Source organism: [Clostridium] polysaccharolyticum (genome assembly GCF_900111595.1).
Taxonomy (GTDB): Bacteria; Bacillota; Clostridia; order Lachnospirales; family Lachnospiraceae; genus Clostridium_AI; species Clostridium_AI polysaccharolyticum.
Genome location: NZ_FOHN01000019.1, coordinates 1 through 57,671, shown reverse-complemented (window position 1 = coordinate 57,671; position 57,671 = coordinate 1). Strand labels below are relative to the sequence as shown.

Sequence of the window (57,671 nt, the reverse complement as noted above, 5' to 3'; positions counted from 1 at the left end):
GGTGAGGCATTTGAAGAAAAATATGCAAAGTGGTCAGAGCACAGGAGGATTGACCTGAGCGTTGAATTGTGGAAGAACATACATTTCAAATTTTTAAAGGACGATAGGAAGGATAATTTATGAAGAAGATACTAGTTGTTTTAACAGGTGGAACCATTGGAAGCTGTGTGCAGGGAAATGTAATCTCGGCTAAGGTGGAACGCTCTGCTGAAATAGTAGAAAGATATGAAAAGCGTTATGGAAAAGAGGATTTCTTTGAAGTTGTCCAGCCCATTAATGAGTTAAGTGAAAATTTGCATCCAGGAAGCTGGGAACCAATAATTGAAGTTTTAGATGAAGCGATAGATAAGGATTATGATGGAATTATTGTGACACATGGCTCTGATACATTGGCATACACATCTGCCTTTATGTCTCTTCACTATGCCTATGTGAAAATTCCAATTGTATTTATTGCAGCTAATTATCCCTTAGATGATGAAAGAAGCAATGGATTAAAGAATTTTTCCGGAGCAATTACATTTATTCATGAGCAGGCAGCATCAGGTGTTTATAATATATATGAGAATATGAATTCAGAAGTTGAGGTGTTCCTGCCTACAAGAATGCTTGGTTCTGATCCGTTCTTTGATCAGTATCAGAGTTTTGACCGTCAGGTTTTTGGCTGGATAAAGAAAGGAAAATTTCTTGTCAATGAAGAATGTCCAGTAACTCTGGAAATGGTTCGGAACAGAGAAACAGAGCATATAGCAAGGCTGTATTTTCAGTATGAAAATGAAGTGCTATTTATTCCAATGTATCAGGGGATTAATTTCCGGAATTACAAATGTACAGATAAAACCAAGGCGGTGCTTTTATATTTATATCATTCTGCAACAGGTGCAACCAATGAAGAAGCAGGTTTACTAGAATTTCTGGCTGAATGTCATAAGCAAGAAGTAAAAGTATATGGTGCCTCTTTTAAGAGTGAAAATATGAATGTTTACCAGACAACACATGTTTTATTAAAAGAAGGATTAATTCCGATGTTTAATATTTCGAGTGTTGCTGCATATGTAAAGTTAGTTATGGCGTATAACCAGAAGAATCAAGCGCCAGAAGCTGTTTTGGAAGAAAATAGATTTTTTGAAAAATTAACAAAGTAAAAAATTTAGAAAAATTTTAGAAAATTAAACTTGAAATTTTTGTGAATGAGATGTATAATTTCCTCTATTTAACACAAAATATTATTTATAAAGGTAATTTATGAATAATAACTTAATGGAGGAATTATTTTATGAAGGCAACAGGAATAGTACGAAGAATAGATGATTTAGGGCGTGTGGTTATTCCGAAGGAAATTAGACGTACATTAAGAATCCGTGAAGGGGATCCGTTAGAGATCTTTACTGACAGAGAAGGTGAAATAATTCTGAAGAAGTATTCTCCAATTGGTGAATTAGGACAATTTGCCAAACAGTATGCTGAGTCTTTAGCACAGACACTTGGCCATATTGTATGTATCGCAGACCGTGATCAGTTAATTGCAGTTTCTGGTGGTGGAAAAAAAGATCTGATTATGAAGTCTATTCATAAAGACTTAGAAAATGTTATAAATGAAAGAATAAATGTTCTTGCAGCAAATAAGGACAAGAGTTACTGTAAAATTTCAAATGATGAGGAAGAATACGTTTATGAAGTCATTACGCCAATTATTTCAGAAGGAGATGCAATTGGTGCTGTCATCATTTTAACAAAAGATACAAAGATTAAATTTGGTGAATTAGAAGTGAAGCTTGCACAGTCTGCCGCTGGTTTCTTAGGAAGACAGATGGAGCAGTAGGAAAATAAAGAATGTTCTGTTATACTGGTTAGTGAGTTTATATAAGAAGAGGTGGAGAAATGAAGCATAATGACAGCTTAGAAGAGCTTATGCAAGTGGTCCGGGTACTCCGAAGTGGACAAGGCTGTCCTTGGGACAGGAAGCAGACCCATGAAAGCCTGAAACCTTATCTGCTAGAAGAAACCTATGAAGTGATAGAAGCCATTAATCAGTATAATATGGAGAATTTACGTGAGGAACTTGGGGATGTACTGCTTCAAGTTGCTCTACATAGTGTAATTGCAGAGGAGCAGCAGGAGTTTACTATTGACGAGGTAGTACATGAGGTCTCACAAAAGATGATTCGCAGACATCCGCATGTGTTCGGCTTATCAGAAGAGAACAGCAGAGATGGAGTAGCAGCAAAGTGGGAAGAAATTAAACAAATGGAGCATAAAGAAAAGACCATTGGAGAGAGTATTGAAGCAGTTCCAAAAGCAATGCCTGCATCCATGAGAGCAACAAAAATCCAAAAAAAACTGCTTAAAGCAGGCCTTAATTTAGACACTAAGGAAAAGTGTTTTGAATGGATCAATAATAGTTTGAATAAACTAAGAAAAAGTTGTGAAAACTCAGAAAAGACAGGCATTGAAGAGGCTTACGGAGAGTTCTTGTTTACTGTGTTGAATTTATCGGTTATTTTAGGCGTAAATGAAGAAAATTCCTTGACAAATCAAGTAGATAAGTTTATAAATAGTCTTGTAGGTATTGAGCGAATCGCAAGTCGCGAAGGAAAACGCCTCAGCGAGCTATCTATAAATTATGTGAATGAGTTATGGAAGCTGAAATAAAAATTAAGATATGATCATTAAGAGGAGGAGTAATCCATGAACAAAGCTGAATTAGTTGCTGCTATTGCAGAAAAGACAGAACTATCTAAAAAAGATTCTGAAAAAGCTTTAAAAGCATTTATCGATGTTGTTACAGAAGAATTAATAAAAGGTGAAAAAATCTCTTTAATCGGTTTTGGTACATTTGAAGTATCTGAAAGAGCAGCAAGAGAAGGTAGAAATCCTCAGACAGGAAAGACAATGCAAATTGCAGCTTGCAAAGCTCCTAAGTTTAAAGCTGGCAAACAATTAAAAGATGCTCTTAACTAATTAAAGAAACAGGGGTTGCGTAAGGCACCCCTTTTTTTGACTTATAATATAGTTCCCCTTTGTTTGTTATAGGAGGTTTCATTATGAGATTAGATAAATTTCTTAAAGTAAGCAGATTGATTAAAAGACGTACGGTTGCCAATGAAGCATGTGATGCTGGAAGAGTTCTGGTTAATGGTAAAGTTGCAAAAGCTTCTCAGTCAGTAAAAACGGGCGACATTATAGAGATTGGCTTCGGCAATAAGAATGTGAAAGTAGAAGTGTTAGATATTCAGGAAACAGTTAAGAAAGATGAGGCAAAAGACTTGTTCCGGTATGTTTAATTTTCTTTTCTTATGTATTTTTGCAGGAACCTTCTAATATACATGTAAAAGACACATAGTATCCAATGGGCTATGGCACTTGCAGTATATCAGGAGGTTTTTTTATGGAAGAAAGAACAATCAGACCAAATCATAATATAAGTATGCACAGCAGGGAAATGGTAAATATAACAGGAGTAAAGGATGTCTTGTCCTTTGATGCAGGTGAAGTGTTATTAGATACAGAACAGGGAATCTTAATGATACGTGGACAGGAACTTCATGTGAGCCGTCTCACCCTTGAGAAGGGAGAAGTGGATGTAGACGGAAGGATAGACAGTTTGACTTATTCCGATACAGGATATGGAAAATCAGGAGAATCATTTTTAGGCAGATTATTTAAGTAGGTGAGTGAATGGATGCAATTAACTTGGAGGTAAAGCTCTTTTTAAGTTCTGTACTATGGGGAATCGGGCTTGTCATACTTTATGACTGTATCCGTATCTTCCGTCGGGTTATAAAGCATAATAAATTCTGGGCAGGATTTGAAGACTTGCTTTACTGGGCGGTTAGTGCGGTTCTGATTTTTCAAATGATGTATCGGATAAATGACGGTACTATTCGTGGCTTTGCAATTGTTGGCGTTATTATAGGAATGACGCTGTATCATTACAGTATTAGTGAGTGGCTGGTTTACACCACAGCGAAAGGTGTACATAAAAGCATTTTGGGAACCAGAAAGACGATGTACTTTATTATGAGGCCAGTGGTATGGATAGGCAGAAGGCTTTGCTGGATGTTAGGGTTTTTTACGAAATTTTTAGCACGGCCTTTGAGTTTTTTTAGAAAGTCATTGCAAAAAATATGGAAACAGGTTAAAATAGCAGTAGTAAAAAAATAGCAAAGGAATGAAATCAAGTTATGAAGAAGAAAAAACAAGGCTATTTTGCTATTGCTATTATTGTTTTGTTTTTGTGTGGACTTGTTACATATCAGAAATATGATTTGCTTGATACGTTAAATCAGAATCAAAAGCAGTTAGATAAACTGGTTACAGAGAAGGAAGCGTTACTAAAGGCCAAGGATGAAATTGGCGATTATGAAGCTTATGTACAAACAAAAAAGTATATTGAAGAAGTTGCTAGAGAGAAACTTGGTTTAGTTTATAAAGATGAGATAATTTTCCAAGCAGAAGATGAAAAATAATTGTTGACATTATGTTTATTACGGGTTATAATGATAATCGCTTTTGGCGGAATAGCTCAGTTGGCTAGAGCACACGGTTCATACCCGTGGTGTCATGGGTTCAAATCCCTTTTCCGCTACTTTTATTGGACGAACAGTGTGTTCGTCTTTTTTTTATTTTGATAGGAAAATCCTTTCGCAAGAGTCTGAGGAACTCCGACTTTGTTTGTTAATAAAAAATTTTCACTTCTTAAACTATTCTAACTGTCTCGATTCGATTTAGAACACGATTTGACTGGGAAATTGTCTAAAACTTTTTTGATCTACTCACTTAAATATGACAAACATCGCAATTACAGAAAACTATAATACGTGACAGACAAACAGAAAAGGGGAGAAAGTCTGCATGAAAAAATTAATTTCTACATTGCGAGGATTAGAATTAAGAGGAATTTTAATTAGTCTGATTGGAATTATCATGTCGCGGACAATGCTGTTTGACATGAATCCTATTGCAATTGGTTATTTTGCGGCTGCATATGCATATAAGAAAAGCCGGCCATTGCTGACTGCAGCAATGCTAGCAGGTCTTTATACAATAGGACAGCCGGTTATGCTGGCGAAGTATGGCTTGATTATGCTGGTGGTTGCTTTCGTTACATATATTTCAGAAAAGAAAGATAAAATCTTGCCGATATTGGCACTTAGTATTCTTTCAGGTCTTATAACTATGGCATTTTCCATAAGCAATGGACTGGTAGTACAAAGTTATAAAAGGGTTATTGTACTAGGATTGCTAGAAGGCGTATTGGTTATGTCTCTTGCAAATATGTTTTATCTTGCGATTGATTTTATACGGACCGCTAATTCAAAACAGCTTTTAACCAATCAAGAGTTAATAAGCGTGGCAATATTGGGAGGAGCTTTTCTGTATGGATTACCAGATTTCTCGCAATATTCATTTTCAGTAGTGGAAACAGCAGCCTGCTTATTGATTGTTGCTGCTGCATATAAATATGGAGCAGGTGCCGGAGCAGTTACTGGTGCAGCCTGCGGAATTGTTCTAGGAATTCAGTCACAAGACGTAAGAATCCTGACAGTTTTTTGTCTGACAGGAATTGGGACGGGGGTATTCAGGGAATTAGGAAGGATTGTAACAAGTTTTGTATTTGCTTTATTAAATATTGTCTTGTGCTATTTTACCATTAGTCCAGACTTTTTAGAAGTGGTGCAGATTCGGGCACTAGTATCTGCGACACTGGTGTTTCTTTTGCTGCCAAAGCCACTTATGGAAAAGGTGGATTTATATACATTAGAGCCAGAGCGAAAGAAAAAAGAACAAAATCTTCAGGAGGTTACAATGACAAAGCTGAGGGAGTTTTCCGATTCTTTTGTAAAACTTTCAAAATCCTTTTATTCGCTTGCAAATGCAAGACAGACTTTTGAGCGAGATGAGGTTCAAGATATATTTGCTGGATTATCAGCAGGACTCTGCAAAGATTGCAAAAACTGCTCCAGATGTTGGGAAAAGAATTATTATCATACACAGCAGACGGCGGAGGCTGTTTTAGAAGCGGCCAAGGGACAAGGATATGTAAGAGCAGAGGATTTTCCGAGAGGATTTAAGGAACGATGTATTCATTTTGAACAGTTTGTTAGTGAAACTAACCGAGGAATGACGGTAGCTGCTTTGAATATGAACTGGAGTAACCGGATGGCAGAGAGCCGGGTGGCTATTGCTGGACAGCTTAATGAAGTAGCATCTATTATTGATGATTTTTCAAGGTCGTTAAATGAAACGGCAGAAGTGAGGGATGAAAAGGAAGACTTAGTGAAGAAGCTTTTAAGAGCGTACCAGCTGGATGTTAAGAGAATCTCTGTTATTGAGAAGAGAAATAACAGAAAGCAGCTGTATGTGAATATGAGAACCAGAAAAGGACGTTGTGTAACAACAAAAGAAGCAGCAGATATTTTGACTAAAGTTTATGGGAAGAAGATTGTTCCAGCAGCAGAAAGTAAAAATATCATAGGAAAGGAGTATGACAAGGTTAGTTTTGTAGAGGATACAAAGTTTCAAGTGTTCACTGGAATGGCTAGGACATCCAAGGATGGAGAGATTGTGTCAGGGGATACTTTTTCATTTATGAATTTAGACAGTGGTGAGACAGTGATGATACTGTCTGATGGAATGGGAACGGGAGAGCGTGCTAGTGAAGAAAGTGAATTAGTAATTGAATTATTAGAACAGTTTTTAGAAGCAGGATTTACAGAGAGTTCTGCCATTAAATTAATAAATTCCATATTAGTGGTGAATTCAGATGATCAGACTGTTTCTACATTGGATATTAGTTCAATTAATCTGTTTACTGGTGTCTGCAGCTTTATAAAGATCGGAGCGTCTACTACTTTTATTAAGAGAAATGGATGGATAGAGACAATTCAGTCCACAAATCTTCCAGTTGGAATGTTTAATGAAATAGACATAGAAGGAAGTGAGAAAAAGCTTTATGATGGAGATTATGTGATCATGGTTTCGGATGGAATCCTGGACTTTGTCAGTGGAGTAGATAAGGAGGAAATATTTAAAGAGATCCTGGAAGAAATGGATGTTACGAATCCTCAGGAAATGGCAGATACAATTCTTAAGCGGATATTAGAAAAAGAAGAACATGGAGTTCGAGATGACATGACGGTTTTAGTGGCAGGATTTTGGGAAAAATCTAATTGAAAACAAATGAAATAAGAGATAGAATGGTTTATAAATAAAAAACTGTGGAGACTGTCATGTTAAAGAAAGTTGAAAAGTATATAGAACAGTACCACATGATTGAAAAAGGGGATAGGATCGTGCTAGGAGTTTCTGGAGGCGCTGATTCTATTTCTCTTTTCTTTGTCATGATGGAACTGAAGCAAAAATATAATATAGAGATAGCTGTTGTTCATGTAAACCACGGCATTCGTGGGGAGGATGCCATAAAAGATGAAGAATATGTACAAATGCTATGCAGGGAAAATGGGATTTTGTTTTATTCAGTTCATGCGGATGTAAGGACAATTGCTAAGGTGCAGAAGCTGTCAGAGGAAGAGGCAGGAAGAAAAATTCGATATGAGGCCTTTGAAAAGGCATGTGCAATGTATGGCTGCAATAAGATAGCGGTAGCACATAATGAAAATGATGTAAGTGAAACGGTGCTGCTTAATCTGTTTCGAGGGTCTGGGTTAAAAGGGCTTACGGGAATAGAGCCTGTCCGTGGAAAAATAATCCGTCCGTTACTGTGCGTGGAAAGAAGGGAAATCGAACAGTACCTTTGGGTTAAAGGGATAGGGTATCAGACTGATTCGACCAATTTTGAAACAGAATATACAAGAAATAAAATCCGGTTACAGATAATTCCTTATGTAGAGAAGGAAATTAATGAACGGGCTTCAGAGCATATTGCAAAAAGTGCTAGTATTTTATCAGAAGCGAATTCTTTTATTCAGATGGAAGTATCAAAACTATATGAACGGTGTGTTGAAAAAAGCGAAGATGCTTACCATGTGGTGCTGGAAAAATTCTGTAAGGCTCATGCAATATTAAAAAAAGAGGTAGTGAGAAAGGTGCTCTTTGAACTCTCAAATGAGCATAGGGATATTGAAATGCGGCATATTTATATGATTCTGGAACTGGAAAAACAGGGCGCAGGAAAACGGGTTGATTTGCCGTATGAGATGGAAACGGTTCATTTTTATGACCGTCTGGTTATTAGGAAAAAGAAAGGAAAAAAAGAAAAAGGAGGATTAGAAAATGAAATAGAAGCAGTCATCCCTGGTTTAATAAAGATTCCGGGAAGTGATAAAAGGTTATGTTTTGAGGTAATTTATGTAGAAGATTGCGATAGAAACAAGCTGGAAAAAATGTATAGGGACAAGAAAAATGACTATACGAAATGGTTTGATTATGATAAAATTAGAAATACGGTCTTAGCAAGATATAGAAAAGCAGGAGATTTTTTTGTTTATAATGAGCATGGAAACCGTAAGAAATTAAAAGAGTATTTCATTGAACAAAAAGTTCCAGCTGAGAAAAGAAAGAGTATACTCCTTCTAGCAGATGGTAATCATATTATGTGGATTACCGGTTATCGGATTAGTGAGTATTATAAAGTGACAAATGAAACAAAAAGAATACTAAAAGTAAAAATTGACGGAGGAAATAAGCATGGCTGATAAAATTAGTGTATTGATTTCGGAAAAAGATGTTGAACAACGTATTCAGGAATTAGCAGACCAGATAACAAAAGAGTATGCTGGCAAAGAAGTGCATTTAATATGTGTCCTTAAGGGTAGTATTTTCTTTACCTGTGAGCTGGCAAAGAAGATTCCATTGCCTGTTACTTTTGATTTTATGTCTGTATCAAGCTATGGCAATCAGACAGAAAGTTCAGGCAGAGTCAGAATTATAAAAGATTTAGATGAGCCGATTGATGGAAAAGATGTTATTGTAATTGAGGATATTATTGATTCAGGGCGTACATTAAGCTATCTGATGGATATGCTAAGTGCAAGAAAGCCTGCGTCATTAAAACTTTGTACATTATTAGATAAGCCAGATCGAAGAGTGACAGATGTCAAGGTGGATTATGTGGGATTTGAAATACCAGATAAATTTGTTGTGGGTTATGGCTTGGATTATGTACAAAAATATAGAAATTTACCGTACATTGGTGTGGTAGAACAATAAAGGGGGTAAAGAATTGAAAAAACAAGTAAAAGGTTTTGGCTTTTATGCGATAGCCATTTTAGTTCTGATAGTGGCAACACTGCTTATGGATTTAGTTCCTAAAAGTGATGAAAATGCCTATAACAGAATTGATTTTGAGAAAGATATTGATACAAACCAGGATAAAATTAAGAGTATTGATATTTATCAGGATAAGGAAACACCATCAGGAAAAGTTAAGGTTACTTACACATCAGGTGATAAAAAAGCATTTAATACTACTAGTACAATTGAAATAGAGCAGCTATTAAATAGCAGGGGTATCCCTTCTATTTTGCACCCGATTAAAAGGCCTAGCTGGATTATAAGTGTTTTGCCTTATGCATTTGGCCTTGTACTGGTATTATTTTTCTTTACTTTTATGATGAATCAGACATCAGCAGGAGGAGGCGGTTCAAAGGCAATGAACTTTGGCAAAAGCCGAGCAAAGATGTCTATAGATAATACGAATACAACGTTTGATAATGTTGCTGGTCTTCATGAAGAGAAAGAAGAATTAGAAGAGATTGTTGATTTCTTAAGAGAGCCTAAAAAGTATATTCAGGTAGGAGCCAGAATTCCAAAGGGTGTCTTATTAGAGGGACCTCCAGGAACTGGTAAAACTCTATTAGCGAAAGCAGTTGCAGGAGAATCAAAGGTTCCATTCTTTAGTATTTCCGGTTCAGATTTCGTGGAGATGTTTGTTGGTGTAGGAGCATCAAGGGTAAGAGACTTGTTTGAAGAAGCAAAGAAAAACAGTCCTTGTATTATTTTTATTGATGAAATTGATGCAGTAGCAAGACGACGAGGTACTGGTCTTGGTGGAGGACACGACGAAAGAGAACAGACACTGAATCAGCTTCTAGTAGAAATGGATGGTTTCAGTGTGAATGAAGGAATTATCGTTATGGCTGCCACAAACCGTGTCGATATTCTGGATCCTGCCATATTAAGGCCAGGAAGATTTGACCGTAAGGTAGTTGTTGGCCGTCCAGATGTAAAAGGCAGAAAAGAGATACTAGAAGTTCATGCTAAAAATAAACCGTTAGCAGAAGATGTTGATTTACAGCAGGTTGCTCAGACAACGGCAGGGTTTACAGGAGCCGATTTAGAGAAACTGTTAAATGAATCTGCAATTATTGCTGCGAGAGATGAAAGAGCATTTATTGTAGCAGAAGATATCAAGAAAGCGTTTATTAAAATTGGCATTGGGACAGAAAAGAAGAGCCGTGTAATTAGTGATAAGGAAAAGAGAATTACAGCTTATCATGAAGCAGGGCATGCGATTTTATTCCATTTGCTTCCTGATGTAGGACCTGTATATACAGTTTCTATTATTCCAACTGGCCAAGGGGCAGCAGGATATACGATGCCGTTACCAGAAAGAGATGATATGTTCTATACAAAAGGTGAGATGTTACAGGAGATTGTAGTTTCCTTGGGTGGAAGAATTGCAGAAGAAATGGTTTTGGATGATATTACAACTGGTGCGTCTCAAGATATTAAACAGGCAACGAATATGGCAAGAGCAATGGTTACCAAGTTTGGATTTTCGGATAAAATAGGCCTTATTAATTATGAATACTCAGATGATGAAGTTTTTATTGGACGTGATATAGGCCATGCGAAAAACTTTGGTGAAGGCATAGCCAATGAGATTGATGGTGAAGTGAAGAAGATAGTTGACCAGTGTTATGTAAAGGCTAGAGACATTTTGAGACAGAATGAACATGTACTGCATAGCTGTGCGGAGTTGCTAATTGAGAAGGAGCGAATTGGAAGAGATGAGTTCGAATCTTTATTTGTTACAAGCGACGGAGTCTAGATAATGTATTTGTAAAAAATTCGTAAAAACAAACAAAAACTTTTTTTTTTTAATATAATGTTTGTGCACACTTTTGGTGTTGCCAATGCTATAATAACATTCGTAAACCCCAATACATTATATAGTTTTTGCTACACCCCATAAGTAACAAAAATACCTTCTCCAAGAAAAGGACAGCTGTTCGGAAAGCTGTCCTTTTTCCTTTTGCGGGGAAAGAGTGACTTGGTTTGGGATTATGGAAAATGCGTATGGTTTGTGAAAATGTTGTTACCAAGATGAAAAAGGAGTGTGAGAGGATGTCTGGACAAATTAATATTAATCGTTTATCAAGATATCAAAAGCTGAATTTATACTTTGAAACAGTAATATCTGCACCGAATAAGGAAGCTTTGTTTAGTGATGGAACAGAATTATATAGAAGCCCTAGTGAACCAGGGATTGATGAAATTGTAACGTTGAGAATTCGTACAGGTAAGGACAATATTGATAGTGTGATTTTGGTGACATCAAAGGAAAGAATTGCAATGTCATTGGGAAAGGAAGAAGAATTATTTGATTATTATGAAGCGCAGGTTCAAGTGGGACATGAAAAGCTAGAGTATTATTTTGAAATTACGGCAGGACCAGTAACGTGTGTTTACAATAGTTATGGTGTAATGGATGAAGATAAGCCTGAATACCGTTTTTCTATTATGCCAGGGTTTAAAACTCCTGACTGGGCAAAGGGAGCTGTCATCTATCAGATTTTCGTGGACCGTTTCTTTAATGGAGATACAAGTAATGATGTTGAAACAGGAGAATATTATTACATAGGCGAGCAAGTAAAACAGATAAAGGACTGGAACAAGCTTCCGGATGCCATGGGGGTTCGTGAATTTTATGGAGGAGATTTGAAGGGAGTTTATAAAAAACTGGATTATCTTCAGGATCTGGGAATTGAAGCGATTTATTTAAATCCGATTTTTGTTTCCCCATCTAACCATAAATATGATATTCAGGATTATGATTATGTAGATCCTCATTTTGGTGTAATTAAAAAACAAGAGGGGGAGCTTTTGCCGCCAGGGGAAAGAGAAAACAAAAGGGCAACAAGGTATATTTCGAAAGTCACTTCAAAGGAAAATCTAGAGGCTAGTAATGAATTGTTTATTGAACTGGTTGAAGAGATTCATAAGCGAGGAATGAAGATTATTCTTGATGGGGTATTTAATCATTGTGGTTCTTTTAATAAATGGATGGATAGGGAGCGTATATATGAAAGTGAAGATGGGTATGCGCTGGGGGCTTATGTAGCACGTCAAAGTCCATATCATACTTTTTTCAAGTTTTATGATACGCAATGGCCTTATAATGGAAAATACGATGGCTGGTGGGGCCATGATACACTGCCAAAATTAAATTATGAAGATTCAGAACCTTTGTTAGAGGATGTTATGCGGATTGCCCGCAAGTGGGTTTCTCCTCCTTATAATGTAGACGGCTGGAGATTAGATGTAGCAGCGGATCTAGGACATTCCAGTGAGTTTAACCATATGTTTTGGAAACGGTTCCGTCAAGAGGTGAAGAAGGCTAATCCAGAGGCAATCATCCTTGCAGAGCATTATGGAGATCCTTCTTCTTGGTTACAAGGGGATGAGTGGGACACCGTTATGAATTATGATGCATTTATGGAGCCAATTTCCTGGTTTTTAACAGGCGTAGAAAAACATAGTGATGAGTTTAGTGAAGAATTGTTTGGAAATGCCTATTTATTTGAAAATTTCATGAATCAAAACATGACGAAACTAAACAGCCAGTCAATTTTGACCGCTATGAATGAATTATCTAATCATGATCATTCTCGGTTTTTAACCCGAACGAACCATAAGGTGGGCAGGACTGCTACAGTAGGGGCACATATGGCTAACCAAGGTGTAAATAAGGGCATTATGAGGGAGGCAGTTGTAATGCAGATGACCTGGCCAGGGGCGCCAACCATTTATTATGGTGACGAAGCTGGTGTGTGTGGCTGGACTGATCCAGATAATAGACGTACCTATCCTTGGGGAAATGAAGATAAAGAGCTGATTCAGCTACACAAAGAATTAATCCGTATTCATAAGGATTATGCTGCGTTAAAGCGTGGTTCTGTTATTTTTTTAGGTGGAGATAAGCATTTTATCAGCTATGGTCGATTTGATGCAGAAGAACATTTTGTCATAGCGGTTAATAATAGTGAAGTCAAAAAATATGTGGAGTTACCTGTTTGGAAAATAGGAATTCAGGATCACATGATGTTAGTAAGCTTGATTTCAACAAATGCTGACGGTTATTCTTTAAATGCTACAATGTATCACAGCATAAATGGTATGTTATCCCTTACAATTGAGCCGTTTTCTGCTATTGTGATAAAAAACTTAAAAAATTAAAAGAAAAGAGTTGACGAATCAAAAAACAGTGGTATAATATGTTCTTGTCAGGGTATGCATGGATGGATTCCCGAGTGGCCAAAGGGGGCAGACTGTAAATCTGTTAGCAACGCTTTCGAAGGTTCGAATCCTTCTCCATCCATCCGCCGGCGTGGCGGAACTGGCAGACGCACAGGACTTAAAATCCTGCGGGACTAACCTCCCGTACCGGTTCGATTCCGGTCGCCGGCAGTAATTAACAAGAAGGTAAGAAGTAGTGAGCAGTCATTACTTCTTATTTTGTTATGGAAAAACATGAAAATATTAAATAAAAAATATTTATGCAAAAAAATGATGAAAAATTTTCTTGACAAATATGTAACAGCATTGTACAATAAGCAATGTCGTAAGGCAGTAATAACAATTGTTATCAAATAACAATTGTTATTAGCAAACTGTTACGAAAAAGAATCATATATTGTGTTTGCCCAGATAGCTCAGTCGGTAGAGCAGGGGACTGAAAATCCCCGTGTCACTGGTTCGATTCCGGTTCTGGGCACTATTCAGAAGAGACGTCGCATTTTGTGACGTTTTTTTTATGTGATAGGAAGGGAAACAGTAATGAAGATATTATTAACAGCCATTAACGCAAAATACATTCATTCAAACTTAGCCGTTTATGAGTTAAGTGCATATGCAAAAAAATATCAGGAACATGTGGAAATAGCAGAGTACACGATTAATAATCAGCAGGAATTTATTCTTATTGACATTTACAAAAGAAAACCAGATGTTATTGCATTTTCCTGCTATATCTGGAATATTGGCATTATAGAAAGCCTGTTAAAAGAAATCAGGCAAGTTATGCCAGATACGCCAGTGTGGCTGGGGGGACCAGAAGTATCTTATGATGTAACCAAGGGACTTCTTTCTTCTCCTTATGTAGACGGAATCATGATTGGAGAAGGAGAATGTACTTTCTTAGAACTGGTTAAACATTATGTAGAGGGAACTATTGAGTTAAAGGATATACGTGGGATTGCATATAAGTGGAATGGGGAAATAAAGGTGAATCCATATAGAGAGCCTATGAACTTAAGCGACATACCATTTCCTTATGATGATTTTGAGAAATTTAAAAATAAAATCCTGTACTATGAGACGAGCCGGGGCTGCCCATATTCCTGCAGTTATTGTCTGTCTTCCATTGAGAGAGGGGTAAGGCTTAGAGACCTTAATCTGGTTAAGAAAGAACTGCAGATGTTTTTAGATGCAAAAGTTCCTCAGGTAAAATTTATTGACAGGACATTTAACTGTAATCCTGTTCATGCAATGGGAATCTGGACATATATTCATGAGCATGATAATGGAATTACTAATTTTCATTTTGAAATAGCAGCAGATATTTTAAGAGAAAATGAAATTGCCTTGCTAAATCAGATGCGGCCAGGGCTTGTACAGTTAGAAATAGGAGTACAGTCAACCAATGTAGATACCATTACAGCGATTAACCGGAAGATGGATTTTGGGGTTTTGACTGACAAGGTAAATGCAGTGCATAGGGGGAATAATATTCACCAGCATCTTGACCTTATTGCAGGGCTTCCATATGAGGATTATGAGAGTTTTGGAAGGTCATTTAATGATGTTTATGGCTTGCATCCTAATCAGCTCCAATTGGGCTTTTTAAAGGTGTTAAAGGGGTCTCCTATATTTCCTCAGGCACAGGATGGCTCTATTGTATATAGGCAGACGGCTCCATATGAGGTGTTATTCACCAAATGGCTTCCTTTTGATGATGTATTAAGACTAAAAAGAGTGGAAGAGGTTGTGGAAGTATATTATAACAGTGGGCAATTTGAGATGGCTGTTCAGTATCTGGAACATTTCTTTGAAACGCCATTTGCGTTATATGAGGCTATTGGAGAATATTATGAAGTGCATGGCCTGTTTGGAATAAATCATACAAGAATGGCTCGATACGATATTCTGCTGGATTTCTTTAAGGAACAAGTAAACAAAACAGATGCACAGGTATTTGCGGAAATACTAGTGTACGATTTATATCTGAGAGAGAATTTAAAGAGCAGGCCAAAATTTGCAAAAGATTATGGTTTGTATAAGAAAGAGTACCGCGCATTTTATGAGGAAGAAGAACGTGTGAGAGAACTCCTTCCGGGATATGAGGATTATTCTTCAAAGGTGTTAAGCAGAGTAACTCATGCGGAACACTTTTCGTTTGATGTGCCTTGTGTGGTAAAGACAGGAGAAGTAGTTTATAAAGATACTATGATTGTATTTGACTATAAAAACAGGAATCCGCTAGATCATCAGGCTATGGCGGTTTCAATATAGAGAGGTGAGTAAGGTATGGCAAAGCGATTTACGAAACAGGAAAGAGAACGAATACAGGCAATTTTGAACTTGCTGGATGAGCATTATACTACAGAGTATAAATGTTATCTAGATCACGAGAATGCAGAACAGCTTTTAGTTGCAACCATGTTAAGTGCCCAGTGTACGGATGCAAGAGTTAATATTGTTACCAGAGATTTATTTCAAAAGTACAAATCTATGGAGGACTTTGCGAATGCGGATTTAAAAGAACTAGAACAAGATATTCATTCTTTAGGTTTTTATCATAGCAAAGCAAAGAATCTGATTTCCTGCGCCAAAGATATTGTTGTAAAATTTGGAGGTAAGGTTCCACGGGAGCTAGAGGAACTTACTTCTCTTGCGGGTGTGGGGAGAAAAACTGCCAATGTAATCAGAGGAAACATTTTTCATGAGCCAAGTATTGTTGTAGATACCCATGTGAAGCGTATTTCAAATAAACTTGGTTTTACAAAAGAAGACGACCCGGAAAAGATAGAATATGACTTGATGGATGTGTTGCCAAAGGATCACTGGATTTTATATAATATCCAGATTATTACTCATGGGAGAGGGATATGTACTGCTAGAAACCCCAAATGTGAGGAGTGTTTTTTAAGGGAACATTGTAAGGATTATCAGAAGAAGTTAAAACAGAAACAAAGAAAAGAACAGGCAGAATAAAATGCCCAAAGGAAGGTTTCCTTGGGCGTTTTATGGAAATAATATTAATAGGGTAAAGACCGTATCTGTTCTAAGGAAGAAAGAATGGACGATTTCATTAGAGTATTTAAAGAATTTGCCTGTTCTAATAGTTCATTAATCTTATAGGACTGATTGTTATCATGATATATTTGTGCCAGCAGGACATAATTATTTTTAATATCTGTTTTGCAGGCAATACCGAATTCTAAAACTGTCTGTGCTTCTGCTATGCGGTTCTGCTGGTAGAGATGCTGGCCCCATTTGGATATGGTACGGATTAAAGTAGTAAAATTCATATCATATTCAGACAGTTTTTCAAGATTTGCAGGACCATAGGCAAGTTTCAGGTCTGTATTGGAGATGCCATTAAGGTTTATTATTTTTTTGTCAGACAGCGAAGACATATCCTGATATATTTCTTGTAATACTGGATCAGAAGAGTCTTCTATAGGGAGGCTGGAAAGATCAATACGGATATAAGGGAGATTTGAAATATCTTTTTTTCGGACATTATTAGATTCGTGTTCTAAATTCCAAAATTCCTTAGACATTTGTTCTTCCGTTCTGGCTGTCCGGTTTTTTTTATGGTGGAAAATTCCTATCCATATAAATATAACTAGAAAAAAAGTAAGAATTGACATATTTGCACAACCTTTCTATAATCGAAAAGAACGAGTTTTTAACGCTCTTAAAGTTATGGTGACTGTCCTGTTAAGTTTCCTGTACTAGGAAGAAGTTACATTTTGTAAAAAAGAGGTGATCTGAATGAATCGAAAAACACAAAGAACAGTATCTGCAATCATCGTAATTGCTGTTATTTTAGCAATGATTGTACCTCTCGTAGCGTATGCGTTTTAAAAATAACAGGTATGTGCGGTACAAAATGAAGTCCGCATATACCATAGACTATACATAAATATCACGCAAATGTCAAACAATGTCACATCTATATGCAGGTTGAATTTTTGCTTGATATGATCTATAGTTATGATAAAATGAAACATAAGTCTTATTGGCAAAAGGGGATTTAGAGATGAAGCGAAAAACAAAGATTTTTGCGACGACACTAGTGTGTATGCTAGTGTGCATTGTTTTGGCTCTTGCAGGAATGAAGGTATATGCAGACAGCAAATCACATGGAATACCAGAAGGCGTGTATGTGGATACCGTTTCACTGGGAGGCAAAACAGCACAAGAGGCCAGAGAATTAGTTGATGAGTATATAAAAAACCTGGCAAAGAAAAAATTTACATTAGTGGTAGATGAACATAGTGTAAAGACGACTTTAGAAGAAATCGGTTTTACATGTACAGATAACAATTACATTGAGGAAGCATCTAATTTAGGAAAAAGCGGTAACTTAATTAAGAGATATAAAGAACTGAAGGATATCGAAAATAAAAAACGTGTTTATAATTTAGAGTTTACAATAGATGATAAAAAAGCCACTAAGTTTATGAAAACAAAATGTAAGAAGTATGAGGCTGAGCCAGTAGATGCTGTTTTGACCCGTAAGAATGGAGTTTTTCATATTCAAAGTGAAGTACTGGGAAGAACAATTCATTTTGATGATACGATTGAAAAGATAAAGGCAAAACTAGCAGACCATTGGGATATGCAGGATGTACGTATAGAAGCTGTTTCAGCAGATGCGATTCCAGAAGTTACAAAAGTGGAGCTGGAAAAGGTGAAAGATGTATTAGGTGAATATCAGACAACCTATGCTTCTTCATCAGCAAACCGGGCAGCGAATCTTGATAATGCAGCCAGATTAATTAATGGAACTGTTTTAATGCCAGGAGAAGAATTTTCTACCAGCAGTGCCCTTACACCATTTACAGAGGATAATGGCTATCATCAGGCAGGTGCTTATCTGAATGGCAAAGTAGTGGATAGTGTTGGTGGAGGTGTTTGCCAGGCTGCAACAACGCTGTATAATGCATTATTAAAAGCTGAGTTAGAGATTACAGAAAGATATAACCATTCCATGATTGTTACGTATGTGGAACCATCTATGGATGCTGCGATTTCTGATGGATATAAAGATTTAAAATTCAAAAATAGTACAGACGCACCTATTTATATTGAAGGTTATACCGCTGGCAGGACCATCTATTTCAAAGTATATGGTGCTGAAACTAGAGATACGGTAAATCGAAGCGTCAAGTATGTATCTGAAACAACGCAGACTATACAGCCTGGTGCTGATAAGGTAACAAAAGATCCTGCAATGCCTACAAGTTATCGTGTAGTGAAACAGGCTGCTCATGTAGGTTATAAAGCACGTCTTTGGAAGTATGTATATGAAAATGGGAAAGAAGTAAGCAAAGAACAAGTGAATTACAGTTCTTATGCAGCGGAACCTGCCTATGTAATTGTAGGAACGAAGGAAGAGAAAAAAGACGAGAAGGAAGACAAGGATAAGGACAAAGATAAAAAGGACAAAGATAAAAAGGACAAAGATAAAAAAGACAAAGATAAAAAAGACAAAGATAAAAAAGACAAAGATAAAAAAGATAAGGATAAAAAAGACCAGTCCACATCCTCAAGTCCAGCACCCAGTAAGAAGCCGGCAGCATCCAAAGCTCCTTCTGGCAAGAATGAAAAAAAAACAGATACCAAAGAGGATAATTCATCAGCAAGAAAAAAGGAAACAAACCATTTAGAGGTTTTGGAGTAGCATAATGCTTTGGATGAAAGTGAATGATTGAGTTATGCTGGAAGGATAGCGGCTTTATGAAGTAATAGCCGTTATCCTTTCTTTCAAAAGAAATAAACTGACGAAGAGAAAGGCGTGAAAAAATGAAGATTGGCAAAATACCTGAGACTGTCTTAAAACGTTCTGTATTTAAGCAGATCCATCATCGTAGAAATGAAGTACTGTTACGTCCAGGAGTTGGAGAAGACTGTGCAATGCTTCAAGTAGGGCCAGATGAGGTGCTTGTGATGTCAACAGATCCGATTACAGGGACTACGAAAGAGATTGGAACTTTTGCAGTTCATGTTACTGCAAATGATATTGCGTCAAGTGGAGCAGAACCAATTGGAATCTTATTAACGCTCATTCTTCCAGAACAGATTAGCGAGTCTGATATTAAGCAGATTATGAAGGAAGCCGAGGCTGTCTGTGAGGAATTAAATATAGAGATTATGGGGGGGCATACAGAAGTTTCAAAAGCTGTGAACCAGCCGTTGATATCAGTAACTGGCATAGGAAAGATAAAGAAAAACGAGATGCTGAAAACTGCTGGATTAAAGCCAGGGCAGGAACTGGTTATGACCAAGTGGGCAGGATTAGAGGGAACAGCAATTCTTGCAAAAGAAAAAGAGAATGAACTAAGGGGACGTTTTCATCAGGATTTTATAGATAGAGCAAAAGAAATGTTCCAGTATATATCTGTTGTAAGAGAAGCGAAAATAGCAAAAATGATGGGGGTAAGTTCTATGCATGATGTTACAGAAGGGGGAATTTTTGGTGCACTTTGGGAAGCTGCGGCAGCTTCAGGGGCAGGAATAGAAGTGGATCTGAAAAAGATACCTATTAAGCAGGAAACAATTGAGATATGTGAAATATTTGATCTTAACCCATACATGCTTATGTCTAGTGGATGTATGCTGATTAGTACCGATAAAGGCAATGCTTTGGTGGAAGCTCTAAAAAATGAGGGAATTTCCTCTGCTATAATAGGCAGGGTGATTAAAGGGAATGACCGGATAATAATAAATGAGGATGAGAAACGATATCTTGAACCACCTAAGACGGATGAATTGTATAAAGCATTTAAATAGCATGTAGGGAGGATTTATTTATGAGAAATTCAATCTTGAGAATACTGGATAAGAACAGTAAAGTATCTTTAGAAGACCTGGCTGTTATGATAGATGCTCCAGTGGATAAGGTTCGTCTGGAGATAACAAAGATGGAAGAAGAAGGAGTCATATGCGGTTATCCCACATTAATAAACTGGGATAAAACGGACTTTGAAAAAGTGACAGCCTGGATAGAAGTAAAAGTAACGCCACAAAGAGGACGTGGCTTTGAAAAGATTGCAGAAAGAATTTACAGGTTTGATGAAGTAGAGAGCGTATATCTAATGTCTGGGACATTTGATTTGGCTGTTTTGATTGAAGGAAGGACAATGCGTGAAGTTGCAGACTTTGTATCGAGCAAACTAGCGCCTCTTGAATCTGTTCTAAGTACTTCTACAAATTTTGTACTTAAAAAATATAAGGAACATGGGCTTGAGCTTGTAAGCAAGAGGAGAGAAGATGAAAGGATGTTATATACACCATGAGAAACCCATTATCAAAAAAGATTGTTAATATACAGCCTTCCGGTATTAGAAAATTTTTTGATATCGTAAATGAAATGGAAGATGCTATTTCGTTAGGTGTTGGAGAGCCGGATTTTGATACGCCTTGGCATATCAGAGAAGAAGGAATTTATTCATTAGAACAAGGAAGAACCATTTATACATCAAATGCAGGACTTATGCAATTAAGGGAAGAAATATGTCAGTACATAAATAGGAAACTTCATACCGTATATGATCCTAAAGAAGAGGTCATGGTAACAGTAGGTGGCAGTGAAGCTATTGATGTTGCTTTACGTGCTATGTTAGATTCAGGTGATGAGGTATTAGTGCCTCAGCCTTCTTATGTATCATATGTTCCCTGTGTAACATTAGCAGATGGTGTTCCAGTTATAATTGAGTTACAGGAAAAAGATGAATTTAAGTTGACAAGAGAGCAACTGTTAGATAATATTACAGATAAGACAAAGATTTTAATTTTGCCTTTCCCCAACAATCCAACTGGTTCTATTATGACATACGAGGACTTAAAAGATATTGTTGATATCATTATTGAAAAGGATCTTTATGTCATATCCGACGAGATATATTCTGAACTGACATATAGCAGTAAACATGTTTCTATTGCTTCTTTTCCAGGCATGCAAGAGAGAACAATATTAATTAATGGTTTTTCAAAAGCTTATGCAATGACTGGGTGGAGATTAGGTTATGCTGCTGGTCCCAAGAAGATATTAAAACAAATGATAAAAATTCATCAGTTTGCCATTATGTGTGCACCCACAACAAGCCAGTACGCAGCAATTGAAGCTCTAAAGAATGGCGATTCTGATATTGAAGTAATGCGAGAATCCTATAATGAAAGAAGACGGTTTTTGCTAAAAGCGTTAAGGGAAATAGGATTTGATTGTTTTGAACCATTTGGCGCATTTTATGTATTTCCAAGTATCAGGAAGTTTGGCATGACGTCAGATGAATTTGCTAATAGGTTACTTCAGGAAGAAAAGCTGGCGGTAGTTCCTGGTACTGCTTTTGGCGATTGTGGAGAAGGGTTTTTAAGAATTTCTTATGCATATTCAATAGAAGAATTGAAGACTGCATTAGGAAGGCTAGAACATTTTATAACTAAATTAGATAACTTTTAAATGAATACAAAATGAAAAGGAGAATTGAATGGCAGGAATAAATGCAAATCAAGTGAATCCCTTTTTAATTGCTGCGACTACCATATTGAAACAGGCTTGTCAGATTGATGCAAAAGTAGGGAAACCAAGTCTAGAAGGAACTAAGGGTAAGAATGATACAATTGCAATCAATATATGTGTGACAGGTGAAATGCAGGGGCAGGCTATGATTGCATTTGAGAATGATATCGCGTGTGATATTGCATCAAAAATGTGTATGATGCCAATAACTAAGATGGACGAATTTTCACAAAGTGCGATTTGTGAGTTAGGAAATATGATTATGGGAAATGCGGCAACTGTTTTTTCTACCCAGGGGACCTTAATCGATATTACACCTCCAACTTTAATAAAAGGAGATGTCGTATTTTCTAGTATGTATTCCCAGTCCATCTGTGTACCAGTGATATATGAAGAGAATAAAGTAATAGAGATACATGTTGCTGTGAAAGGAAATGATTAAGAATGCTGAATATTGTATTACATGAGCCAGAGATTCCAGCTAATACAGGCAATATTGGAAGAACATGTGTTGCGGCAGGAGCTCGTTTGCACTTAATTGAACCTATGGGATTTCGAATTAGTGCAAAAGAAGTAAAACGTGCAGGATTAGATTATTGGGATAAACTGGATGTGACAGTGTATGATTCCTATGAGGATTTTTTACAGAAGAATCCAGAGGCTAAAATATATATGGCTACTACAAAAGCCAAACATGTGTATACAGAGGTTTCTTATGAGCCAGACTGTTACATCATGTTTGGGAAAGAAAGTGCCGGAATACCGGAAGATATACTAGTGGAACATCCAGAAACATCGATCCGTATACCAATGATTGGTGACATCCGTTCTTTGAATTTGGGAAACTCCGTAGCAATCGTGTTATACGAAGCATTGCGTCAGAATAACTTTTCACACATGAACTTAGAAGGAGAACTTCACCATTTGCATTGGTAAAGTTACTCCTTTTCAGACATGGGTAAAGTGAATATGAACTCAGTTCCAACGTCTATGGTGCTTGCAACAGTTATGTTCTCACCATGGGCGTTTATTATTTCTTTTACGATAGATAATCCAAGGCCTGTTCCTTTTTTGTCCTTTCCACGTGAAGAATCTGTTTTGTAAAAACGTTCCCAGATTTTGTGGAGAGATCCTGCGGGAATGCCGACACCATGATCTTTTACAGATACAAAAAGCTTATCATTTTTTTCTTCAGTTCCAATTTGGATGGTAGCGTTATTAGGACTAAACTTTATAGCATTGTCCAGTAAGTTGTAGATAACTTGCTGTATCTTATCCATATCTGCACATACGATTGCATGTGGTTCTTCAAACAGCAGCTGTATGAGAATTTTCTTTTTCATGCAGGCACCTTCAAATGTAGCAGCAGTAGTTTTTATAACATTGTTCATATCAAAAGAAGTAATATGTAGTATAGCTCCATTGTGCTTAATATTATTTAGCGAGAGCAGGTTGGAGGTAAGTTTTGTTAGCCGTTCTGATTCAAATAGAATAATATCCAAGTATTTATTCTGCATCTCATAGGGAATCGTACCGTCCTTTATTGCTTGTGCATAGCCCATAATAGAAGTAAGAGGAGAGCGAAAATCGTGTGATACGTTAGCAATAAACTTTTTCTGGTAATCTTCTAAATTGGCAAGTTCACTTCCGACATATGAAATGGAATTTGCTAGATCTTTAAATTCATCGTTTCTTTTTAAATTTATCTTATACTGAAAGTTTCCATTGGCATATTCGTGAACACCCTTTTCTAAAGCTCGAATTGGGTATACGATAACATAAAACAGATAAATAAATGTTATTAGTAAGATTACAGCTAATATAACCAGACAGACATTAATTACATTAATATTTTTTCTGGCTGAGAAAGTGATGTTTTCCAGCGGTTCAATTAAAATAATATATCCCTGAGTGTTCTGGTCAGAACTGATCATATAACACACTACTAAGCTTGGGTCAGGAAGAATCCCTTTTAGTGTTGTATTTTTTATATAATTTTGGTTAAGCAGTTCAGGAACTTTTTCGTATAAATTTATATAATGAGAGGGATCAGAGTTTCTAGTATCAGTTAAAATAGTTCCATTTCGGTCAACAGCCCATATTCGGACATTTAGAAATGCGTCAACCGTACTTAACTGAGTTCTTATATTAACAAGAGAAGAAGTCTGATCGTAGTAATTCGATAAATACTCAGAAGATATAGTCTGGGCTTCTTCATAAAGCAGAGAAACCTGTTCGCTTATGATTTTATTCTCAATTCTCTTTAGGCCTATCGTGTTTAAAACAGCAGCAGTAAGTATAAAAATAAACGAGAACCAGCCAATTAGCTTATAGGATATTTTATAAGCCATGTTCTTTCACCTCAAATTTGTATCCAATCCCCCATACTGTTGATAGTGACCAGTAGTCATTGCCTTTAAACTTCTCACGTAGCCGTTTGATATGTACATCAACTGTCCGGGTATCTCCAATATAATCGTAGCCCCAGATATGGTCAAGAAGCTGTTCTCTTGTAAAAACCTGATTTGGGTGAGATGCTAGAAAATAGAATAACTCTAGTTCCTTAGGCGGTAGTTCAATGGTATGCCCACAGTACAGGACAGAATAGTTTGTCTGATTGATAATTAAATCTGAGTATTCAACAAATTCACCTGTCTGGACTGGTTTTACAGGAACAGCATTAGATGCCGGATATCTGCGAAGTACGGCTTTTACCCGTGCAACTAGTTCTTTCGAGTCAAAAGGCTTTATAATATAATCATCAGCACCTAATTCAAGTCCAAGAACTTTATCAAATACTTCACCTTTTGCAGAAAGCATAATAATAGGTGTATCTGCATGCTTTCGAATTTCTTTGCATACTTCATAACCATCAATTCCTGGAAGCATCAGATCTAATAGTATTAAGTTGGGATTGTAGGAATGGAAGGCATTTAAAGCTGCCTCTCCATCTCCTACAGTTTTGGTATCATAACATTCTTTTGTAAGATAGAGTGAAATAAGTTCTGCAATATTTTCATCGTCATCAACAATTAAGATTTTTTGTTTGACTGCCATATTTATCCTCCTGCTATGGTTACTTAAATTCTACAATTGTTACACCATGGTCTCCTTCACCAAAACCTCCAATACGATATGATTTTATATAGCTTAATTTTTTTAAATGCTGCTGTACAGCGTTTCTAAGAGCACCTGTACCTCTTCCATGAATAATGGTAACTTGAGGAATATGAGACAGATAAGCATCATCTAAGTACTTATCCATAATTGCAATTCCCTCATCTACTGTTTTTCCAATAATATTAAGTTCAGGACTGACACTTAAGGATTTAGACATTTTTATTTTTCCGCTTCCTGTTTTGCTAAATTTAGGTGTTACGGTATCGGGTTCATCAATTAACTCCAAGTCATGGATGTTAATTAGGGAACGGAGAATTCCCATTTGTACATAAACTTCTCCTTTGCTGTTAGGAACACTTCCTACAGTACCATTTACGTTTAAGCTGATAACATGAACGCTTTCACCTGGTTTAAAGTCCTGAGGACGGTTTTTCTTGTTGGTCTTTGTTTTTTGAACCAGTTTAGAATCGGTTTTATTTAATTTATTGCGAAGGGCAGCACGTTCTTCTTCCATATCCTTTTGTAAGTTGCTTTGTTTGGACCACTTGTTATACTTGCGAATAGATTCATCTGCAAAATCTTTTGCTTCCTGTAAAATTTCCCGTGCTTTTTCATTTGCTTCACGAAGGATTTTCTCTTTTGCTGCATCAATTTTTTCATTTTTTATGGTAAGCTTTTTCTTTAATTCTTCAATTTCTGCTTTATAGACTGCAATCTCAGCCTGTTCTTTCTCAATGGTTACACGGCTAGATTCTAAATCGGCTATAATATCTTCAAAACTTTGACTGTCACTATCTATGCGTGCTTTCGCATCTTCAATAATATAATCAGGCAAACCTAATTTGCTAGAGATAGCAAAAGCATTGCTTTTACCAGGAATACCAATAAGCAAACGATAAGTAGGACGAAGGGTTTCTACGTCAAATTCACAGCAGGCATTTTCTACACCAGGAGTAGAAAGTGCATAGAGTTTTAATTCGCTATAATGAGTAGTAGCTATAGTTTTTGCCCCAATGGTATGCAAGTGAGTTAAAATAGCCATAGCTAAAGCAGCACCTTCTACTGGATCTGTTCCAGCACCTAACTCATCAAATAGACATAAGGAACGGTTATTGGCATTTTCAATGATACGTATTTCATTTTTCATATGAGAGGAGAACGTACTTAAACTCTGCTCAATGCTTTGCTCATCACCAATATCTGCAAATACTTCTTCAAATACAGATAGTCTGGAATGATCAAAGGCAGGAATATGAAGACCAGCCTGGCCCATTAAAGTAAATAGTCCTACTGTTTTTAAAGATACGGTTTTGCCACCGGTATTAGGTCCTGTTATCATAAGAAGATCAAATTCTTCACCAAGTCGTATATCAATTGGTACTGCTTTTTTTGGATCAATTAATGGATGACGGCCCTTCTTGATGTCTATGATACCTTCTTCGTTAAAATCAGGAAGGCTTCCACGCATTTGTCTGGATAAGGAAGCCTTTGCGAAAATAAAATCCAGTTTGGTTAAAACTTCTAAGTTGATTTTAAGTTCTTCCAAATGCTCACCTATTAGGTTGCTTAGTTCGGCAAGGATGCGTTCAATCTCATCCTGTTCTTTTAAGGACAATTCACGAAGCTCGTTGTTTAATTTTACAATAGCCATAGGTTCAATAAATAAAGTAGAGCCTGTTGTGGACTGATCATGAATCATGCCTTTGAAAGAACTTCTGTATTCCGCTTTTACCGGAAGGCAGTAACGGCCGTTTCGCATTGTAATAAGTGCATCCTGTAACATAGTCCTGGAACTGTTTACAATAGAATTTAACTGATCATGAACTTTATTATTTGTATTTTTTATGTTCTTTCGGATCTGACGAAGTGCAGTACTAGCATCATCTGCAATTTCCTCTTGGGAAATAATACAGTGTTTTATTTCGTTATTTATATTGGAAAGTGGTTCAAGAGCATCAAAATAACCAGTTAATGAGTTTGTTGCGGTATATTCTTCTTCCTCATTATGAACGGAATTTCCCAGATTTTCTTTTCGAGTAAATGATTTTACTCGAAGGGTTACGTTTAACAGGGAACTAATAGAAAGAATTTCTTCTATGCTTAAAACAGAACCTACATCTAGGCGCATAAGAGAGGAACGCACATCTCTTACACCTGAAAAAGAGAGCGGTCCCTTTTTAAAAATCATAGATAATGCATCTGAGGTTTCGGTTAAATTATGTTTAATTTCGGATAAATCTGTACAAGGCAGCAAGTCTGTGCAAAGTTCTTTTCCTAAAGGAGTATTTGCGAGGTCTTTTAATTTGTCTATAATTTTATCAAATTCTAATGTTTTCAAAGCCTTTTTATTCATTTGTTAGCCTCTTTTCTTCCATAATACTATAGTATTGCCATATTACATATATTTTACCTTAGTTTACTTGAAATGAAAAGTATGCATTTGTTTACACTTAATTCATAACTTGTTCATATATCAGTGCTAAAATAAAGTAGATGGCTTGGATTATGATGTAAACTGCATAAAAGGCGTATTTGAGGAGCATAAAAATGAAAGTAGAGAATAGGGATCAGCATAAGGAAGAATATTCTTTTATACAAGAAACGATTGTACCAAGAACCAAGAATACCAGAAGAAAGCTAATGAAGAATTTAGGTTGCAGCATATTAATGGGAATTGTATTTGGATTCGTAAGCAGTATTGTATTTCATATTTCTAATGAGTTTTTCGGGAGACAGGAACAATTGGAGGAACAGAAAAAAATAGTACTTGAAGATGAAAAACAGTTGCTAAATGAGCTGACAGTAACCCAACCTCCCAAGCAGAATGAAAAAGAACCTCCTAGCAGTCTGGATAAGGAAATTACAGATTTGGATATTTATCATGCGTATGACATGAAATCCTATCAAAAATCCTATTATCTGATGAGAAGCCTGTCGGATAAATTTAAGTATTCTATAGTAACCGTAGATGCAGTAAAAGATGCAACTAGCTGGTTTGATAAGGAAAATAAAGAATCCAGTTATGGTTTTATTCTTCGGATTGATCATGATTACACTTATATTATGTGTAATTACGATAAGATAAAAAATGCCAATAAGATACAGGTACGGTTTTATAATGGGGATGAAGTCCGTGTGAAGCAGGTGGATTACCACAAGGAAACATCCATAGCAGTTATTAAGGTAAAGACTAGTTCGTTGACAAATAATACAAAGCAAAAGATTGAAAAAATAAGATTAGGAGATTCTTATCAGCTAGGAAGGGGAATTCCCGTTTTAGGATTAGGGTCACCAGATGGAACAATGAATTCTATTGCAATCGGTTATGTTACGGCACCTTGCATTGACAGATACATTGTAGATGGCAAGCTGGATCTGTTTCATACAAGCATTACTGAAAATCCATACGGAGATGGTTTTTTTGTTGATATGGATGGAAAAGTAGTAGGAATAATTACCCATAAATTTAAGGATGACACAGACCAGAATATCATGAGTTTTTTAGGAATATCCAAATTAAGGCCAATCTTAACATCCTTACTGAAAGAAAAGGAAATGGCAAGTCTTGGGGTAAAGGTATCTGAGCTGTCTAGCAAAAGCAATAAAAGTCCAGGGGTCAAATTTGGAATCTATATTGCAGATGTTGTTGCCAATTCGCCAGCATTTAAAAAAGGATTGAGAGCGGGAGATATTATTACAGAAATAGACGGGGTAAGTGTTTCTTCTGCAACTGCATTAATGAATAAGCTTTCTGACAGGAACCCAGGAGACAAAATGGAATTTACCATAATAAGACAAACAAAAGAAGGGTATCCGCAAGTAAAATCAGAGAAAAAAAATATTGTGGTAACTTTAAAATAACAGAAAATCTGAGACATAGTTTAGAAGGAAATTGAAAATCTTCTAGGCTATGTCTTTTCTATTCCATATAGTTAAGGTATAATAAGAGAAACAGAATTGTGAATTAGAAAGGTATGGAAAATAAATATGCGTTATATTAGTGAGTTGCATGAAGGAGAAACTATTTCGATTACTTATTTATGTAAGAATAAACAGATGTTAAAGACAAAAGCAGGAAAGAGTTATTGCTCTTTGGCACTACAAGATAAAACAGGTATCTTAGACGCTAAGATTTGGGAGATGTCCAATGCTATCGAGAACTTTGAAGCAATGGACTTTATTCATGTAGACGGACAGCTTACCTGCTTTCAGGGGGCACTTCAGTTAAATGTAAGAAGAATACGCCGTGCACAGGAAGGAGAATATGATCCTGTGGATTATATCCCGACATCGAAAAGGGATATCAAAGAAATGTTTGGGGAATTATTAACTTATGTAAATAGTATTAAGAATCCATATCTAAGCAAGCTTGCCAAAAGCTTCTTTGTGGAAGATAATGAGTTCCAGAAAGCATTCATGTATCACTCTGCAGCAAAGAGCGTTCATCACAGTTTTATGGGCGGGTTAGTAGAACATACATTAGGTGTTACAAAGTTAAGTGATTATTTAGCAATGAATTATCCATTTTTAAACCGGGATATTTTAGTAACAGCAGCAATGTTCCATGATATCGGAAAGACGGTAGAACTGTCTAATTTCCCAGAAAACGATTATACAGATGATGGGCAGCTTTTAGGCCATATTTACATTGGAACAGAGATGGTAGGGGAACGTATCCGAAGCATTCCGGGATTTCCTCATAAGTTATCTGCACAGCTGCGTCACTGTATTTTAGCACATCATGGGGAACTGGAATATGGCTCGCCTAAGAAACCAGCAACAGCAGAAGCGTTAGCATTGAGTTTTGCGGATAATACAGATGCAAAAATGCAGACTGTACGTGAAGTGTTAGAGAATGCAGATGAGAAGCAGGAGTGGTTAGGATATAACCGTTTCTTTGAATCTAATATCCGCCGAAGCGAAAAATAATTGGAGTATCATAAATGACGAAAACAATTAACAAAAATGATGAATTTGAATTAAAGATAGATAGTATGGGAACAGATGGGGAAGGAGTTGCTCATATAGAGGGCTATGCATTATTTATTAAAGATGCAATGCCAGGAGATGTTGTCCGCATAAAAATAATAAAGGCAAAGAAAAATTATGGATATGGGCGACTTATGGAGATTATCAAGCCTTCAAAAGACAGAGTGGAACCGGTCTGTAAAGTTGCGAGACAGTGTGGGGGCTGCCAGATTCAGCATGTATCTTATCAGGCACAATTGGAGTATAAGAAGAATAAGATTGCCAATTGCCTTATCAGGCTTGGAAAGTTTCCAGAAGAGCAGATTGAGGCTATTATGGAACCAGTTATGGGAATGGAAGAACCATACCACTATCGTAATAAAGCACAGTTTCCAGTTGGAAGAAATAAAGATGGGGAATTGGTTACAGGATTTTATGCCAGCCGGACTCATTCTATCATACCAGTAACAAACTGTGCAATACAAGATAAGCAAAATGAAGAGATATTAAAGCAGGTACTTGGATTTATGAAAGAGAACGCCATTGAACCTTATGATGAAACAAAACATTCTGGGCTGATACGTCACATTTTAACTCGTGTAGGTTATTATACGGGTGAAATTATGGTTTGTCTTGTAATAAATGGAACAAGCCTGCCGTATCAGGAAAAGCTTATTGAAAAACTGACAGGTATTAATGGTATGAAAAGTATCAGCATTAATATTAACAAAGAAAAAACCAATGTTATTTTAGGTGATAAAGTGAAGGTAATCTGGGGAGAAGGTTATATTGTAGATTTCATTGGAACTATAAAATATCAGATATCACCTCTTTCCTTCTATCAGGTTAATCCGCTTCAGACGCAGAAGCTTTACCAGACGGCTTTAGAGTATGCAGCGCTCACTGGAAATGAAATTGTGTGGGATTTATATTGCGGGATTGGAACTATTTCTTTATTCTTAGCCCAGCAGGCTAAAATGGTCTATGGTGTGGAAATTGTACCAGAAGCAATTGCGGATGCAAATCGTAATAAAGAATTTAATGGCATTGAAAATGCGGAATTTTTTGCTGGAGCTTCAGAAATTGTTCTTTCTGAAAAGTATAAGGAAAGCAATGGAAAAATGTCGGCAGATGTTATTGTTATTGATCCTCCAAGAAAGGGATGCGATGGTGTACTGCTTGAGACTATTATTGATATAGCACCAGAAAAAGTTGTTTATGTAAGCTGTGATCCTGCAACCCTTGCGAGAGATTTGAGAGTTTTATGTGATAACGGGTATGAACTTAAAAGAGTGCGAGGATGCGACATGTTTGGACATAGCGGGCATGTGGAGACGGTAGTAAAACTTGAGAGGATAAGGAAAGAATAATTGTATTAAAAAAGCAGGAGGTATCAGAAGCAGTGATTGGAAAATCTAATTGTGAATATTGTTCCAATTATGTATTCGATGAAGAATTTGGAGATTCTGAATGTCAAGTGAGTTTAGACGAAGATGAGATGTATCGATATATGACAAAAAATTATAAAGAATGTCCTTATTTCCAAATAAATAATGAATATAAAATTGTTCGTAAACAAATGTAAATATAGGTGAGAAATTTAGGGATAGTTGTGTTGACATGTCTAAGTATGGTAGTTATACTTAAATTATAGAAAATACAAAAAGACAGGTGTGATAAGTTGTATGTTTGATTTTAATTTTGACTGGAGCAGTGACATGGAGACTAAGATCTCCAAGATAGATATACAACACAAAGAGTTTTTCCGCATTGGGAGAAATATGGAACAGCTATTGTTGACAAAGTGTGCAAATGTGACAGAAAAGGAACTTTTAGATATAGTTTGTGAGTTAAGGGAATATGTTGGATATGATTTTTACGAAGAAGAAGTTATTATGAAAGATGCGGGGTATTCTAAGCTGGATGAACATGTAAAACAGCACAATCAGTTTAAAAGCCGGATTATGAATATTAACTGCCCTGCATTAGCTGCTAATCCATATAAGGAGTTAAGCAAAATTAGAAATTTTGTTGTTGATTGGGTTTTTGATCATATGTTACACGAAGACATGGACATGGCACGTGAAGTGAGAGGTAAATTAGGATAAAATAAACACAAAAGATGAATGGGAACATAGGAATATATGCAGGAAAAGAACTGTTTTTTGAGAAAAGAGCAGTTCTTTTTTTGTCGAATAATTGCACGTGGTTACAAGAAAAGAGCATAAAGAATTCCAATATTTCAACAAATAACACCATAATAAAGCAAGTTTCTAGGCGAAACAGACAACGGAATTATACAATATGCACAACTAAGTGACAGTAATTAGTTAGATAATATTCATAATTACTGATATAAAAAACAGCAAGAAAATGTTTTCTGCATTTCACGTAAAAATAAAATACATTACGGTCACAAATTATTGAAAACTTGTCTAAAAAATCTATAATTGAACTTGCAAATAAACATTAATGTAATTTTTTAAGGAGGAGTCTCATGTTTAATCAAAAATTAAAAAGGGCAATATGTGTAATGGGAACTGCAGCTATGCTTGCAACTTCTATCGTACCAAATGTATCAGCTGCAACTACAGCAAAAGCTGCTAAAAGTAATAGTAAATACGCACAGAGATTTTTAGATATTTATAATACAGTAAAAGATGATGCTTCAGGATATTTCGATGAAAATGGTGTTCCTTACCATTCAGTTGAAACATTAATGGTAGAAGCTCCTGATCAGGGACATGAATCCACATCAGAAGCAGCTTCCTACTTAATCTGGTTAGAAGCTATGAAAGGTGCTGTTACAGGTGATTATTCAGAATTAGCAGATGCTTGGGACGTTGTAGAAAATTACTACATTCCTACATCAAAAGATCAGCCTGGCCAGACAGATTACAATACATCAAGCCCAGCTACATATGCTAGTGAATATGAAGATGTAACAAAATATCCTAGCCAGTTAGTATCTGGTGCAGCAGTTGGTTCTGATCCAATTGCTAACGAATTAAAGAGTGCTTATGGAAATCCATATATCTATGGTATGCACTGGTTAATTGACGTTGACAACTTCTATGGATTCGGTTTAAGAGGAAACAAGAATTCTACTAAACCAGTTTACATCAATACATATCAACGTGGTAGAGAAGAATCCTGTTTCGAAACTGTTCCTCAGCCATGCTGGGATGATTTAAAGAACGGTGGACCAAACGGATACTTAGACTTATTCACAAAAGACAATGGCTACTCTGCACAGTGGAAATACACTAACGCACCAGATGCTGATGCTCGTTTAATCCAGGCTATGTATGGTGCTAGAGATGCTGCTGAAGAAGATGGAGTTAATATTTCTAATTTAACAGCTAAAACAGCTAAATTAGGTGATTATTTAAGATACTCCATGTTTGATAAATACTTTAGAGAAATTGGAAGTCCTAAGAAAGCTGGAAGTGGACGTAGTTCACAGCATTATTTATTATCCTGGTACTATGCTTGGGGTGGTTCTACAACTCAGAGCTGGTCTTGGAGAATTGGCTGTTCACACTCCCATTTCGGATACCAGAGTCCATTTGCTGCATTTGCTTGTTCTCAAGACAGTGACTTCATTGGAAAAGCTTCTACAGGAAAATCTGACTGGACTAAGTCTTTACAGAGACAGAAAGAATTATACACATGGTTACAGTCTGACGATGGAGCAATCGCTGGTGGATGTACAAACTCCTGGAAAGGTGCATATGAAAATGTTCCTTCAGATGTAAGCACATTCTATGGCATGGGTTACACAGAACACCCAGTATACAATGACCCAGGAAGTAACAGATGGTTCGGTATGCAGGCTTGGTCTATGCAACGTATGTGTGAATATTACTACAGATCAGGAGATAAAGATGTTGCTAACTTAGTTAATAAGTGGGCTAATTGGGCTGAATCTCAAGTAACAGTAACAGATAAGACATTCTCTATTCCATCTAACTTAATTTGGCATGGTCAGCCAGACACATGGAGAGAAGGCCAGACAATCGAAGGATGGGAAGGAAAGAACAAAAACTTGACAGTTGAAGTTGAAAGCTATGGCGAAGACGTTGGTGTTGCTGGTTCATTAGCAAATGCATTATTATATGTTGCAGCTGCTAATAATAAATACAATACAGGTGATGTTGACAAATATAGAGATACAGCTATTGCATTAATTGACTGTATGCATGACAATTACATTGATGATAAGGGTGTTGCAGTAGAAAGTCCTTGGGATGCTGCTGAAAGATTCTTTACACAAGAAGTATATATTCCATCTGGCTGGAGAGGAACAATGCCTGACGGTTCTGTAATTGAACCAGGTGCTACATTCTTAAGCATCCGTCAGAGCTACAAGAATGATGCTGACTATGACAGAATCCTAGCTGCATATGAAAATAATGAAACAGTTATGATGAAATATCATAGATTCTGGGCTCAGGTTGAATATGCTGTTGCAAATGGCGTAGCTTCTAACCTTGCTTCTGAATTAGGAATTGATGATAGTATTTCAGGTGAAGTAGTAAAACCAAGTGTAAAACCAAGTGTAAAACCAAGCGTAGCACCAAGTGTAAAACCAAGCGTAGCACCAAGTGTGAAACCAAGTGTGAAACCAAGTGTAAAACCAAGCGTAGCACCAAGTGTGAAACCAAGCGTGAAACCAAGCGTAGCACCATCAACATCAGGTGTTAAAGTAAATGCTGGAAATGGTCAGTGGTCTATTACAAATACAGAAGGTTCTGTTGCATTAAGCGATATTACAATCCGTTACTATATCAAAAACGAAGGTTCAGCTGACAATGTTGCTTATATTGATAATGCTGGTTTAAGCTTAAGCAAAGCTCCTTACTATGCATCTTTAACAAGTGATGTAAAAGTTAAATATGTGAAGATGTCAAATCCAACATCTGAAGCAGATGGTTACTTCGAAATCACATTTAATTCAAATTATGATATTGATTCATCTTCTAACTTAAACTTAGGTATTCGTTTTGCAAAAGCTGACTGGTCTAACTTTGATTCTTCAAATGACTATGGCGCAGTTGTATATGTAAACGGTGCTTGCGTAAGCGGTAACGAAATCTAATTAAAAATAGCAGGTCTCGGTGGTGAAAATCACCGAGGCTTTATTAAAAAATGGAAAGGGAGAAAAATATGAGATTAACTAAAAAAGCACTTAGTGCTACTTTAGCAGTTGCTATGACAGCTGCATCATTGACAACAGCTGCACCTACAGCTGTAAAGGCTGCATCAAACTATAACTATGGTGATGCATTATCAAAATCTTTATTATTTTATGAATTACAAGAATCCGGTAAAATGGAAGATGACATTCGTTCAAACTGGAAAGGTGATTCTTGTATGAACGATGGTAAGGACAACAACGTTGATCTTACAGGTGGCTGGTATGACGCTGGTGATAACTTAAAACTTAACTTCCCAATGGCATACACAGGAACAATGTTAGCATGGTCTTACTTAGAGGATACAGATGCTTACACAAAATCTGGTCAGGATAAGTACATGTTACAACAGTTAAAACGTTTAAATGAATACCTTATCAAATGTCATGCTTCTAAAAATGAATACTACTTCCAAGTTGGTGGAGATGCTGACCACGCATTCTGGGGAGCAGCAGAAGTTGTAGAAGCAAAAATGACAAGACCTTCTTATAAAGTAACACTTTCAAAAGGCGGTTCTTGTGCAGTTGCAGAAGCAGCAGCTTCCTTAGCAACAGCTTCTATGGTATTTGAAGAATCTGATCCTTCTTTCGCAGCTACATGTTTAAAACATGCAGAAGAATTATATGATTTAGCAGATGCAATGAAGAGTGATTCTTACTATGATACAATTGCTGGTGCATACTACAGATCATACTCAGGATATGCAGATGAAATGTCTTGGGCAGGTGCTTGGTTATACAAGAAAACAGGCGAACAGAAATATTTAGATAAAGCTCTTGATTATGTTTCTGGATGGGAAATGGAAGGCCAGACAAATTACTGGGGATATAAATGGACTCAAGGATGGGATAACAAGAGTTATGGAGCAAGAATTTTGCTTGCTGAATTAACAGGAGAAGACAGATTCAAAGAATCCGCTGAGCAGTACCTTGATTACTGGACAACAGGATGGGGTGGAGCAAGAATTAAATACACTCCTAAGGGATTAGCTTGGTTAGATTCTTGGGGATCTTTAAGATATGCATGTAATACAGCTTTCTTAGCAACAATTTGGGCTGAATCTGGATTATGTTCAGAAGATAAAGTTGCTACATATGAAGACTTTGCTAAGTCTCAAGCAGATTACTGCTTAGGAAGCACAGGTAGATCCTTTGTTTGTGGATTTGGTGTAAATCCTCCAAAATCACCTCATCACAGAACAGCGAGTGGTGTTTGTACAGATAACTTAAGTGCAGATCCAGAAGTTAACATTCATACATTAACAGGTGCTTTAGTTGGTGGACCAGATGCAAGTGATGGATATACAGATACAAGATCTGACTATTGCATGAACGAAGTTGCTGTTGATTACAACTCAGGTTTTACAGGCTTAATGGCTAAGATGTACAGCAAATTCGGTGGAACAGTCGATCCTAACTTAAATGCAGTTGAAGAAGTTGGTCAGGAATTTGACCTTAAAGCAGCTGTAAATGCTCAAGATAGCACAAACAAAATCAATTTTGTAGAAATTAAAGCTACAGTTTACAATAAAACATGTTGGCCAGCAAGAGTAACAGATAATTTATCCTACAGATTCTACATGGATTTATCTGATGTAATTGCTCAAGGATACGCACCAAGCGATATGACACTTGCAACAAACTACAATCAGAGTGGTGCTAAAGTAACAGGACCATTCCCAACAAGTGATGAAAATATTTATTATGTAAATATTGATTTATCAGGTGCTAAGATCTTCCCAGGTGGACAGAGCCAGTATAGAAGTGAACTTCAGTTCAGAATTGCAGCTCCATGTAAATGGGATTTCACAAAGAGCCCATCCTTCAAGGGAATCAACAAAACTCAAGGTGGTGCAGGTAACTCTGTAACAAGTATTCCAGTTTACGAAGGTTCTAAATTAGTATTTGGTGAAGATCCATATGCAGGCGGTGCTGTAGTAGTAAGACCAAGTGTAGCACCAAGCGTAAAACCAAGTGTAGCACCAAGTGTAAAACCAAGTGTAGCACCAAGTGTAAAACCAAGTGTGGCACCAAGCGTGAAACCAAGTGTAGCACCAAGCGTGAAACCAAGTGTAGCACCATCCAAAGCACCAGTTGTTGTTCCAGAAGGAGATGTTAATGTTGCAATTACAAAAACAGCTGCTTCATCAAATTCAATTGGTGGACAATGGACGGTAACATCTAAGAGCAAAGTTGATTTAAATGACGTAGAAATTCGCTATTACTTTAATGACAATGCTTCTGATTACAGCATTTTCATTGATAACGTTGGATTAAACTTAAATGTAGCTCCTTATTATGATTCTTTAACTTCCAAAACAAATGTTGAAGTTGTTAAAGATGGTGCTGATTCTTACATCAAAATAACATTTGCAGGTTGTGAAAATGCATTAATCAGTGATGGTAAGCTTGACATGGGTATCCGTGTTGCTAAGAAAGACTGGTCAAACTTTGACCAATCTGATGACTACTCCTATGAAAACGGTGCAGTAGTATTTGTTGGAGATAAAGTTGTAAGTGGTGTTCTTCCACAATAATACGAAATAAATATATAGTAAATATATATAAAAAGAGAGGGACTATTTTGTGAAAAATAGTCCCTCTTTACGTAAAAAAGTAACAAAGTAAGTTATCAGTTTTCAACAAAAAACACCTTAATAATAAATTTTTGTGTTTTAGTAATTGACAGTACGACACCATGTCTGTAAAATATTACTAGAGAAAATGTAAATACCTTTTTGTTTTTTATGACAAATGTTGAATAAAGGGCTACATAAGGGAGGTTTGTTTGTCGAAAGGAGGGAGCGTATGCTTAAAATAGCAGTATGCGATGATGAATCATTTTTCAGAGAGCAAGCAGGGGCAGCATTGGAGGATTATGCAAAACAGCGTGGGGCTGAATTTCAAATTGAGTATTTTACTTCAGGTGAAGAATTGCTCGAAGCAAATTGCTCAGAGTTTGGGCTGTTTTGTTTAGACGTCGAAATGAATGATGGAATGAGTGGGTTAGAAGTAGCTCAGACATTGCGAAGAAACCGTATTTTTTCTGAGATTATCTTTGTAACCAATCATCAGGAAGAAGCATATCGTGCATTTGAGGTAAGTGCATTACGCTATTTGCTAAAACCCATTAAATCGGAACAGCTGTTTCGTACGATGGATTTAATTATGAAGCGAAAAGAAGAAAGAGAAAAACGCTTAATTGTGCTGAATCAGGGACAGAAGTTTTTACAAGTAGTGTGTGATAATATAATCTATTGTGAGACAGTAGATAGAAAGTTACAGGTTTATACTACACAGAAAACATATCTTGTAGACAATAAAATTAATGAAATAGACAAACAATTAGCAAATCGAAATTTTTTCCGTGTACATAAGTCATATTTAATTAATCTAGCTTACGTCCAAGAGCATGATCAGACAACAGTTACTATGCTCAATGGCGATACCGTGTATGTAAGCAGATTGAAGTTAAAAGCATTTAAAGAGAGTTTTTTAGCTTATTTAAGAAAGGAGCATAAGCTAGGTGCAGGTTGAGAAAATTGCGACCCAGTTATTTTATTGCGCCTTTATGGTAATGTTTGTTGGCAGTTTCTTAGAAGTTGTTAAATTCCCAATTAAATTTAAAAGAATAGTTAAATATATTGCAGCAGGTGCAGTCTATATTCCGCTAGTTAGCCATTTGCCTTTAGGTAAATTCCGGTTTAGCGTTATGTTCCCTCTGGTTATCTTCTTTATTTTTGAAGGAACCTTTTTAGAGAGAACTACAATATCTACAATTGCAGAATCGGTCTGGTGTGCTTTGCAGATATTATGTGGAGTTATTTTTGGTGATACTCTGGAGATTGTGGTAGTATCAGATACTAGCAGGCAAGTCCTTTTGGATTTAATTTGTCTGGTAATTTTAAGCTGTATTGTACGGATTATTAATCAGACATCATTGTTTGAACAGGATATAGCGAAAAAAAGGGTAGCATCTGTAAGGCAGCTATTAGGAATGCTCGTGCTTGCTATTGAAGGAGACTTGGTACTAGGTATAGCAATGTTTGTTGAAGCTTATAATATAGAATTTCCTTATTTTCCAACAGCATTGATAACATTTGTACTTGGCATTGCAGGTCTGTATCTGGTATGTTTTGCTTTAAGTTTAGATAATGCAATGGCGAAAGAATACTATAAAGTAGTGAATAAAACATTGGAATCGCAGATAAAAAGTCAATACTCCTATTATAAGAAACTAGATAAAGTAAATAGAGAAACAAGAGCTATTAAACATGATATGAAGAATCATTTGATTGTAATGAAAGGAATGATTGACAAGGGGGATTTGGACGGAGTAAGCTCGTATGTGAGTAATATTCAAACGAAAATGGATAATGTTAGTGTGGTAATACATACAGGAAACTCCATTGTTGACTCCATTGTCAACGAAAAGAGAGAAATTGCATTATCGAAAAAGATTGAATTGAATATAAATGTTGCATTACCCGAAGAGGTAAAAGTGGAACCTATGGATCTGTGTGTAATGGTTGCAAACAGTCTTGATAATGCCATTGAGGCATGTGCAAAAATACCATCTAATAAAAAAAGGGACATTTCATTCTATGGCAGATGTGAGCACGGATATCTGTCTTTCATCATAAGTAATTCCGTGAATAAAAATATCCGTATTGAACAGAATCTGGTTGTTACAGATAAAGAAGATAAGCTTAATCACGGTTATGGCTTAACCAATATTGGTAATAGTGTTAGAAGAAGTAATGGCAAATTGAATATCGAATGTAAAGACCAGAGGTTTTCCTTGTACATAGATATACCAATGAATGGGTAAGATTCCTTACTTGCGGTTAAATTGCAAGTACGGTATACTATTTACATTAATTTTCAAAGGGACAGGAGGCTGTTTTGTGGAAAATGAAGACTTGATAAGATTATTAAGAGATCATGCCGTATATATCCAGACTCATAATTTCCCTGATCCAGATGCAATTGCAAGTGCCTATGGGTTACAGGAGTTTTTAAAGTATCATGGAATCGCAAGTGTATTGTGCTATTATGGAAGAATAGATAAGTTAAGCACGAGGCGAATGCTCTCAACCTTTGATATACAGATTTATTCTAAAGAAGAATTGCAAGAAATGAAGGATGAGGATTATATTGTACATGTTGATTCTCAAAAGAATAATGCCAATGTAATGGATCTTATTGGAGAAGAGGTTGCTTGTATTGACCATCATCCAACGTTTATAGAGGCGGATTATCAATATAAGGACATTCGAATTGTGGGAGCTTGTGCTACGCTGATAGCGGAGTATTTTAAGAAGGGTAATATTCCTATTACACCAAATGCGGCAGCGGCATTGTGTTACGGAATTAAAGTGGATACAGCTGATTTTTCAAGAGGTGTCACGGATTTAGATGTTTCTATGTTTGCATATTTGTATCATAGAGCGGATAAAGAAAAATTCAGCAGCATGTTTGCCAATACTATGGAGTTTAAAGATTTGAAAGCATATGGTGCTGCAATTGAGTCTGTCCAGGTATATGAACATACGGGATTTTCATATATTCCGTTTGATTGTCCAGATGCACTAATAGGTATGATATCAGACTTTATTCTTGCACTGGATGTTGTAGATGTTTCTGTTGTTTATGCCAAAAGAGATAATGGACTTAAATTTTCTGTAAGAAGCGAAGTGAGAGAAATTAATGCTGGGAAGGTAACTTACGAAGCGTTAAAAAATATTGGAAGTGGCGGTGGACATCAGGCTATGGCAGGTGGGGCTGTGTATAGGGAGAATATGGAGCTGTTAGAACCAGATGTGCATGCTTCTATCCGAAAAATTTTCTTAGATGCGATTGGGAGATAAAAAAGTGGGGAATGCCCACTTTTTTCAATTTAAAAAACGTTGTTTCTTCATAATTGTTATGTAATATCGTTATACATCTGCTTGACTACTTCTTTTTGATTGACAAATAATTCAACAATTAATGGTTCGAACTGTGTTCCACTTCCTTTTTCTAGCTGTTTAAAAGCATCCTCTAAAGAAAAGGACTCTTTATAACTTCTTTTGGTAACCAATGCATCAAAGACATCAGCGACTGCCATAATACGTGCACATAAAGGAATATTGCGGCCTGAAAGACCTTCTGGGTATCCCGTTCCATCCCAGTGTTCGTGATGGTATCGGGCAACATTTTTTGCATAATGCACGAAGTCATCATCTTCCAGATTTGTCATGGTTCGTTCTATAATTTCTTCGCCACGTACAGTGTGGTTTTTAATATAATCATATTCTAAGTCTGTTAGTATACCAGGTTTCTGCAATATAGAATCTGGGATTTTCAACTTTCCAATGTCGTGAATAGGTGCAGCTAAACAGATATATTCTAATGCAGTGTCATTTAGTTCATCAGCATAAAATCCATTGTACTTTAATTCCTCTGCGATTAGACGGACATATGCACTTGTCCTTTTTACGTGCTGTCCAGTTACGTTATCTCTTGATTCAATCAGATTAGCAAAGCTGTAAATCATTTGCTGCTGCATAAAGTCTATTTTCTTTTTACGGGAAAAGACATTCATTAATAAATTTCTTGAACGAAAAGCGATAGCGTAACAGATGAGGGATAAAATCATGTATTCAAACGAAAAGTTAATCCCATAGGTAATAAACCAAGTTAAAGATGAAAATGTAGTAAGGCTGCTGTCTACAACCGCATTGGCTCGAAATGCCAAACCTGCAATCATCATAAAATAACCGAAAAAGGCAATGCGCCTTGTTAGAATTTTATCGAAATATATACAGCTTACTAGAGGGGCAATAATATAGGTCATAAAGATTCCGCTCCGAGCTTGTGTTGACAAAATGCCGATTATTACTTCGGTAACAATTAGACAGTAGTACTTTGTAAAGTTGCCAGAAGCCTTCAAGAGTCTTAAAAAAATAAGAATTACATTAAAGAATAAAGTAAGAATAAAGGGTAGCAGCAACGCCTTGGCAGGAGTATGTATTATCTTTAAGTGGGTAAGGAGGAACAGGATAGAGAAGACAACTGTCATTACATAGATGAAATAGCTTGTGACTCGATTTGCCTGATGGTCATTCTCGTTAAAGTATTCCTCGCTTTCATAATTATGTTCATACATAAGCATTCTCTCCTCGTGTGTCTGATACTAATAGCATATCACATATAAAAACTATGTAAATAATAAAATGAAAATTCTGGCCTATTAGGAAATGAATAATAAGCCAGAATGTAAATGGATTTTAATGTGAAGATAAGCTGATTGCTTCAATTGCCACATTACCGCCTCGAACCACTTCTATATTGGTAAAGTTTTCTTGGAAGAGCTTTATAATGTCATTGTTCCGTTCTTCTGTATCGGTACATTCAATTAATACGCTGTCTGGACCGTAATCGCTGACACTAAGCTCAAATGCTTGGGCAATACGGAAGATTTCGATTTTGTCTTCTTTAGAACAGTGTTTGATTTTAATAAATAATAATTCTTTTATATGAATTGGAACTGTTGTAAAATCGATTACTTTAATAACTTCAATACAACGGTTTAGCTGTTTTTTTATCTGTTCAAAGGTAGAATCATCGCTAGTAACGCTGATAGTCATACGAGAGATAGTAGGATCTTCAGTTGTTCCCACTGTCAGACTGTCAAGGTTATAGGATTTGCTTGAAAATAGGCTGGATATCCTGGCAAGGACACCGATTTCGTTCTGTACATATAGTGAGATCCATCTTTTACACTTCGTGTTGTTCATCGTAATACCCCCTCTTTAATATCCCAAAATCATATCGCTCAGTGCATTTCCGTTTGGAACCATTGGCATAACTAATTCATCAGGGTTAATAATGAATTCAATTACAGTTGGGCTATTTGTGTTTTGGTTTGCTTTTTCAAATGCTGCATGAATTTCTTCATTTCTGGTAACACGGATACCAACACCACCATAACTTTCTGCTAATTTTACAAAATCAGGTGAGTATGGAGGACAAAGACATTCCTGTCCATTGCATTTTCCTTCACAGGATTTGTGATAGCGCAGACATGTGCGGTAATAGTGTTTGTTATAAAAAACATTCTGGAACTGTCGAACCATTCCAAGATTGCCATTGTTAAATATACAGATAATAAGTGGAATCTCCTGGCAGGATGCTGTTGCTAATTCCTGCACATTCATTTGGAATCCGCCATCACCAGCTATGCAGATTACAGTGCGGTCTGGATTTCCAATTTTAGCGCCGATTGCAGCAGGGAGACCATATCCCATGGTGCCAAGGCCACCAGAAGTAAGAAGCTTGCGAACACCGTTCATTTCAAGATATTGTGTAGTCCACATTTGATGCTGGCCAACATCGGTTACTACGATAGAATCAGGATACATAACATTAAGTTCTTTAATAATAGCTGCTGGACATAAGCTATCGGATTCTTTCATGGATACAGGATGTTTCTGGCTCCATTCTTTAATCTGGGAAACCCAGGCTGCTGTATTATAAGTATCTGCCATTTTGGAAAGTTCCTTAATGGCTTCTTTTGCATCTGCAACAATTGGAATATCAACATGAATATTTTGGGAAATAGAAGCTGGATCAATATCAATATGTATGATTTTTGCACGTTTTGCGAATTCACTTAGTTTACCTGTGATACGGTCATTGAAACGTGTACCAATGGAGAATAGCACATCACAGTTACTAATAGCCATATTTGACGCATAGGAGCCGTGCATGCCCATGTTCCCAATAAAAAGAGGGTGCATAGTAGGCAGGTTTCCTTTTCCCATAATGGAAGATACAACAGGGATTTGTGTTTTTTCTACCAGCTCAGTAAATTCCTTTCCAGCATGTGCAATGGTGACACCGCCACCGATAAGGAAAAGAGGGCGTTTTGCTTTAGAAAGAGTGGAGATTACCTTTTTGAGCTGACCAATATGTACACTTGTATTTGGTTTATAAGAACGCATATTAATTGTGTCAGGGTAGATATCATCTCCTAATTCCAGCATAATATCTTTTGGCAAATCAATGACAACAGGACCCGGTTTTCCAGTCTGGGCAATATAGAAAGCCTCTTTGATAATACGGCCTAAATCCGCACGTTTTCGCACCGTTACAGCGTATTTGCAGATGTTGCGTACAACCCCTACGATATCAACTTCCTGGAAAGCATCATTTCCAATTAAGTTAGTAGGTACCTGACCCGTAAAGCATACAAGTGGGACACTGTCATAGGCTTTTACAAATAGTGCAGTTCCTTTTATTTTCATTGTGATTCCTCCTTCAAATATTTTTCTTGTGTAAAATGAAATAGCAAAGATTTGAAATGAAAAAAGCCCTAAGCTGTTATATAGCTTAGGGCGAAATGTTATTCCGTGGTACCACCTAAATTCAGAGAAATTTCTCTTCTCTCATCAATACGGACCAGTGTCGATATTGTTTTCCTGATAACGGTGGAAAGAACCGTTAAAGTCTACTAAAGATTGCTCTCGTTCAGTTTACTGCTCAAAGGCTACTTCCATATACCTTTCATAAAGATTTCCACCATCCATCTTCTCTCTGATATGTCTAATATATGTACTACTCCTCGTCACGGCATTTTCAAATAAACCTTTGTAAGAGTATAGCAAATTGAAAGAAGAATGTCAAATTGTAATTAGGAAGAATTGTATCCCGAATAAAAATACTATAAAGGTAAAGTTTATTACCGAGAATTTAATAACGTATTCTTTTACCTTATCTGGATTATGCTTCTTAAATTCACTAAATGTAATCAAGCTGGCTAAGGAAGCTATTAACGTACCGCACCCGCCGATATTAACGGCAGGAAGCAGGCTGGCATAGTCACTAGTAAAGTGTGAGAGCAGTACGGCACTAGGTACATTGCTTATAAACTGGCAAGACAAAATACTGAATAATAATGTATTCTTAGGCAGCAGGTATTCAAAAAATGTACTGACCGCTGGAATTCGTGCCATATTTCCACTGAATACAAAGAATACGCAGAACGTAGCAAGTAAAGGATAATTCACTTCCTTAATGCTGTTTTTGTCCAGACATAGCAAAGCAGAGATAATCACAACCGTTCCCCATATATAAGGGATTATTCGAAATACAATTAAGATGCTTGCAAGAAACAGTACAGAGTAAATTAAAGTTCTCTTTTTATCTAATGTATACTCTTTTTCATTTTTTAATGTAAGTGGCACTGGCTTTATAAAGAGGCAGCATACCACAATCAATACAGTTGCTGCTAAAAAGCTAGGCAGCATAATCTTAACAAACTCCATCGTATCAATTTTATAAAAAGAATATAAATATAAATTCTGCGGATTTCCGAAAGGAGTAACCATGCCGCCAAGGTTTGCCGCAATATTCTGCATAATAAAGGTAAATGCCATAGCTTGTCTGTTGTCTGTGCTGTTAAGGACGTAAAATCCAAGTGGCAGGAAAGTAAGCAGTGCCATATCATTTGCAAGGAGCATGGAACCGAAGAAGGTAATAAATACAAGACCTAGGGTTGCATTTCTTAAATTATGGAGCTTTAGAACTATATTTTTACTAAGGATTTCGAATACATGAATATGAGAAAATGTAGCGACAACAGCCAAGGTACAGAATAAAGTCGCTAATGTTCTCCAATTAAAATATGTGAGATAGGCTTTATCTATGGGAACAAAACAACAAGTAATAAGCATAGCCATTATTGCAATGGTGAGAACAAATTGTTCTTTAATAAACTGAATGCTCTTGGTTAGGACATTCTGTACATTTGTATTTTTTTTATTATTGTGTATTGGGATCGTAACAGTAGATGCATTTTGCTCTATGTATACATTGCTTCTCATAAGTAACCTCTTTCTTTGTTATTGATTAATATAGTACCAAAGATAGATTTTAGCAGAGTGAATAAAAAATGCAATATATTTAAGAGAAAAAATTGCTGGTTCTTCGATCTTGCCCATTACAAAGAGTAAATAATGTATGAACGGAAGCAAGATGGGAGATATATGAGTAAGAGCTGGATTTTGGAAAAAGTTTAAAGAAATACTTGTGTTCATATAGCCAGACACTTATCTATACATTGAAATCATTTTCAAAACATGATAAAGTAACCATAGCAAAATGCGTTATGATAAGTGATGCCTAAAAGACAAGGCACAAAGAAAGGTAGAGCATATGATTAGAGCAGAAAAACTATCTTACTCCTTTCCAGAGAAAGAGTTATACAATAAAATTTCATTTACCATAGAAGAAGGCCAGCATTGTGCATTTATCGGTGCAAGTGGAACGGGAAAAAGTACATTAGCCAATATTATTATGGAACCAGAACAATATCTGTACGATGGGAAACTCTTTATTGATGAGAACTGCCGTATTGGCTATGTAAGCCAGTTCGTACAGGTTGACAAGACACAGAATGTTACAGTGTTTGAGTATTTAAGTGAAGAATTCGTGACACTTCAGAATCAGATGAATGCCATTTGCAAAGAGATGGAGACTGCTGCTGAGTTTGAAGAATTAATGGAGCAATATCAGGTTGTATTAGATGCGTTTAATGCGATTGATGGAGATAATTATGAAAATAATATTACAAAGAAATTAAACTTAGCGGAGCTAAGCAAGCAAAAGGATATGCCAGTTTCTTCCTTAAGCGGTGGTGAATTTAAGTTAATACAGGTTATTAAGGAAATGCTGCCAGTTCCAGATCTTTTGATTATGGATGAACCAGACGTATTCTTGGATTTTGGACATTTGAATGCATTAATGAATCTGATTAATTTCCACAAAGGAACACTGCTAGTAATTACACATAACCGTTTCTTGCTAGATCATTGCTTTAATAAGATTCTTCACTTAGAAAATAAAGAGATGCAGGAGTTTGATGGCAGATATCTGGATTACAGCTTCTCGCTTTTGCAAATGAAGATTGAGAAACAGGAACTTGCAGCAGCAGATACAGAAGAAATAGAAAGAAACGAAAAACTTGTGGAACAGTTAAGAAAAGAAGCAGCTATTTTTACATCTGCCACACGTGGACGTGCCCTTCATGCAAGAGTTTCTTTTTTAGAAAGATTAAAAGCTAAAAGAATTAAAGAGCCATTTGTAGAAATCAAACAGCCTGAAATTCAATTTTCTGCAGGAGGAGAAATAGAAGAGGGCAATGTGTTAGAAGTTAAAGATTATAGTATTTCCTTTGACGAAATTTTATTAGAACATGTGACTTTTGAAATTGGTGCAAAAGATAAGGTGGCGTTAATTGGACCAAATGGGTCAGGTAAAACGACACTGCTTCGAGATATTTATAAACATGCCATTGAATCTATTATCATTCGGGAGAATACAAAGGCTGGATTCGTATCACAGCTTCAGGGAGAAATGCTTAATGAGGCCAACACTATTTTAGATGAGTTTCTGGATATGGGTTTTGCAGCAAATCAGGATGTGCAGAAACATTTAGAGAAGTTTGGATTTGAAGAGGAAGAACTGTATCAGAGAATCCGTCAGTTATCTGGTGGAGAAAAAAATCTGCTGCAGCTTGCTAAACTTAGTGCAGGAGAACAGCAGCTTCTAATACTGGATGAGCCTACAAGCCATTTAGATACTTACTCACAAGCAGCTTTGGAAAAGGCAATAAATGAGTATGATGGAGCTGTTTTAATGGTATCGCATGATTTCTACACCATTGCGAACTGTATGGACTATGTGCTTTTGATTGAAGATAAGAATGTTCGAAGAATGAGTATCCGAAAATTCCGTAAAATGATTTATGCAAATCATTTTAATAAAGATTATCTGGAAATTGAGCAGAAGAAAAAGAATGTGGAAATGAAGATAGAACTGGCTCTTAAAAAGAGAGATTACGAAAGTGCAAAGGTTTTAGCAGAAGATTTAGAAAAAATAGTGAAACAGATGTAAATAGATTAGTCTTCCTTGTATGTTTCAATATATACGAGGGAGAAGTTACAGGAACGATTGCGGAATGTAGGAATATAATATAAAGAATATATTTTAAGCAGGTTGCCATGGAAAAAATTAATTATGAAGCTGTGAAAACAGAGTTCAGAGACAGGATATCACCTATAAGTCCTATTATAGGTAGAAAGTACACCATTACCCATTCTGATGAAACGGCACAGTATTTTATAACTATAGGCAGGCATTATGCAGATGATAAAATGAACGTAATGCGAGATGAAGTACTCCTTACATATGAAAATACGGAAGCAGGTATGGTTTTAATGGGAGAAGTGCTTATTGATGGAGAAGGGGTCATAGGAAATGCTGATGGGAGAAATGAAATATTTCTAAGGGAAATACCAAAAGCATTGCAGGCAATTTGCTATGGAGACAGCAGACTGTTTCAGGCAAATCCAGAACTGGCTAAACTTCCAATTTTAATATGGTTTAAATCAGATAATCCTAAATTAAATAAACTGTATGATTTTGGGACAATGGAAGAATATTGCTAGAAAAGCTCCTTGGGAGTGCCTATGAGCATCTTCCAAGGGCTCTTTAGGAAAGGTGAAACTGCAGATGTTTAGGTAGGAGGCGTAAAGCCTCAGGCCTATGCAGAAGTGAGAAAAAAGGTGCAAGTTTTTTGGGTAGATATTTAGGAGAAAAGGTAGAACAGATTTTGTACAAGGTGATGAAAAATATGTATGATATGGAACTTTGCCATTTAACATGTTATAATGTTATAACATAGTATAGAAAAGAGTTATCTTGGAAAAAAGGAGGGGTAATTTTGTATAAGCAAAGAAAAGGTATTCAGGTATTTGTTATGGTGTTTGTTTTGCTTACACAGTTAATATCAAACCAGTCATTTGTTTATGCGGCTTCTAAGAAAGCGGCAGTGAAGAAACAATCCGTAAGAACTCTCACAGTTGATGATGATTTTATTCAAAAGGTTTACAAGAAAATAGTACAGAGGAGCAGCAGTTTTTCTATAAAATATAATGGGGACTGGAGAACTCTAAACGGGAATGGTTTAGATGTTATTCTAGATCGAGTATATGCAATAGACAATAAATCTACATCGGATGATTTTGATTATTTAAAAGAAAATGTTAAACAGTATTCGTTAAGGATTTCTACCAATGGGGTGACCTCTACTCTGACATTTAGCATTTCTTATCGTGAAACAAAAGAACAGACCCAGAAAGTAAACAAAACAATTAAGAGTAAATTAAATTCTATGAATCTGGATAAAGTAAGTGATTATCAGAAGATAAAGAAGATACATAATTTTATAGTAAACAGAGTTTCCTATGATCAGAAGTATACAAAATATACTGCGTATGATGCACTGTATAAAAAGGAGGCAGTCTGCCAGGGATATGCATTGCTCTTTTACAAAATGGCAACAGAAGCGGGGATTCCATGTAGGATTGTTACTTCAGCATCTCATGCATGGAATATTGTAAAACTAGAGGATAAATGGTATCACGTAGACGTAACTTGGGATGATCCGGTTTCTGATAAACCAGTATTACGTTACGATTACTTTTTAAAGGGAACGAAATCAATGGCAGATGTGCATGTGCTGAATCGTGAGTTCCAAACCAGGGAATTTCAGAAAGCATATCCTATCAGTAATACAGATTATAAGAAATCATAAATGAGAAAAAACGCTACAAGTTAGAGGCTTGTAGCGTTTTTGGATTTCACAGATACAAAAGGGGTGTCTTTGATATAAAAACGCCATAAAAAATCTTTTGCTTCTTCGGCATAATCAATACCTATACGTGTGGCAGCAACAATGTCCAGGGGATCTTCGTGTTCTGGGGCTTCTAGATATAGGGAAGAAGTCATCAGATTTTTTTTATTTTCATTTTTGGTAATTCCCATTGCAATGCAAAGCTTTCCGGGTCCATTGCATAAATTCTTCAATTTATCAGTTTTGCGTCTTTGCATCATAAGCTCAATGCCTTCTACAGGCTCTAATGCACGGATTAACACTCCTTGTGCAAGTCCCTTTGCATTGACTACCACATTCATGCAATGATACATGCCATAAATTAAATACACATAAGAAATACCGCCCTGTTCATAGAGAGCTTCTGTTCTAGGAGTAACTTTTCCACTATAAGCATGGGAACCTTTATCCAGAACTCCCATATAGGCTTCCGTTTCAACAATTCGGCATTTTGTAATTCCTTCTGGAGTTTCATGGATTAAATATTTGCCGAGGAGTTTTTTGGCAACCTGAATGGAATCCTCCATAAAAAAGTCTTGGTTTAGTCGATGCATTCATATCCTTCTTTCTGTATACAATGTAAAATGTTTTAGGTTAGCGGTTCATTTCGCTTTGGGGACCACTGGACTGGTGTTCCTCTATAATCTGGGAGATTTCACGGAAGCTTGTACATAATAGATCACCTGGAATTGTATTTTTTATGGAAGCGGCAGCATTTCCAAATTCCATTGCTTTTTTGCAGTCCATGTCAGAGGATAGAAGGCCATAAAGTGCTCCTGAAATATAGGCATCTCCACTGCCAATCCGGTCGATTACATCAATATTACGGTAAGGGTCTTCTTGATAGTATGTATCTGTCTGGGCATTATATACGATGGAGCCAAAAGTATGTGATTTTGGACTGTGTACAATACGCTGGGTTGAAGCAACTACAGAAATAGGATAATCTTTTGTGAAAGATTTCATGATTTCTTTTGCGTTTCCTTTTTTTAAGAAAGTAAGCCTTGCAGTATCTTCTGAGCAGAAGAAAATGTCCACGTAAGGAAGGATTTCCTCAATACAGGATTTTGCCTGGGCACCTGTCCATAAATTTGCTCTGAAATTTACATCAAAGGAAATGAGAGCACCGTTTTTCTTAAAACGCTTTATCATTTCAACGGCCGTATTTCGTACATTTTCGCATAAGGCTAGTGTTATGCCACTAGTATGGAAACATTTTGTGCTTCTATAAATTTTATCTGGAATATCTTGTATATTAAGAGAATTAATGGATGAGTAGAGCCGGTCATAGATGACATTTGGCTTACGTGGATATGCACCATTCTCGTAATAATAAATTCCCAGCCTTGCTTCTTTTGAAGTATCATTTATAAGAAACTCGTCACTGACTCCAAGAGAAGAAGCTTCATGGCGGACAATAGTTCCGATATCGTGAGCAGGTATTTTTGATATAATGCCAGTATGTAAACCAAGAATAGAAGAACCAGCAATTACATTGAATTCCGCACCACCTACTTGTTTTTGGAAAATGTTTCCTCTTGTAAGCCGTTCATTTACGGGAGCCGAAAGCTTTAAAAGCAATTCACCTAAAGCGAGGATATCATACGTTTTTTCATTTTTTTTCATAACAGTTTCCTTTCATTTATTAACAGTAAATATTTTATACAATGTCTAGTAAAAGTTTATGTTAAATATAACCACTTGTCAATGTGTTAGGAATATGTTATAAGAGATAAACAGGGAAAAGTTAAATTTGTCCAAATCCACGAGAAAAGTAATATTTAAAACTGATTTGGGAAATCTAGAAATTAGTATAAGAAAAACGAATTACAGTTTGTTTATGATTTGTTTAAGGAGGCATAAATATGAAAGAATTTACTTACACAATTACAGATCCAGATGGCATGCATGCAAGACCAGCAGGTGCATTAGTGAAAACAGCAGGCGAATTTAAAAGCAGTATTCAAATTGGAAGAGATGGAAAATTCGTAGATGCGAAAAGAATTTTTGGTATTATGAGTTTAGGTGTTAAGGCGGGAAACGAAATCACTCTTAAAGTGGAAGGTGATGACGAAGATACTGCAGCTGCAGCTTTAGAAAAATTTTTCAAAGAAAATATGTAACACTAGAGGATGGCGGCAATTTTCATAGAGAGTATTGCCGCTTTTGGAGGTAAAAATGAAAGTATATAATGGGAAAAGCGTCTTTGGTGGAATTGCCATTGGTAAAATCTCTGTGTACAACAAAGAGCAGCAGCAGATTGAAAGATATCATGTAGAGGATGCAGCAGCAGAAGTGGAACGTTTTATGCGTGCTAAAGAAACAGCTGTAAATCAGCTAAAGGCTTTGTATGATAAAGCACTTGCTGAGGTTGGTGAAGCTAACGCCATGATTTTTGAAGTTCACCAGATGATGCTGGATGATTTAGACTACAATGATTCTATTACAAATATGATTGAGACTCAGAAAGTAAATAGTGAATATGCGGTAGGCGTAACGGCAGACAACTTTGCACAGATGTTCTCTTCTATGGATGATGACTACATGAAAGAGCGTGCAGCAGACGTTAAAGATATTTCAGAAAGACTTGTGACAGTATTATCTGGTGGAAACGGAGAGGGAAATAAGTTTTCAGAGCCTGTAATTATTTTAGCAGACGATTTAGCACCGAGTGAAACGGTACAGCTTGATAAAGATAAAGTACTTGCCTTTGTTACTCGCCAAGGATCAAGCAATTCTCATACTGCAATTCTTGCTAGAACTATGAGTATTCCAGCTTTAATTGGTGTAGATGTAGAGACTGATGGAGCATACAACGGTGTTAAAGCAGTTGTAAATGGCTTTACAGGAGAATTTATTATCGAACCTGATCAGGAAACAGAACAGAAGATGGAAGAAAAACGTCAGGAAGAATTAGAGAAAAAAGTTCTTTTGCAGCAGATGAAAGGGCAAGGGAATGTGACTTTAGATGGTCAGACTATAAATTTATATGCAAACATCGGAAATGTAGAAGATGTTGCTAGCGTACTTCAAAATGATGCAGGGGGAATTGGATTGTTCCGAAGTGAATTTCTATATTTGGAATCTAATGATTACCCTACAGAAGAAGAACAATTTGCAAAATACCGTCAGGTAGTAGAAACCATGCACGGAAAAAAGGTTATTATCCGTACTTTAGACATTGGTGCAGATAAACAAGTTGATTATTTTAATATGGATAAAGAAGAAAATCCTGCACTTGGATATCGTGCGATTCGTATCTGTTTAGATAGAAAAGAGATTTTCCGTACGCAGCTTCGTGCGTTGTTTCGTGCTTCCGCATTTGGAAAATTATCAATTATGTTCCCTATGATTATTTCTGTAAATGAAGTAAGGGAAATTAAAAAGATGGTTGAAGAAGTGAAAGCGGAATTAAAAGAGCAGGGAATTGCTTATTCAGATGATGTAGAACTTGGTATCATGATTGAAACTCCTGCATCTGTTATGATAAGTGACATGCTTGCGAAAGAAGTGGACTTCTTCAGTATTGGAACAAATGATTTGACTCAGTATACACTGGCAATTGACAGGCAGAATCCAAAGCTAGATCCAATCTATGATCCGCATCATCTGGCAGTACTTCGTATGATAAAAACGGTTGTGGATAATGCACATGCCAATGGAATCTGGGCTGGTATTTGTGGGGAATTAGGAGCAGATCCTGAATTGACAGAAACATTTTTAGCAATGGGACTAGATGAATTATCTGTTTCACCAAGTTTGATTTTAGGTCTGAGAAAAGCGATCCGCAGTACTGACGTAAGTAAGGTAAAAGAAGAAGTTCTGGCTAAATTTTAATTATACTCAGAAAATTTTCGAATAGAACAAAACGTGTAAAATTAATTCTTTAATTTTGCACGTTTTTTTTATGAGTACATAGATTAATATTGACCTTACTTCAAAGGTCAAAATGAGAAAGGAGTATTTGCCATATGAATAATAAACCTTGTGGATGTAACAGAAATATGGGGAGTAAGGCAGGGGTAGCAAGAATGCCTAGATGTATGGCTATGAAGCCAGCGTGCAATTCCTGTAAAGCAGGTAACTGGTCTGATGATAAGAGTGATTGTACTTGTAATGTTATGGGAACTGAGAACAAATGTAATGCAGTTTATACAAGAAATGATGATTATGCTTGTGGCATGATGGCAGGAGAAAGAAGATGTGATTGTGCTTGCAGCATGCAAAAGGAAAGAAAATGTGATTCTGTTTGTAACATGGCTAGAGAAAGAATGTGTGATGCAGGCTGTAGTACAGACTGGGCAAAAAAATATGAAAGTAGCTGCAGCAGAAATTATGACAATGCTTATATGGCACATCGGAAATACAGAAAATGTGATAAAGGCTGTGAATTAACATTTGGTGAAGAAGTAGATGAACTTCCGGTAGGAATGGCTTATGTTCCTTATCAGGAATGGGATTGCAATGTTTCTAATGCATGCCAGGGATTGTATGACGGAACCATTTTCCCAGAATTAGTTAAACCTTTTGTATGCACTTACTGTTATGAAGAAAGGAGCTGTCGCTAATTATGAATGAAGGATGTCGCAAGCAGTTATTAGAGTTTATCTACCAGTTAGATTTTGCAGTAGATGACATTGTACTTTATCTGGATACTCATCCATGTGATGAAAAAGGCCTAGAGTATTACAAAGAGTATAAAGAACTTCGTCAGGAAGCAATTGACGAATACACCAAGTATTTCGGTCCTATTACAAACGAAAATGTAGTTGGTTGTGATTATTGGAATTGGGTCAAAGATCCATGGCCATGGGAAGGAGAATGTTAGTATATGTGGAATTATGAAAAGAAGCTGCAATATCCAGTAAATATAACGAAATGCAATCCTCAGATGGCACAGGTTATTATGAGCCAGTTTGGTGGACCAGATGGTGAATTGGCAGCATCTATGCGTTATTTATCACAGCGTTATGCAATGCCTTATCGTGAGGTAGCTGGAGTTTTAACAGATATCGGAACAGAAGAACTTGCACATATGGAAATCGTCAGTGCAATTATATATCAGTTAACCAAAGACTTGTCTCCAGAAGAGATTAAAAAATCTGGATTTGACAAATATTATGTAGATCACACAACAGGTTTATGGCCACAGGCTGCTGGCGGCATTCCTTTCAATGCATGTGAGTTCCAGAGCAAGGGAGATCCGGTTACTGATTTATTTGAAGACTTAGCTGCTGAACAGAAAGCACGCTCCACATATGATAACATTTTACGTCTCATCAAAGATCCTGAAATATGTGATCCTATTAAATTCCTAAGAGAAAGAGAAATTGTTCATTTCCAAAGATTCGGTGAATCCTTAAGAATGGTACAGGAAAAATTAGACTGCAAGAACTTCTATGCTGTAAACCCAGCTTTTGATAAGCTTTGTGCTTGCGAAATGAATAAATAAAGTGTCAAAATGAAAGTGCTATAACGAATGGGAGAGGTTCGTTATGGCACTTTTTTGAATAAAAAATTGCGTAATGTTTTATTCAAAAAAATGTTACAATAGTAAAAAGACTTAAGGAGGAAGAGTATGAAAAAAGAGAAACTAAGAGGAATATTCCGAGCAGGGGTTTGTTTAGCTGCTAGTCTGATGGCCGTTATGATTGGAGTGTATCTGCTAGGAGCAATAATAGGCAGAGAAAATATAGATTCAGCCTTGAACGGCCACCTGATTCAAAAGGACCCGGTTAAGGGAGCTTTTTTTAGCTGTATGATAAGTATGACACAAAATGCTGCATTTATTGGTACCACTATTGTATTGGCTAGGTTAGTCTGGAAGAAAACATGTTTGGATTTGGGGTTTACTTCCTTAAGAAAAGACTGGAGGGAGCTTGTTACAGGAATTGTGTTAGGAAGCATATCTATTACATCTGTTTTTCTTATCCTGCTTCTTACAGGAAGTATAAAGATTATTCCGTTTCATGGATTACAGGAAAAACAAGTCAGGATACTTTTTCTGTACTTTTTATCTTACATATTCGTTGGATTTGGAGAAGAAACCTTTAGTCGTGGCGGACTTATGCTTGCCTTAAAAGAGACAAAAAGCAAGCTGCTGGTTTTAGGAATTCCAGCAATCGTTTTTGCTTTACTGCATATATCCAATAATGGAGTTACGATGCTTGCAATTGGAAACCTGATTATTTTTGCTTTACTAGCAGGATACTGTTTTTACAAATCGTGTTCTATCTGGCTGCCCATAGGATTTCATATCTTTTGGAATTTTATGCAGGGAAGCATTTACGGTTTAGAGGTAAGTGGGCTGGATAACAGTTCACTATTAGAAGCAAAAGTGGTGAAGAAAACGGTATTAACAGGAGGCAAATTTGGTCCTGAAGGAGGAGTAGGAGCAACTATTAGTCTGGTTCTGGCTTTTCTCTATGTTATAATTCATTATAGGAAGAAAACAGAAGGAGAATTTTTTCATGAATAGAAAAATAGATACCCACTAGGGCAAGAAAGATTTGCACATAAACAGCGAACGCTCCTGGGTGTGGCAAAGAGCGGGCCAGTTCTTTATGTAAACTGCATAAAAACACTGGCTATAATTCTGATAAAAACGCTCATGTAGATTTGTACATCAGAAAAAATATAGAAAAAACCCTTTAAATTACTGGTTTACCCTATTTTTCGACACGTGTTTTTCCTGCTATGCTATAATCTTGATAAATCAAACGAACAAACAAACAAATGGAAATGTAACCGAAGTCTTGCGGAACAGGACAGGAGGTCGGAGTCTAAGGGAGGTAGGTTATTTCAAATGAAAGGTATGTGAGTATTATGAGGAAATATGTTGAGAAAACGATGAACCAGTATTTAGAGGAAAAATTCGCCCAGTATGCAGATAACACGGCAATGATTTATCCAGAAGGAAATGTTTCTTACACCTTTAGAGAACTGCAGGAAAAGGTAAATACCTTGGCAAAAGGACTTATCGCAATCGGCGTACAGAAAGAAACTCACGTAGCATTATTAGCACCAACTAGTCCAGACTGGATTTTATTCTTCTTAGCAACGACCAAACTTGGAGGTATTCCAGTTTGTTTAAACGATAAAAATACCATACAGGAAATCAAATCTTTAGTACAGCATTCTGATAGTACTGTTCTTGTTACTTCTACCGAAAGTTTAGGCAATTTCTATGACACATCCCTATTTGATACCTTAGATAATGTAATTTTCTTAGAAGAAACAAACTCCCAGGATTCCAGAATCATGGATGTGGAAACATTAGTTGATCTTGGTAAAGATGTAGCAGATGAAACAGTTTCTGAATATGTAGCAAAGACAAGTCCTGATGACTGCTTGATGTTCCTATATACTTCAGGAACAACAGGAAATCCAAAAGCCGTTATGTTAGGCCAAAGCAGAATTTTAAATAATGTCTTAACTTTCATTGATAATTTCGGATATGATGAACATGATAATGTATTGTCCGCACTTCCTCTATTCCATGTAATGGGCTGCCTGTTTACAGCAATGTTAGTGTTTATGGTAGGTGGAAGTTTAGTGTTGACTAAGAAGTTCTCCACAAGAAGAGCTTTGGAAGTTATTCAGGACTATAGGGTAACCAGTTTCCATGGAGTACCAACCATGTACCAGTTCATGTTAAATTACTGTGCAGA

51 protein-coding genes, 4 tRNA genes, 1 pseudogene and 1 other annotated feature (1 of these 57 running past the window's edge) are annotated in these 57,671 nt (G+C 36.5%); of the genes and pseudogenes, 46 read left to right on the top strand and 10 right to left on the bottom strand.

The genetic code is table 11. From position 1 onward, the window contains the following. The 20 genes from BMY85_RS11565 to nth all read left to right on the top strand — a co-directional run. Positions 1-123, top strand: partial view of a hypothetical protein gene (locus BMY85_RS11565; RefSeq protein ID WP_092478435.1) — the 3' portion only. It extends 558 nt beyond the left edge of the window; 123 of the gene's 681 nt are visible here — the last part of the coding sequence; its start codon lies beyond the left edge, outside the window; it ends in the stop codon at positions 121-123. Continuing rightward, positions 120-1,145, top strand: a complete 1,026-nt coding sequence (locus BMY85_RS11560; protein WP_092478434.1) for an asparaginase domain-containing protein — start codon at positions 120-122, stop codon at positions 1,143-1,145. Before BMY85_RS11565 ends, BMY85_RS11560 begins: the two co-directional genes overlap by 4 nt. A gap of 131 nt (positions 1,146-1,276) precedes the next feature. Beyond that, positions 1,277-1,822 (top strand): stage V sporulation protein T, encoded by a 546-nt coding sequence (gene spoVT, locus BMY85_RS11555; RefSeq protein WP_092478433.1) that lies wholly within the window; start codon positions 1,277-1,279, stop codon positions 1,820-1,822. 59 nt (positions 1,823-1,881) lie between these two features. Next, positions 1,882-2,652 carry a nucleoside triphosphate pyrophosphohydrolase gene (mazG, locus tag BMY85_RS11550; protein ID WP_092478432.1) on the top strand — a complete coding sequence of 257 codons (771 nt, stop codon included), beginning with the start codon at positions 1,882-1,884 and terminating at the stop codon, positions 2,650-2,652. A 36-nt stretch (positions 2,653-2,688) separates the two neighbouring features. Next, the gene (locus BMY85_RS11545) at positions 2,689-2,961 is read left to right on the top strand and encodes an HU family DNA-binding protein (RefSeq protein ID WP_092478431.1); all 273 of its coding nucleotides are present in this window, start codon (positions 2,689-2,691) and stop codon (positions 2,959-2,961) included. A gap of 83 nt (positions 2,962-3,044) precedes the next feature. Continuing rightward, positions 3,045-3,284 (top strand): RNA-binding S4 domain-containing protein, encoded by a 240-nt coding sequence (locus BMY85_RS11540; RefSeq protein ID WP_092478430.1) that lies wholly within the window; start codon positions 3,045-3,047, stop codon positions 3,282-3,284. Positions 3,285-3,388: 104 nt separating this feature from the next. Further along, positions 3,389-3,670: a sporulation protein YabP gene (yabP, locus tag BMY85_RS11535; protein WP_092478429.1), complete on the top strand. Its 282-nt coding sequence runs from the start codon at positions 3,389-3,391 to the stop codon at positions 3,668-3,670. Between the two features lie 8 nt (positions 3,671-3,678). Beyond that, the gene (gene yabQ, locus BMY85_RS11530; RefSeq protein ID WP_092478428.1) at positions 3,679-4,164 is read left to right on the top strand and encodes a spore cortex biosynthesis protein YabQ; all 486 of its coding nucleotides are present in this window, start codon (positions 3,679-3,681) and stop codon (positions 4,162-4,164) included. Between the two features lie 20 nt (positions 4,165-4,184). Further along, complete coding sequence (locus BMY85_RS11525; protein WP_092478427.1) at positions 4,185-4,469, top strand: FtsB family cell division protein; 285 nt, start codon at positions 4,185-4,187, stop codon at positions 4,467-4,469. A gap of 45 nt (positions 4,470-4,514) precedes the next feature. Then, positions 4,515-4,588 (top strand) — tRNA-Met (locus BMY85_RS11520). Between the two features lie 266 nt (positions 4,589-4,854). Next, positions 4,855-7,176, top strand: a complete 2,322-nt coding sequence (spoIIE, locus tag BMY85_RS11515) for a stage II sporulation protein E (protein WP_092478426.1) — start codon at positions 4,855-4,857, stop codon at positions 7,174-7,176. Positions 7,177-7,232: 56 nt separating this feature from the next. After that, entirely contained in the window at positions 7,233-8,657 is a 1,425-nt protein-coding gene (gene tilS, locus BMY85_RS11510) for a tRNA lysidine(34) synthetase TilS (protein WP_092478425.1), read from the top strand. Then, the gene (gene hpt / locus BMY85_RS11505; protein WP_092478424.1) at positions 8,650-9,171 is read left to right on the top strand and encodes a hypoxanthine phosphoribosyltransferase; all 522 of its coding nucleotides are present in this window, start codon (positions 8,650-8,652) and stop codon (positions 9,169-9,171) included. The genes tilS and hpt overlap by 8 nt, the downstream gene beginning before the upstream one ends. A gap of 13 nt (positions 9,172-9,184) precedes the next feature. Then, positions 9,185-11,014 carry an ATP-dependent zinc metalloprotease FtsH gene (gene ftsH, locus BMY85_RS11500; RefSeq protein WP_207646551.1) on the top strand — a complete coding sequence of 610 codons (1,830 nt, stop codon included), beginning with the start codon at positions 9,185-9,187 and terminating at the stop codon, positions 11,012-11,014. A gap of 296 nt (positions 11,015-11,310) precedes the next feature. Continuing rightward, positions 11,311-13,422 (top strand): glycoside hydrolase family 13 protein, encoded by a 2,112-nt coding sequence (locus BMY85_RS11495; RefSeq protein ID WP_092478440.1) that lies wholly within the window; start codon positions 11,311-11,313, stop codon positions 13,420-13,422. A gap of 60 nt (positions 13,423-13,482) precedes the next feature. Next, positions 13,483-13,564, top strand: a tRNA-Tyr gene (locus BMY85_RS11490). A 3-nt stretch (positions 13,565-13,567) separates the two neighbouring features. Then, positions 13,568-13,653: transfer RNA gene (locus BMY85_RS11485), tRNA-Leu, on the top strand. Positions 13,654-13,887: 234 nt separating this feature from the next. Then, positions 13,888-13,960: transfer RNA gene (locus BMY85_RS11480), tRNA-Phe, on the top strand. Positions 13,961-14,022: 62 nt separating this feature from the next. Beyond that, entirely contained in the window at positions 14,023-15,756 is a 1,734-nt protein-coding gene (locus tag BMY85_RS11475; RefSeq protein WP_092478423.1) for a B12-binding domain-containing radical SAM protein, read from the top strand. 15 nt (positions 15,757-15,771) lie between these two features. Next, positions 15,772-16,458, top strand: coding sequence for an endonuclease III (nth, locus tag BMY85_RS11470; RefSeq protein ID WP_092478422.1), 687 nt, complete (start codon positions 15,772-15,774; stop codon positions 16,456-16,458). A 44-nt stretch (positions 16,459-16,502) separates the two neighbouring features. Here the strand turns inward: nth and BMY85_RS11465 are convergent, their stop codons facing one another. Then, complete coding sequence (locus BMY85_RS11465) at positions 16,503-17,030, bottom strand: hypothetical protein (RefSeq protein WP_143066371.1); 528 nt, start codon at positions 17,028-17,030, stop codon at positions 16,503-16,505. Positions 17,031-17,512: 482 nt separating this feature from the next. On the opposite strand from BMY85_RS11465, the gene BMY85_RS11460 reads away from it, so the two are divergent. The 6 genes from BMY85_RS11460 to BMY85_RS11435 all read left to right on the top strand — a co-directional run bounded on the left by BMY85_RS11460 (position 17,513) and on the right by BMY85_RS11435 (position 22,933). Continuing rightward, on the top strand, positions 17,513-19,159 hold the full coding sequence (locus BMY85_RS11460; protein WP_092478420.1) for a VanW family protein: 1,647 nt from the start codon (positions 17,513-17,515) through the stop codon (positions 19,157-19,159). Between the two features lie 122 nt (positions 19,160-19,281). Then, the gene (locus BMY85_RS11455; RefSeq protein WP_092478419.1) at positions 19,282-20,268 is read left to right on the top strand and encodes an AIR synthase family protein; all 987 of its coding nucleotides are present in this window, start codon (positions 19,282-19,284) and stop codon (positions 20,266-20,268) included. A gap of 20 nt (positions 20,269-20,288) precedes the next feature. Beyond that, the gene (locus BMY85_RS11450; protein ID WP_092478418.1) at positions 20,289-20,774 is read left to right on the top strand and encodes an Lrp/AsnC family transcriptional regulator; all 486 of its coding nucleotides are present in this window, start codon (positions 20,289-20,291) and stop codon (positions 20,772-20,774) included. Further along, on the top strand, positions 20,771-21,937 hold the full coding sequence (locus BMY85_RS11445) for an aminotransferase class I/II-fold pyridoxal phosphate-dependent enzyme (RefSeq protein ID WP_092478417.1): 1,167 nt from the start codon (positions 20,771-20,773) through the stop codon (positions 21,935-21,937). The genes BMY85_RS11450 and BMY85_RS11445 overlap by 4 nt, the downstream gene beginning before the upstream one ends. Before the next feature lie 28 nt (positions 21,938-21,965). Then, positions 21,966-22,439: a chemotaxis protein CheX gene (locus tag BMY85_RS11440; RefSeq protein ID WP_092478416.1), complete on the top strand. Its 474-nt coding sequence runs from the start codon at positions 21,966-21,968 to the stop codon at positions 22,437-22,439. Between the two features lie 2 nt (positions 22,440-22,441). Beyond that, positions 22,442-22,933, top strand: a complete 492-nt coding sequence (locus tag BMY85_RS11435; protein ID WP_092478415.1) for a tRNA (cytidine(34)-2'-O)-methyltransferase — start codon at positions 22,442-22,444, stop codon at positions 22,931-22,933. A gap of 2 nt (positions 22,934-22,935) precedes the next feature. On the opposite strand, the gene BMY85_RS11430 is transcribed toward BMY85_RS11435, so the two are convergent. Genes BMY85_RS11430 through BMY85_RS11420 form a run of 3 tightly spaced genes read right to left on the bottom strand, consistent with a single transcriptional unit; the run spans position 22,936 to position 27,470 of the window. Then, on the bottom strand, positions 22,936-24,348 hold the full coding sequence (locus BMY85_RS11430; RefSeq protein WP_092478414.1) for a sensor histidine kinase: 1,413 nt from the start codon (positions 24,346-24,348) through the stop codon (positions 22,936-22,938). Next, entirely contained in the window at positions 24,338-25,054 is a 717-nt protein-coding gene (locus BMY85_RS11425) for a response regulator transcription factor (RefSeq protein ID WP_092478413.1), read from the bottom strand. The genes BMY85_RS11430 and BMY85_RS11425 overlap by 11 nt, the downstream gene beginning before the upstream one ends. 19 nt (positions 25,055-25,073) lie before the next feature. After that, positions 25,074-27,470 (bottom strand): endonuclease MutS2, encoded by a 2,397-nt coding sequence (locus BMY85_RS11420; protein WP_092478412.1) that lies wholly within the window; start codon positions 27,468-27,470, stop codon positions 25,074-25,076. Positions 27,471-27,664: 194 nt separating this feature from the next. Here BMY85_RS11420 and BMY85_RS11415 point away from each other — a divergent pair, with 194 nt between their 5' ends. From BMY85_RS11415 to BMY85_RS11370, 10 genes are all read left to right on the top strand, one after another. Continuing rightward, positions 27,665-28,978: a S1C family serine protease gene (locus tag BMY85_RS11415; protein WP_092478411.1), complete on the top strand. Its 1,314-nt coding sequence runs from the start codon at positions 27,665-27,667 to the stop codon at positions 28,976-28,978. Positions 28,979-29,104: 126 nt separating this feature from the next. Continuing rightward, positions 29,105-30,046, top strand: a complete 942-nt coding sequence (locus BMY85_RS11410) for a 3'-5' exoribonuclease YhaM family protein (RefSeq protein WP_092478410.1) — start codon at positions 29,105-29,107, stop codon at positions 30,044-30,046. Between the two features lie 14 nt (positions 30,047-30,060). Further along, a complete protein-coding gene (gene rlmD / locus BMY85_RS11405; protein ID WP_092478409.1) occupies positions 30,061-31,455 on the top strand; it encodes a 23S rRNA (uracil(1939)-C(5))-methyltransferase RlmD in 1,395 nt (464 codons plus the stop codon). Between the two features lie 32 nt (positions 31,456-31,487). After that, positions 31,488-31,670, top strand: coding sequence for a DUF6472 family protein (locus BMY85_RS16290; protein WP_092478408.1), 183 nt, complete (start codon positions 31,488-31,490; stop codon positions 31,668-31,670). Between the two features lie 100 nt (positions 31,671-31,770). Beyond that, complete coding sequence (locus BMY85_RS11395) at positions 31,771-32,193, top strand: bacteriohemerythrin (RefSeq protein WP_092478407.1); 423 nt, start codon at positions 31,771-31,773, stop codon at positions 32,191-32,193. 389 nt (positions 32,194-32,582) lie between these two features. Further along, complete coding sequence (locus BMY85_RS11390; protein ID WP_092478406.1) at positions 32,583-35,186, top strand: glycoside hydrolase family 48 protein; 2,604 nt, start codon at positions 32,583-32,585, stop codon at positions 35,184-35,186. A 68-nt stretch (positions 35,187-35,254) separates the two neighbouring features. Next, positions 35,255-37,819 carry a glycoside hydrolase family 9 protein gene (locus BMY85_RS11385; RefSeq protein ID WP_092478405.1) on the top strand — a complete coding sequence of 855 codons (2,565 nt, stop codon included), beginning with the start codon at positions 35,255-35,257 and terminating at the stop codon, positions 37,817-37,819. 271 nt (positions 37,820-38,090) lie between these two features. Continuing rightward, on the top strand, positions 38,091-38,819 hold the full coding sequence (locus BMY85_RS11380; RefSeq protein ID WP_177180764.1) for a LytR/AlgR family response regulator transcription factor: 729 nt from the start codon (positions 38,091-38,093) through the stop codon (positions 38,817-38,819). Then, positions 38,809-40,113 carry a sensor histidine kinase gene (locus tag BMY85_RS11375; RefSeq protein WP_092478403.1) on the top strand — a complete coding sequence of 435 codons (1,305 nt, stop codon included), beginning with the start codon at positions 38,809-38,811 and terminating at the stop codon, positions 40,111-40,113. The genes BMY85_RS11380 and BMY85_RS11375 overlap by 11 nt, the downstream gene beginning before the upstream one ends. Before the next feature lie 76 nt (positions 40,114-40,189). After that, complete coding sequence (locus BMY85_RS11370; protein WP_242939733.1) at positions 40,190-41,152, top strand: DHH family phosphoesterase; 963 nt, start codon at positions 40,190-40,192, stop codon at positions 41,150-41,152. A gap of 56 nt (positions 41,153-41,208) precedes the next feature. Here BMY85_RS11370 and BMY85_RS11365 read toward each other — a convergent pair whose 3' ends face one another. From BMY85_RS11365 to BMY85_RS11350, 4 genes and pseudogenes are all read right to left on the bottom strand, one after another. Beyond that, positions 41,209-42,120 (bottom strand): HD-GYP domain-containing protein, encoded by a 912-nt coding sequence (locus BMY85_RS11365; RefSeq protein ID WP_207646550.1) that lies wholly within the window; start codon positions 42,118-42,120, stop codon positions 41,209-41,211. 433 nt (positions 42,121-42,553) lie between these two features. After that, positions 42,554-43,063 (bottom strand): acetolactate synthase small subunit, encoded by a 510-nt coding sequence (gene ilvN, locus BMY85_RS11360; protein ID WP_092478400.1) that lies wholly within the window; start codon positions 43,061-43,063, stop codon positions 42,554-42,556. 15 nt (positions 43,064-43,078) lie between these two features. Continuing rightward, positions 43,079-44,605 (bottom strand): annotated as a pseudogene (gene ilvB, locus BMY85_RS11355) (biosynthetic-type acetolactate synthase large subunit); the annotation flags it as partial. Between the two features lie 50 nt (positions 44,606-44,655). Then, positions 44,656-44,905: a binding site (T-box leader), on the bottom strand. 42 nt (positions 44,906-44,947) lie between these two features. Then, positions 44,948-46,150, bottom strand: a complete 1,203-nt coding sequence (locus tag BMY85_RS11350; protein WP_092478398.1) for an SLC13 family permease — start codon at positions 46,148-46,150, stop codon at positions 44,948-44,950. A gap of 331 nt (positions 46,151-46,481) precedes the next feature. Between BMY85_RS11350 and BMY85_RS11345 the strand changes: the two genes are divergently transcribed. From BMY85_RS11345 to BMY85_RS11335, 3 genes are all read left to right on the top strand, one after another. Then, positions 46,482-48,221: an ABC-F family ATP-binding cassette domain-containing protein gene (locus BMY85_RS11345; protein WP_092478397.1), complete on the top strand. Its 1,740-nt coding sequence runs from the start codon at positions 46,482-46,484 to the stop codon at positions 48,219-48,221. A gap of 107 nt (positions 48,222-48,328) precedes the next feature. Beyond that, positions 48,329-48,775, top strand: coding sequence for a staygreen family protein (locus tag BMY85_RS11340; RefSeq protein ID WP_092478396.1), 447 nt, complete (start codon positions 48,329-48,331; stop codon positions 48,773-48,775). A gap of 275 nt (positions 48,776-49,050) precedes the next feature. Then, positions 49,051-49,923, top strand: coding sequence for a transglutaminase domain-containing protein (locus BMY85_RS11335; protein ID WP_092478395.1), 873 nt, complete (start codon positions 49,051-49,053; stop codon positions 49,921-49,923). A gap of 20 nt (positions 49,924-49,943) precedes the next feature. Here BMY85_RS11335 and BMY85_RS11330 read toward each other — a convergent pair whose 3' ends face one another. Together BMY85_RS11330 and BMY85_RS11325 are read right to left on the bottom strand one after the other, a co-directional pair. Next, positions 49,944-50,555 (bottom strand): DNA-3-methyladenine glycosylase, encoded by a 612-nt coding sequence (locus tag BMY85_RS11330; RefSeq protein ID WP_092478394.1) that lies wholly within the window; start codon positions 50,553-50,555, stop codon positions 49,944-49,946. A 40-nt stretch (positions 50,556-50,595) separates the two neighbouring features. Further along, a complete protein-coding gene (locus tag BMY85_RS11325) occupies positions 50,596-51,627 on the bottom strand; it encodes a sugar kinase (protein ID WP_092478393.1) in 1,032 nt (343 codons plus the stop codon). Positions 51,628-51,866: 239 nt separating this feature from the next. Between BMY85_RS11325 and BMY85_RS11320 the strand changes: the two genes are divergently transcribed. The 7 genes from BMY85_RS11320 to BMY85_RS11290 all read left to right on the top strand — a co-directional run. Continuing rightward, a complete protein-coding gene (locus BMY85_RS11320; RefSeq protein WP_092478392.1) occupies positions 51,867-52,124 on the top strand; it encodes an HPr family phosphocarrier protein in 258 nt (85 codons plus the stop codon). Between the two features lie 55 nt (positions 52,125-52,179). Next, positions 52,180-53,838: a phosphoenolpyruvate--protein phosphotransferase gene (gene ptsP / locus BMY85_RS11315; protein WP_092478391.1), complete on the top strand. Its 1,659-nt coding sequence runs from the start codon at positions 52,180-52,182 to the stop codon at positions 53,836-53,838. Positions 53,839-53,972: 134 nt separating this feature from the next. Then, positions 53,973-54,569 carry a spore coat associated protein CotJA gene (locus tag BMY85_RS15925; RefSeq protein ID WP_092478390.1) on the top strand — a complete coding sequence of 199 codons (597 nt, stop codon included), beginning with the start codon at positions 53,973-53,975 and terminating at the stop codon, positions 54,567-54,569. Positions 54,570-54,571: 2 nt separating this feature from the next. Further along, positions 54,572-54,829: a spore coat protein CotJB gene (locus BMY85_RS11305; protein ID WP_092478389.1), complete on the top strand. Its 258-nt coding sequence runs from the start codon at positions 54,572-54,574 to the stop codon at positions 54,827-54,829. 3 nt (positions 54,830-54,832) lie between these two features. Then, on the top strand, positions 54,833-55,453 hold the full coding sequence (locus BMY85_RS11300; protein ID WP_092478388.1) for a manganese catalase family protein: 621 nt from the start codon (positions 54,833-54,835) through the stop codon (positions 55,451-55,453). 126 nt (positions 55,454-55,579) lie between these two features. Beyond that, positions 55,580-56,479 (top strand): CPBP family intramembrane glutamic endopeptidase, encoded by a 900-nt coding sequence (locus BMY85_RS11295; RefSeq protein ID WP_092478387.1) that lies wholly within the window; start codon positions 55,580-55,582, stop codon positions 56,477-56,479. A 347-nt stretch (positions 56,480-56,826) separates the two neighbouring features. After that, the coding region (locus BMY85_RS11290) for an AMP-binding protein (protein WP_143066370.1) at positions 56,827-57,671 on the top strand (845 nt) is incomplete at its 3' end.

Excerpts from the sequence above, each read along its gene's own strand:
- BMY85_RS11560 (WP_092478434.1), top strand. The coding sequence starts at position 120 with ATGAAGAAGATACTAGTTGTTTTAACAGGTGGAACCATTGGAAGCTGT.
- spoVT (WP_092478433.1), top strand. The coding sequence starts at position 1,277 with ATGAAGGCAACAGGAATAGTACGAAGAATAGATGATTTAGGGCGTGTG.
- mazG (WP_092478432.1), top strand. The coding sequence starts at position 1,882 with ATGAAGCATAATGACAGCTTAGAAGAGCTTATGCAAGTGGTCCGGGTA.
- BMY85_RS11545 (WP_092478431.1), top strand. The coding sequence starts at position 2,689 with ATGAACAAAGCTGAATTAGTTGCTGCTATTGCAGAAAAGACAGAACTA.
- BMY85_RS11540 (WP_092478430.1), top strand. The coding sequence starts at position 3,045 with ATGAGATTAGATAAATTTCTTAAAGTAAGCAGATTGATTAAAAGACGT.
- yabP (WP_092478429.1), top strand. The coding sequence starts at position 3,389 with ATGGAAGAAAGAACAATCAGACCAAATCATAATATAAGTATGCACAGC.
- yabQ (WP_092478428.1), top strand. The coding sequence starts at position 3,679 with ATGGATGCAATTAACTTGGAGGTAAAGCTCTTTTTAAGTTCTGTACTA.
- BMY85_RS11525 (WP_092478427.1), top strand. The coding sequence starts at position 4,185 with ATGAAGAAGAAAAAACAAGGCTATTTTGCTATTGCTATTATTGTTTTG.
- spoIIE (WP_092478426.1), top strand. The coding sequence starts at position 4,855 with ATGAAAAAATTAATTTCTACATTGCGAGGATTAGAATTAAGAGGAATT.
- tilS (WP_092478425.1), top strand. The coding sequence starts at position 7,233 with ATGTTAAAGAAAGTTGAAAAGTATATAGAACAGTACCACATGATTGAA.
- hpt (WP_092478424.1), top strand. The coding sequence starts at position 8,650 with ATGGCTGATAAAATTAGTGTATTGATTTCGGAAAAAGATGTTGAACAA.
- BMY85_RS11495 (WP_092478440.1), top strand. The coding sequence starts at position 11,311 with ATGTCTGGACAAATTAATATTAATCGTTTATCAAGATATCAAAAGCTG.
- BMY85_RS11475 (WP_092478423.1), top strand. The coding sequence starts at position 14,023 with ATGAAGATATTATTAACAGCCATTAACGCAAAATACATTCATTCAAAC.
- nth (WP_092478422.1), top strand. The coding sequence starts at position 15,772 with ATGGCAAAGCGATTTACGAAACAGGAAAGAGAACGAATACAGGCAATT.
- BMY85_RS11465 (WP_143066371.1), bottom strand. The coding sequence starts at position 17,030 with ATGTCTAAGGAATTTTGGAATTTAGAACACGAATCTAATAATGTCCGA.
- BMY85_RS11460 (WP_092478420.1), top strand. The coding sequence starts at position 17,513 with ATGAAGCGAAAAACAAAGATTTTTGCGACGACACTAGTGTGTATGCTA.
- BMY85_RS11455 (WP_092478419.1), top strand. The coding sequence starts at position 19,282 with ATGAAGATTGGCAAAATACCTGAGACTGTCTTAAAACGTTCTGTATTT.
- BMY85_RS11450 (WP_092478418.1), top strand. The coding sequence starts at position 20,289 with ATGAGAAATTCAATCTTGAGAATACTGGATAAGAACAGTAAAGTATCT.
- BMY85_RS11445 (WP_092478417.1), top strand. The coding sequence starts at position 20,771 with ATGAGAAACCCATTATCAAAAAAGATTGTTAATATACAGCCTTCCGGT.
- BMY85_RS11440 (WP_092478416.1), top strand. The coding sequence starts at position 21,966 with ATGGCAGGAATAAATGCAAATCAAGTGAATCCCTTTTTAATTGCTGCG.
- BMY85_RS11435 (WP_092478415.1), top strand. The coding sequence starts at position 22,442 with ATGCTGAATATTGTATTACATGAGCCAGAGATTCCAGCTAATACAGGC.
- BMY85_RS11430 (WP_092478414.1), bottom strand. The coding sequence starts at position 24,348 with ATGGCTTATAAAATATCCTATAAGCTAATTGGCTGGTTCTCGTTTATT.
- BMY85_RS11425 (WP_092478413.1), bottom strand. The coding sequence starts at position 25,054 with ATGGCAGTCAAACAAAAAATCTTAATTGTTGATGACGATGAAAATATT.
- BMY85_RS11420 (WP_092478412.1), bottom strand. The coding sequence starts at position 27,470 with ATGAATAAAAAGGCTTTGAAAACATTAGAATTTGATAAAATTATAGAC.
- BMY85_RS11415 (WP_092478411.1), top strand. The coding sequence starts at position 27,665 with ATGAAAGTAGAGAATAGGGATCAGCATAAGGAAGAATATTCTTTTATA.
- BMY85_RS11410 (WP_092478410.1), top strand. The coding sequence starts at position 29,105 with ATGCGTTATATTAGTGAGTTGCATGAAGGAGAAACTATTTCGATTACT.
- rlmD (WP_092478409.1), top strand. The coding sequence starts at position 30,061 with ATGACGAAAACAATTAACAAAAATGATGAATTTGAATTAAAGATAGAT.
- BMY85_RS11395 (WP_092478407.1), top strand. The coding sequence starts at position 31,771 with ATGTTTGATTTTAATTTTGACTGGAGCAGTGACATGGAGACTAAGATC.
- BMY85_RS11390 (WP_092478406.1), top strand. The coding sequence starts at position 32,583 with ATGTTTAATCAAAAATTAAAAAGGGCAATATGTGTAATGGGAACTGCA.
- BMY85_RS11385 (WP_092478405.1), top strand. The coding sequence starts at position 35,255 with ATGAGATTAACTAAAAAAGCACTTAGTGCTACTTTAGCAGTTGCTATG.
- BMY85_RS11380 (WP_177180764.1), top strand. The coding sequence starts at position 38,091 with ATGCTTAAAATAGCAGTATGCGATGATGAATCATTTTTCAGAGAGCAA.
- BMY85_RS11365 (WP_207646550.1), bottom strand. The coding sequence starts at position 42,120 with ATGACCTATATTATTGCCCCTCTAGTAAGCTGTATATATTTCGATAAA.
- ilvN (WP_092478400.1), bottom strand. The coding sequence starts at position 43,063 with ATGAACAACACGAAGTGTAAAAGATGGATCTCACTATATGTACAGAAC.
- BMY85_RS11350 (WP_092478398.1), bottom strand. The coding sequence starts at position 46,150 with ATGAGAAGCAATGTATACATAGAGCAAAATGCATCTACTGTTACGATC.
- BMY85_RS11345 (WP_092478397.1), top strand. The coding sequence starts at position 46,482 with ATGATTAGAGCAGAAAAACTATCTTACTCCTTTCCAGAGAAAGAGTTA.
- BMY85_RS11340 (WP_092478396.1), top strand. The coding sequence starts at position 48,329 with ATGGAAAAAATTAATTATGAAGCTGTGAAAACAGAGTTCAGAGACAGG.
- BMY85_RS11330 (WP_092478394.1), bottom strand. The coding sequence starts at position 50,555 with ATGCATCGACTAAACCAAGACTTTTTTATGGAGGATTCCATTCAGGTT.
- BMY85_RS11325 (WP_092478393.1), bottom strand. The coding sequence starts at position 51,627 with ATGAAAAAAAATGAAAAAACGTATGATATCCTCGCTTTAGGTGAATTG.
- BMY85_RS11320 (WP_092478392.1), top strand. The coding sequence starts at position 51,867 with ATGAAAGAATTTACTTACACAATTACAGATCCAGATGGCATGCATGCA.
- ptsP (WP_092478391.1), top strand. The coding sequence starts at position 52,180 with ATGAAAGTATATAATGGGAAAAGCGTCTTTGGTGGAATTGCCATTGGT.
- BMY85_RS15925 (WP_092478390.1), top strand. The coding sequence starts at position 53,973 with ATGAATAATAAACCTTGTGGATGTAACAGAAATATGGGGAGTAAGGCA.
- BMY85_RS11305 (WP_092478389.1), top strand. The coding sequence starts at position 54,572 with ATGAATGAAGGATGTCGCAAGCAGTTATTAGAGTTTATCTACCAGTTA.
- BMY85_RS11300 (WP_092478388.1), top strand. The coding sequence starts at position 54,833 with ATGTGGAATTATGAAAAGAAGCTGCAATATCCAGTAAATATAACGAAA.
- BMY85_RS11295 (WP_092478387.1), top strand. The coding sequence starts at position 55,580 with ATGAAAAAAGAGAAACTAAGAGGAATATTCCGAGCAGGGGTTTGTTTA.